General features: G+C 53.5%; 69 protein-coding genes and 3 tRNA genes (1 of these 72 cut by a window edge). 58 read left to right on the top strand and 14 right to left on the bottom strand.

Going from position 1 to position 53,941, the window contains the following annotated elements:
* The 7 genes from HJG40_RS00625 to HJG40_RS00590 all read left to right on the top strand — a co-directional run.
* Window positions 1-2,090 carry the 3' portion of a type I restriction endonuclease subunit R gene (locus HJG40_RS00625; RefSeq protein ID WP_215862401.1) on the top strand. The gene continues 994 nt to the left of window position 1, outside the view, so the window shows 2,090 of its 3,084 coding nt (coding positions 995-3,084); its start codon lies beyond the left edge, outside the window; it ends in the stop codon at window positions 2,088-2,090.
* Window positions 2,083-2,943 carry an AlbA family DNA-binding domain-containing protein gene (locus HJG40_RS15005; RefSeq protein ID WP_226856778.1) on the top strand — a complete coding sequence of 287 codons (861 nt, stop codon included), beginning with the start codon at window positions 2,083-2,085 and terminating at the stop codon, window positions 2,941-2,943. Before HJG40_RS00625 ends, HJG40_RS15005 begins: the two co-directional genes overlap by 8 nt.
* Window positions 2,940-4,139, top strand: coding sequence for a PDDEXK nuclease domain-containing protein (locus HJG40_RS00610; RefSeq protein ID WP_215862400.1), 1,200 nt, complete (start codon window positions 2,940-2,942; stop codon window positions 4,137-4,139). Before HJG40_RS15005 ends, HJG40_RS00610 begins: the two co-directional genes overlap by 4 nt.
* Window positions 4,136-5,407, top strand: coding sequence for a restriction endonuclease subunit S (locus HJG40_RS00605; protein ID WP_215862399.1), 1,272 nt, complete (start codon window positions 4,136-4,138; stop codon window positions 5,405-5,407). Before HJG40_RS00610 ends, HJG40_RS00605 begins: the two co-directional genes overlap by 4 nt.
* On the top strand, window positions 5,404-6,423 hold the full coding sequence (locus tag HJG40_RS00600; RefSeq protein ID WP_215862398.1) for a virulence RhuM family protein: 1,020 nt from the start codon (window positions 5,404-5,406) through the stop codon (window positions 6,421-6,423). Before HJG40_RS00605 ends, HJG40_RS00600 begins: the two co-directional genes overlap by 4 nt.
* The gene (locus HJG40_RS00595; protein ID WP_215862397.1) at window positions 6,420-8,033 is read left to right on the top strand and encodes a type I restriction-modification system subunit M; all 1,614 of its coding nucleotides are present in this window, start codon (window positions 6,420-6,422) and stop codon (window positions 8,031-8,033) included. Before HJG40_RS00600 ends, HJG40_RS00595 begins: the two co-directional genes overlap by 4 nt.
* 171 nt (window positions 8,034-8,204) lie before the next feature.
* Entirely contained in the window at window positions 8,205-11,336 is a 3,132-nt protein-coding gene (locus tag HJG40_RS00590) for an L-glutamate gamma-semialdehyde dehydrogenase (RefSeq protein WP_215862396.1), read from the top strand.
* 3 nt (window positions 11,337-11,339) lie between these two features.
* Here the strand turns inward: HJG40_RS00590 and HJG40_RS00585 are convergent, their stop codons facing one another.
* From HJG40_RS00585 to metX, 6 genes are all read right to left on the bottom strand, one after another.
* On the bottom strand, window positions 11,340-12,890 hold the full coding sequence (locus tag HJG40_RS00585; protein WP_215862395.1) for a SulP family inorganic anion transporter: 1,551 nt from the start codon (window positions 12,888-12,890) through the stop codon (window positions 11,340-11,342).
* Window positions 12,891-13,059: 169 nt separating this feature from the next.
* Entirely contained in the window at window positions 13,060-15,414 is a 2,355-nt protein-coding gene (gene metE / locus HJG40_RS00580) for a 5-methyltetrahydropteroyltriglutamate--homocysteine S-methyltransferase (protein ID WP_215862394.1), read from the bottom strand.
* 95 nt (window positions 15,415-15,509) lie between these two features.
* Window positions 15,510-16,295 carry a bifunctional demethylmenaquinone methyltransferase/2-methoxy-6-polyprenyl-1,4-benzoquinol methylase UbiE gene (gene ubiE, locus HJG40_RS00575; RefSeq protein ID WP_215862393.1) on the bottom strand — a complete coding sequence of 262 codons (786 nt, stop codon included), beginning with the start codon at window positions 16,293-16,295 and terminating at the stop codon, window positions 15,510-15,512.
* Between the two features lie 42 nt (window positions 16,296-16,337).
* Entirely contained in the window at window positions 16,338-16,994 is a 657-nt protein-coding gene (locus tag HJG40_RS00570; RefSeq protein ID WP_215862392.1) for a glutathione S-transferase family protein, read from the bottom strand.
* A 21-nt stretch (window positions 16,995-17,015) separates the two neighbouring features.
* Window positions 17,016-17,621 (bottom strand): methionine biosynthesis protein MetW, encoded by a 606-nt coding sequence (gene metW, locus HJG40_RS00565; protein WP_215862391.1) that lies wholly within the window; start codon window positions 17,619-17,621, stop codon window positions 17,016-17,018.
* Entirely contained in the window at window positions 17,618-18,769 is a 1,152-nt protein-coding gene (metX, locus tag HJG40_RS00560) for a homoserine O-succinyltransferase MetX (protein ID WP_215862390.1), read from the bottom strand. The genes metW and metX overlap by 4 nt, the downstream gene beginning before the upstream one ends.
* 140 nt (window positions 18,770-18,909) lie before the next feature.
* Here metX and HJG40_RS00555 point away from each other — a divergent pair, with 140 nt between their 5' ends.
* From HJG40_RS00555 to HJG40_RS00515, 9 genes are all read left to right on the top strand, one after another.
* A complete protein-coding gene (locus tag HJG40_RS00555; RefSeq protein WP_215862389.1) occupies window positions 18,910-19,695 on the top strand; it encodes a hypothetical protein in 786 nt (261 codons plus the stop codon).
* Window positions 19,696-19,799: 104 nt separating this feature from the next.
* The gene (glyA, locus tag HJG40_RS00550; RefSeq protein ID WP_215862388.1) at window positions 19,800-21,044 is read left to right on the top strand and encodes a serine hydroxymethyltransferase; all 1,245 of its coding nucleotides are present in this window, start codon (window positions 19,800-19,802) and stop codon (window positions 21,042-21,044) included.
* A gap of 6 nt (window positions 21,045-21,050) precedes the next feature.
* On the top strand, window positions 21,051-21,554 hold the full coding sequence (gene nrdR, locus HJG40_RS00545) for a transcriptional regulator NrdR (RefSeq protein WP_215862387.1): 504 nt from the start codon (window positions 21,051-21,053) through the stop codon (window positions 21,552-21,554).
* Entirely contained in the window at window positions 21,544-22,644 is a 1,101-nt protein-coding gene (ribD, locus tag HJG40_RS00540) for a bifunctional diaminohydroxyphosphoribosylaminopyrimidine deaminase/5-amino-6-(5-phosphoribosylamino)uracil reductase RibD (RefSeq protein ID WP_215862386.1), read from the top strand. The genes nrdR and ribD overlap by 11 nt, the downstream gene beginning before the upstream one ends.
* A 3-nt stretch (window positions 22,645-22,647) precedes the next feature.
* Window positions 22,648-23,304 (top strand): riboflavin synthase, encoded by a 657-nt coding sequence (locus tag HJG40_RS00535; protein WP_215862385.1) that lies wholly within the window; start codon window positions 22,648-22,650, stop codon window positions 23,302-23,304.
* A complete protein-coding gene (gene ribB, locus HJG40_RS00530) occupies window positions 23,301-24,422 on the top strand; it encodes a 3,4-dihydroxy-2-butanone-4-phosphate synthase (protein WP_215862384.1) in 1,122 nt (373 codons plus the stop codon). Before HJG40_RS00535 ends, ribB begins: the two co-directional genes overlap by 4 nt.
* Before the next feature lie 9 nt (window positions 24,423-24,431).
* Window positions 24,432-24,896, top strand: coding sequence for a 6,7-dimethyl-8-ribityllumazine synthase (ribH, locus tag HJG40_RS00525; protein ID WP_226856777.1), 465 nt, complete (start codon window positions 24,432-24,434; stop codon window positions 24,894-24,896).
* A 6-nt stretch (window positions 24,897-24,902) separates the two neighbouring features.
* Window positions 24,903-25,349, top strand: coding sequence for a transcription antitermination factor NusB (gene nusB / locus HJG40_RS00520; RefSeq protein WP_215862383.1), 447 nt, complete (start codon window positions 24,903-24,905; stop codon window positions 25,347-25,349).
* Between the two features lie 329 nt (window positions 25,350-25,678).
* Window positions 25,679-26,254, top strand: a complete 576-nt coding sequence (locus HJG40_RS00515; RefSeq protein ID WP_215862382.1) for a tetratricopeptide repeat protein — start codon at window positions 25,679-25,681, stop codon at window positions 26,252-26,254.
* 22 nt (window positions 26,255-26,276) lie between these two features.
* Here the strand turns inward: HJG40_RS00515 and HJG40_RS00510 are convergent, their stop codons facing one another.
* The 3 genes from HJG40_RS00510 to HJG40_RS00500 all read right to left on the bottom strand — a co-directional run bounded on the left by HJG40_RS00510 (window position 26,277) and on the right by HJG40_RS00500 (window position 29,080).
* Window positions 26,277-26,621, bottom strand: a complete 345-nt coding sequence (locus tag HJG40_RS00510; protein ID WP_215862381.1) for a LapA family protein — start codon at window positions 26,619-26,621, stop codon at window positions 26,277-26,279.
* Window positions 26,622-26,657: 36 nt separating this feature from the next.
* Complete coding sequence (ubiB, locus tag HJG40_RS00505) at window positions 26,658-28,340, bottom strand: ubiquinone biosynthesis regulatory protein kinase UbiB (RefSeq protein WP_215862380.1); 1,683 nt, start codon at window positions 28,338-28,340, stop codon at window positions 26,658-26,660.
* A 101-nt stretch (window positions 28,341-28,441) separates the two neighbouring features.
* Window positions 28,442-29,080 (bottom strand): OmpA family protein, encoded by a 639-nt coding sequence (locus tag HJG40_RS00500; RefSeq protein WP_215862379.1) that lies wholly within the window; start codon window positions 29,078-29,080, stop codon window positions 28,442-28,444.
* Window positions 29,081-29,335: 255 nt separating this feature from the next.
* Here HJG40_RS00500 and HJG40_RS00495 point away from each other — a divergent pair.
* The 35 genes from HJG40_RS00495 to HJG40_RS00325 all read left to right on the top strand — a co-directional run bounded on the left by HJG40_RS00495 (window position 29,336) and on the right by HJG40_RS00325 (window position 45,418).
* A tRNA-Tyr gene (locus tag HJG40_RS00495) sits at window positions 29,336-29,420 on the top strand.
* A gap of 61 nt (window positions 29,421-29,481) precedes the next feature.
* Window positions 29,482-29,555, top strand: a tRNA-Gly gene (locus HJG40_RS00490).
* Between the two features lie 7 nt (window positions 29,556-29,562).
* Window positions 29,563-29,638 (top strand) — tRNA-Thr (locus tag HJG40_RS00485).
* Between the two features lie 39 nt (window positions 29,639-29,677).
* Window positions 29,678-30,868, top strand: coding sequence for an elongation factor Tu (tuf, locus tag HJG40_RS00480; protein ID WP_193649834.1), 1,191 nt, complete (start codon window positions 29,678-29,680; stop codon window positions 30,866-30,868).
* Window positions 30,868-31,176: a 30S ribosomal protein S10 gene (gene rpsJ / locus HJG40_RS00475; protein WP_012536086.1), complete on the top strand. Its 309-nt coding sequence runs from the start codon at window positions 30,868-30,870 to the stop codon at window positions 31,174-31,176. Before tuf ends, rpsJ begins: the two co-directional genes overlap by 1 nt.
* Before the next feature lie 19 nt (window positions 31,177-31,195).
* On the top strand, window positions 31,196-31,828 hold the full coding sequence (gene rplC, locus HJG40_RS00470) for a 50S ribosomal protein L3 (protein ID WP_215862378.1): 633 nt from the start codon (window positions 31,196-31,198) through the stop codon (window positions 31,826-31,828).
* 11 nt (window positions 31,829-31,839) lie between these two features.
* Window positions 31,840-32,457, top strand: coding sequence for a 50S ribosomal protein L4 (gene rplD, locus HJG40_RS00465; protein WP_215862377.1), 618 nt, complete (start codon window positions 31,840-31,842; stop codon window positions 32,455-32,457).
* The gene (gene rplW, locus HJG40_RS00460; RefSeq protein WP_215862376.1) at window positions 32,454-32,747 is read left to right on the top strand and encodes a 50S ribosomal protein L23; all 294 of its coding nucleotides are present in this window, start codon (window positions 32,454-32,456) and stop codon (window positions 32,745-32,747) included. The genes rplD and rplW overlap by 4 nt, the downstream gene beginning before the upstream one ends.
* A 16-nt stretch (window positions 32,748-32,763) precedes the next feature.
* On the top strand, window positions 32,764-33,588 hold the full coding sequence (gene rplB, locus HJG40_RS00455) for a 50S ribosomal protein L2 (RefSeq protein ID WP_215862375.1): 825 nt from the start codon (window positions 32,764-32,766) through the stop codon (window positions 33,586-33,588).
* A gap of 18 nt (window positions 33,589-33,606) precedes the next feature.
* Window positions 33,607-33,882, top strand: a complete 276-nt coding sequence (rpsS, locus tag HJG40_RS00450; protein ID WP_010639699.1) for a 30S ribosomal protein S19 — start codon at window positions 33,607-33,609, stop codon at window positions 33,880-33,882.
* A gap of 11 nt (window positions 33,883-33,893) precedes the next feature.
* Entirely contained in the window at window positions 33,894-34,226 is a 333-nt protein-coding gene (gene rplV / locus HJG40_RS00445; RefSeq protein ID WP_010639697.1) for a 50S ribosomal protein L22, read from the top strand.
* Window positions 34,227-34,237: 11 nt separating this feature from the next.
* Window positions 34,238-34,900 (top strand): 30S ribosomal protein S3, encoded by a 663-nt coding sequence (rpsC, locus tag HJG40_RS00440; protein ID WP_010639696.1) that lies wholly within the window; start codon window positions 34,238-34,240, stop codon window positions 34,898-34,900.
* A 12-nt stretch (window positions 34,901-34,912) separates the two neighbouring features.
* Complete coding sequence (rplP, locus tag HJG40_RS00435) at window positions 34,913-35,329, top strand: 50S ribosomal protein L16 (RefSeq protein ID WP_215862374.1); 417 nt, start codon at window positions 34,913-34,915, stop codon at window positions 35,327-35,329.
* The gene (gene rpmC, locus HJG40_RS00430; protein ID WP_215862373.1) at window positions 35,326-35,520 is read left to right on the top strand and encodes a 50S ribosomal protein L29; all 195 of its coding nucleotides are present in this window, start codon (window positions 35,326-35,328) and stop codon (window positions 35,518-35,520) included. The genes rplP and rpmC overlap by 4 nt, the downstream gene beginning before the upstream one ends.
* Window positions 35,520-35,795, top strand: coding sequence for a 30S ribosomal protein S17 (rpsQ, locus tag HJG40_RS00425; protein WP_010639691.1), 276 nt, complete (start codon window positions 35,520-35,522; stop codon window positions 35,793-35,795). The genes rpmC and rpsQ overlap by 1 nt, the downstream gene beginning before the upstream one ends.
* Window positions 35,792-36,160 (top strand): 50S ribosomal protein L14, encoded by a 369-nt coding sequence (gene rplN, locus HJG40_RS00420; protein WP_010639690.1) that lies wholly within the window; start codon window positions 35,792-35,794, stop codon window positions 36,158-36,160. The genes rpsQ and rplN overlap by 4 nt, the downstream gene beginning before the upstream one ends.
* 9 nt (window positions 36,161-36,169) lie before the next feature.
* Complete coding sequence (gene rplX, locus HJG40_RS00415) at window positions 36,170-36,490, top strand: 50S ribosomal protein L24 (RefSeq protein WP_010639688.1); 321 nt, start codon at window positions 36,170-36,172, stop codon at window positions 36,488-36,490.
* Window positions 36,491-36,504: 14 nt separating this feature from the next.
* Window positions 36,505-37,047 carry a 50S ribosomal protein L5 gene (rplE, locus tag HJG40_RS00410; RefSeq protein ID WP_215862372.1) on the top strand — a complete coding sequence of 181 codons (543 nt, stop codon included), beginning with the start codon at window positions 36,505-36,507 and terminating at the stop codon, window positions 37,045-37,047.
* 14 nt (window positions 37,048-37,061) lie between these two features.
* Window positions 37,062-37,247 carry a type Z 30S ribosomal protein S14 gene (locus tag HJG40_RS00405; RefSeq protein WP_010639684.1) on the top strand — a complete coding sequence of 62 codons (186 nt, stop codon included), beginning with the start codon at window positions 37,062-37,064 and terminating at the stop codon, window positions 37,245-37,247.
* Between the two features lie 9 nt (window positions 37,248-37,256).
* Entirely contained in the window at window positions 37,257-37,652 is a 396-nt protein-coding gene (rpsH, locus tag HJG40_RS00400) for a 30S ribosomal protein S8 (RefSeq protein ID WP_010639682.1), read from the top strand.
* 12 nt (window positions 37,653-37,664) lie between these two features.
* A complete protein-coding gene (rplF, locus tag HJG40_RS00395) occupies window positions 37,665-38,189 on the top strand; it encodes a 50S ribosomal protein L6 (protein WP_215862371.1) in 525 nt (174 codons plus the stop codon).
* Window positions 38,190-38,207: 18 nt separating this feature from the next.
* Window positions 38,208-38,561, top strand: coding sequence for a 50S ribosomal protein L18 (rplR, locus tag HJG40_RS00390; RefSeq protein ID WP_010639678.1), 354 nt, complete (start codon window positions 38,208-38,210; stop codon window positions 38,559-38,561).
* A gap of 14 nt (window positions 38,562-38,575) precedes the next feature.
* A complete protein-coding gene (gene rpsE / locus HJG40_RS00385) occupies window positions 38,576-39,106 on the top strand; it encodes a 30S ribosomal protein S5 (protein ID WP_215862370.1) in 531 nt (176 codons plus the stop codon).
* Window positions 39,099-39,284, top strand: a complete 186-nt coding sequence (rpmD, locus tag HJG40_RS00380; protein WP_142089591.1) for a 50S ribosomal protein L30 — start codon at window positions 39,099-39,101, stop codon at window positions 39,282-39,284. The genes rpsE and rpmD overlap by 8 nt, the downstream gene beginning before the upstream one ends.
* A complete protein-coding gene (gene rplO / locus HJG40_RS00375) occupies window positions 39,281-39,718 on the top strand; it encodes a 50S ribosomal protein L15 (protein WP_215862369.1) in 438 nt (145 codons plus the stop codon). The genes rpmD and rplO overlap by 4 nt, the downstream gene beginning before the upstream one ends.
* Window positions 39,718-41,049, top strand: coding sequence for a preprotein translocase subunit SecY (gene secY / locus HJG40_RS00370; protein WP_193649849.1), 1,332 nt, complete (start codon window positions 39,718-39,720; stop codon window positions 41,047-41,049). The genes rplO and secY overlap by 1 nt, the downstream gene beginning before the upstream one ends.
* Window positions 41,050-41,051: 2 nt before the next feature.
* Window positions 41,052-41,708 (top strand): adenylate kinase, encoded by a 657-nt coding sequence (locus HJG40_RS00365; protein WP_226856776.1) that lies wholly within the window; start codon window positions 41,052-41,054, stop codon window positions 41,706-41,708.
* Entirely contained in the window at window positions 41,709-41,927 is a 219-nt protein-coding gene (gene infA, locus HJG40_RS00360) for a translation initiation factor IF-1 (protein WP_010639668.1), read from the top strand.
* Between the two features lie 9 nt (window positions 41,928-41,936).
* Window positions 41,937-42,050 carry a 50S ribosomal protein L36 gene (rpmJ, locus tag HJG40_RS00355; protein WP_009568281.1) on the top strand — a complete coding sequence of 38 codons (114 nt, stop codon included), beginning with the start codon at window positions 41,937-41,939 and terminating at the stop codon, window positions 42,048-42,050.
* Between the two features lie 59 nt (window positions 42,051-42,109).
* The gene (gene rpsM, locus HJG40_RS00350; protein WP_215862367.1) at window positions 42,110-42,466 is read left to right on the top strand and encodes a 30S ribosomal protein S13; all 357 of its coding nucleotides are present in this window, start codon (window positions 42,110-42,112) and stop codon (window positions 42,464-42,466) included.
* 17 nt (window positions 42,467-42,483) lie between these two features.
* Window positions 42,484-42,879 (top strand): 30S ribosomal protein S11, encoded by a 396-nt coding sequence (rpsK, locus tag HJG40_RS00345; protein ID WP_010639656.1) that lies wholly within the window; start codon window positions 42,484-42,486, stop codon window positions 42,877-42,879.
* 20 nt (window positions 42,880-42,899) lie between these two features.
* On the top strand, window positions 42,900-43,526 hold the full coding sequence (gene rpsD, locus HJG40_RS00340) for a 30S ribosomal protein S4 (RefSeq protein WP_215862366.1): 627 nt from the start codon (window positions 42,900-42,902) through the stop codon (window positions 43,524-43,526).
* A gap of 22 nt (window positions 43,527-43,548) precedes the next feature.
* A complete protein-coding gene (locus HJG40_RS00335; protein ID WP_215862365.1) occupies window positions 43,549-44,565 on the top strand; it encodes a DNA-directed RNA polymerase subunit alpha in 1,017 nt (338 codons plus the stop codon).
* A gap of 29 nt (window positions 44,566-44,594) precedes the next feature.
* Window positions 44,595-44,966 (top strand): 50S ribosomal protein L17, encoded by a 372-nt coding sequence (gene rplQ, locus HJG40_RS00330; protein ID WP_215862364.1) that lies wholly within the window; start codon window positions 44,595-44,597, stop codon window positions 44,964-44,966.
* 170 nt (window positions 44,967-45,136) lie between these two features.
* The gene (locus HJG40_RS00325; RefSeq protein WP_215862363.1) at window positions 45,137-45,418 is read left to right on the top strand and encodes a high-potential iron-sulfur protein; all 282 of its coding nucleotides are present in this window, start codon (window positions 45,137-45,139) and stop codon (window positions 45,416-45,418) included.
* Window positions 45,419-45,426: 8 nt separating this feature from the next.
* On the opposite strand, the gene dut is transcribed toward HJG40_RS00325, so the two are convergent.
* Together dut and coaBC are read right to left on the bottom strand one after the other, a co-directional pair.
* Window positions 45,427-45,879 carry a dUTP diphosphatase gene (gene dut, locus HJG40_RS00320; RefSeq protein ID WP_215862362.1) on the bottom strand — a complete coding sequence of 151 codons (453 nt, stop codon included), beginning with the start codon at window positions 45,877-45,879 and terminating at the stop codon, window positions 45,427-45,429.
* Window positions 45,872-47,122 carry a bifunctional phosphopantothenoylcysteine decarboxylase/phosphopantothenate--cysteine ligase CoaBC gene (gene coaBC, locus HJG40_RS00315; protein WP_215862361.1) on the bottom strand — a complete coding sequence of 417 codons (1,251 nt, stop codon included), beginning with the start codon at window positions 47,120-47,122 and terminating at the stop codon, window positions 45,872-45,874. Before coaBC ends, dut begins: the two co-directional genes overlap by 8 nt.
* Before the next feature lie 32 nt (window positions 47,123-47,154).
* Between coaBC and radC the strand changes: the two genes are divergently transcribed.
* The 7 genes from radC to HJG40_RS00280 all read left to right on the top strand — a co-directional run bounded on the left by radC (window position 47,155) and on the right by HJG40_RS00280 (window position 50,916).
* Window positions 47,155-47,829 carry a RadC family protein gene (gene radC, locus HJG40_RS00310; protein WP_215862360.1) on the top strand — a complete coding sequence of 225 codons (675 nt, stop codon included), beginning with the start codon at window positions 47,155-47,157 and terminating at the stop codon, window positions 47,827-47,829.
* A complete protein-coding gene (locus HJG40_RS00305; protein ID WP_215862359.1) occupies window positions 47,826-48,194 on the top strand; it encodes a diacylglycerol kinase in 369 nt (122 codons plus the stop codon). The genes radC and HJG40_RS00305 overlap by 4 nt, the downstream gene beginning before the upstream one ends.
* A 122-nt stretch (window positions 48,195-48,316) precedes the next feature.
* A complete protein-coding gene (locus HJG40_RS00300) occupies window positions 48,317-48,670 on the top strand; it encodes a hypothetical protein (protein ID WP_215862358.1) in 354 nt (117 codons plus the stop codon).
* A gap of 26 nt (window positions 48,671-48,696) precedes the next feature.
* On the top strand, window positions 48,697-49,059 hold the full coding sequence (locus tag HJG40_RS00295) for a YtxH domain-containing protein (protein WP_215862357.1): 363 nt from the start codon (window positions 48,697-48,699) through the stop codon (window positions 49,057-49,059).
* A 107-nt stretch (window positions 49,060-49,166) separates the two neighbouring features.
* A complete protein-coding gene (locus HJG40_RS00290) occupies window positions 49,167-49,544 on the top strand; it encodes a DsrE family protein (RefSeq protein ID WP_010641460.1) in 378 nt (125 codons plus the stop codon).
* A gap of 7 nt (window positions 49,545-49,551) precedes the next feature.
* Window positions 49,552-50,100 (top strand): hypoxanthine-guanine phosphoribosyltransferase, encoded by a 549-nt coding sequence (locus tag HJG40_RS00285; RefSeq protein WP_215862356.1) that lies wholly within the window; start codon window positions 49,552-49,554, stop codon window positions 50,098-50,100.
* A complete protein-coding gene (locus tag HJG40_RS00280; RefSeq protein WP_215862355.1) occupies window positions 50,101-50,916 on the top strand; it encodes an S-methyl-5'-thioinosine phosphorylase in 816 nt (271 codons plus the stop codon).
* A 49-nt stretch (window positions 50,917-50,965) separates the two neighbouring features.
* Here HJG40_RS00280 and gorA read toward each other — a convergent pair whose 3' ends face one another.
* From gorA to serB, 3 genes are all read right to left on the bottom strand, one after another.
* Entirely contained in the window at window positions 50,966-52,315 is a 1,350-nt protein-coding gene (gorA, locus tag HJG40_RS00275) for a glutathione-disulfide reductase (protein ID WP_215862354.1), read from the bottom strand.
* A gap of 253 nt (window positions 52,316-52,568) precedes the next feature.
* Entirely contained in the window at window positions 52,569-53,309 is a 741-nt protein-coding gene (locus HJG40_RS00270; protein WP_215862353.1) for a glutathione peroxidase, read from the bottom strand.
* A gap of 129 nt (window positions 53,310-53,438) precedes the next feature.
* A partial coding sequence (serB, locus tag HJG40_RS00265) for a phosphoserine phosphatase SerB (protein WP_215862352.1) occupies window positions 53,439-53,941 on the bottom strand: 503 nt, incomplete at its 5' end.

The raw sequence follows: 53,941 nt of genomic DNA, 5'->3' as shown, positions 1-53,941 counted from the left end.
AAGACCTCGACCGCCAGACGCGCGAGGAATTCAACCGCTTCCAGGAAGGCTGCGTCGAAGAAAACACCCATACCGGCGCCCTCGTGCGCCGCCTGCTGTCCGAGGATTACGCCGACAAGGTCATCGTCACCACCATCCAGAAACTCGGCCTCGCGCTGGATGAAAACAGCAAGCGCAACAAGCAGCGGGCGAGGAATGACCAGCCCACCTACAAGGAGCAGCTTGAGGCCCTTCAGGACAAACGCATCGTCTTCATCTTCGACGAATGCCACCGCTCGCAGTTTGGCGACAACCACAAGGCCATCAAGGCGTTCTTCCCCCGCGCCCAGCTTTTTGGCTTCACCGGCACGCCCATCTTCGACGCTAACGCCTCGCAGCAGAAAATCGAGGACACCACCGCCTCGATGCGCACCACGCAAGACCTGTTCCAGAAACAACTGCACGCCTACACCATCACCCACGCCATCGAAGACGGCAATGTGCTGCGCTTCCACGTCGATTACTTCAAGCCGGAAGGAAAGAACGCGCCCAAGCCCGGCGAGCCCATCGCCAAGCGCGCAGTGATTGAAGCCATCCTCGCCAAGCACGACGCCGCCACCGCAGGCCGCCGCTTCAACGCCCTCTTCGCTACCGCGTCCATCAACGACGCCATCGAATACCACGCGCTGTTCAAGACCATGCAGGCGGAAAAACAGGCCGCCGACCCCGAGTTCAAGCCGCTGAACATCGCCTGCGTGTTTTCGCCGCCCGCCGAGGGCGACGCCGATGTGAAGCAGATTCAGGAAGACCTGCCGCAGGAGCTGGCCGACAACGAAGAAGACCCCGAAGGCAAGAAAGCCGCGCTGAAAGCCATCCTCGCCGACTACAACGCTCGATACGGCACTAACCACCGCATCGCTGAGTTCGATGGCTACTACCAGGACGTGCAAAAGCGCATCAAAGACCAGCAGTGGCCCAATGCCGACTTGCCCCAGGCGCAGAAAATCGACATCACCCTCGTCGTCGACATGCTGCTCACCGGCTTCGATTCCAAGTTTTTGAACACGCTCTACGTGGACAAGAACCTCCGGCACCACGGCCTGATTCAGGCGTTTTCGCGCACCAACCGCGTGCTCAACGGCAGCAAGCCCTACGGCAACATCCTCGACTTCCGCCAGCAGCAGGATGCTGTCGATGCTGCGATTGCGCTGTTTTCCGGCGAAAAAACCGGTGAGCAGGCGCGCGAAATCTGGCTGGTGGAAAAAGCCCCGGTCGTCATCCAAAAACTGGAAACCGCCATGCACAAGCTGGCAGCCTTTCTGCAGTCTCAAGACCTGGACTGCACGCCCTCTGCCGTGGCCAATCTGAAAGGCGACGCCGCCAAGACGGTCTTCATCGAGCGCTTCAAGGAAGTGCAGCGGCTCAAAACCCAGCTCGACCAATACACCGACCTCACCGGGGAAAACAAAGCCACCATCGAGCAGGTGCTGCCCGAGGAAAACCTGCGCGGCTTCAAGGGCCAGTATCTGGACACTGCCAAGAAGCTGCGCGCACAGCAGAACAAGCCCAACGACAAACCCGGCGCCGACAGCCCTTCTGAACAACTCGATTTCGAGTTCGTGCTGTTTGCCTCCGCCGTCATCGACTACGACTACATCATGAAGCTGATGACCAGCTTCTCGGCCAAAGAGCCGGGCAAGGCCAGGATGACCCGCGAGCAACTCATCGGCCTCATCGGCAGCGATGCCAAGTTCATCAACGAGCGCGACGACATCGCCGACTACATCGGCACGCTCCAGGCCGGCGAAGGGCTGAGCGAAACCGCCATCCGCGACGGCTACACCCGCTTCAAAGCCGACAAGAGCGCCAAAGAACTCGCCGCCATCGCCGCCAAGCACGGCCTCGCCACCGCCGCCCTGCAAAGCTTCGTGGACGGCATTTTTGAGCGCATGATTTTCGATGGCGAGCGCCTGAGCGACCTCATGGCGCCGCTCGACCTCGGCTGGAAAGCTCGCAGTCAGGCCGAACTCGCGTTGATGGCGGATTTGCACCCGCTGCTCACCCAACGCGCCGGGGGGCGGGATATTTCTGGGCTCAGCGCGTATGAGTGAACAGCCGCTGACGGAAGCCACACTGCTGGCGCGCATTGCTCAGGGTGAGCACACCCGTCAGCAGTTCAAGCGCAGCTTCCACAACCCTGACGCCCTGGCCGCCGAGCTGGCTGCCTTTGCGAACAGTGGCGGCGGCACGCTGCTGATCGGTGTGGCCGATGACGGCATCATCACCGAAAACGTGCAAACCCACGCCGGGCTGGTAATGGTGGTGACCGTGCCCAATGGCTTGGCCAAGCCCTATCTGGATCAGCAAGGCCGCATCTGGGTCAAACAAGGTGCCGACAAACGCCATGTAACCGCCCGCGAAGAGTTGCAGCGCATGTTCCAGCGTGGCGGTCTGGTCTATGCCGATGTGGTGCCTGTGGCCGACACCACCAGCGCCGATCTGGACGAGCCCGCCTTTCGCCGCTACCTCGCCCAGCACTACAGCGCCGACACCGCCCAAGCCGGGCTGCCGCTGGACGCGCTGCTGCAAAATCTTGGGCTGGGCGAGTGGCAGCAGATCGAGCTGATCGACGAAGTTAGCGGCAACCAGTTCACCGCTCGGGTGCAGCGGCCGCAGGCGCAAGGGGAAGGCACTGACGAACGAGTAACCCCGCAAGTCACAGGGCAAGTCACAGGGCAAGTCGCAGGGCAAGTCGAAGTCCTGCTCTTGGCCATGGGGGAGAGGTCTTGGAGCCGCAAAGCTTTGATGGAAAAACTCAGCCTGAAGGGACGCGACAATTTCGAAAAACTGTATCTCGCGCCCGCATTGGCGCAAGGGCTGATTGAGCGAACCATCCCCGACAAACCCAACAGCCGCTTGCAGCAATACCGCCTGACCGCACAAGGGAAGGAATTGCTGAAATGAAAAAAACACCCATGCCAGCGAAGAAAAACCCAACATCGCCGGTTACCGCCGGAGACTTTGACTCGCTGGTTTCCGCCATCGTCCACATCCATCAGCAGACGCAGGACTTTGCCGCCAAAGCCGTCAATATCGCGCTGACCCTGCGGAATTGGCTCATCGGCTACCGCATCGTGGAGTTTGAACAGCAGGGAAACGACCGGGCGGCCTACGGTGAAAGACTGTTGCCCGCTCTGGCAGAGCGCCTGTCGGCTGCCGGACTCAAGCGGGTGGATGCCCGCGAGTTACGCCGCTTCAGGCGCTTCTACGGCGTTTATCCGCAGATTTGGGAGACAGTGACTCCCGAATTGCTGACAGGCCTTGGCGCTGACGCCTTGCAGCCGCTGCCAAGAACCCCGCCTCTGCCAAAACGGGAGACGCCGTCTCCCGAATCCGGGGCGGTGGCAGCCGAGACTCCGCCATTGAGCCATACCCATCCCGACCTCATCCATCATCTCTCCTTCTCCCACCTGGCCGAGCTGTTGGACCTCCCCGACGACACTCAGCGCCGCTTCTACGAGATCGAGTGCATTCGCGGCAACTGGTCGGTACGCGAGCTGCGCCGCCAGATTGCCAGCCTCTACTACCAGCGCAGCGGCCTCTCCAAAGACAAGGCCAAACTCTCCGCCCTGGCCCACGCGGCGGCGGATACGCTCCAACCTGCACACATCATTCGAGATCCTTACATTTTCGAGTTCCTCGGCTTGCGCTCAAGGGATGTCATGGCGGAATCAGACCTGGAAGACGCCTTACTCGACCGCCTTCAGGATTTCCTCCTCGAACTGGGTCACGGCTTCTGTTTCGAGGCTCGGCAAAAGCGCATCCTGATCGGCGACGAACATTTCTTCATCGACCTCGTCTTCTACCACCGCATTCTCAAGTGTCACATCTTGGTCGAACTCAAAACCGATGCCTTCCGCCACGAACATCTGGGCCAACTCAATACCTACGTCGCCTACTACAAACAACACCAGATGACCCCAGGCGACCAGCCGCCCATCGGCATCCTTCTTTGCACCCGCAAAAATGACGCCCTCGTCGAATTTGCCCTCGGTGATTTGAGCAACCAGGTCTTCGTCTCCCGCTACGCCGTCGAGCTGCCCAAGAAAGAGGACATGGAACGCTTCATTGCCCAACTCGGCAAGGAGGTGGGGGCATGAGCAGCAAGACGAAAACCACCGCCACGCAGGAAGAGGCAATGCCTGCGCGGGTGCCGAAGCTGCGGTTTCCGGGGTTTCGGGGGGCGTGGGAGTTGAAAACCCTCGAAACGCTTGGCTATTTCACAGGAGGAGGAACACCGAGCAAAGACAATACTGCTTACTGGACAGGCGAGATTCCCTGGATTTCCAGCTCCGACTTGACGGAGGACTCGATTTCCAAAATCAACGTAAACCGTTACATCACCAAGCAGGCGGTACAGGAATCGGCGACTAAGCTCGTGCCTGCGAAAAGCATTCTTCTGATTTCAAGGGTGGGCGTTGGCAAACTTGCAGTTTCAACATTTCCGCTCTGCACCAGTCAGGACTTCACCAATTTCACGCCCAGCGTTGCCGATCCGTTTTTTTTGGCTTACTTGCTGAAGTCACAGAAACAGACTTTGCTTTCCTTTAATCAGGGAACTTCGATCAAAGGCTTTACCAAAGACAACATTGCGTCACTTCGATTGGGCTTCCCCGCCATTTCCGAACAACAAAAAATCGCCGAGTGCCTGAGTTCGGTGGACGAGCTGATCGCCGCGCAAGCGCGGAAAGTGGACACGCTCAAGACCCATAAAAAAGGGCTGATGCAGCAGCTTTTCCCCACGGAGGGCGAAACCCAACCCCGCCTCCGCTTCCCCGAATTCCAAAAGGCTGGGGAGTGGATTCAGAAAACGTTCGGCGATGTTGCCGAAGTGCTTATGTGCAAAAGGATTTTCGCTGAGGAAACAAATCCAAATGAGGGCGTGCCCTTCTACAAGATTGGAACCCTCGGAGGTAAACCTGACGCGTTCATTTCTCGGGAGAAGTTCGAAGACTACAAGTCGAGATACAACTATCCAAGAAATGGCGAGGTCTTGATAACCTGTAGCGGTACCGTTGGTAAATGCCTACCATTTGACGGGAAGGATGCCTACTTCCAAGACTCCAACATTGTTTGGCTGGACAACTCAACAGGCGAAATAAGCAACGAGTTCTTACTCATGCTTCTGTCGAACGTGAATTGGGGTAGCTTGAACTCCACAACAATTACCCGAATCTACGGCCCAGACTTGCGAGGCATGGCGATTAACTATCCAGCGGATGAGGCCGAACAACACCGCATCGCCTCCTGCCTGAGCAGCCTCGACGCCCTGATCACCTTGGAGACCCAAAAGCTCGAAGCCCTCAAGACCCACAAAAAAGGCCTGATGCAGCAGCTTTTCCCATCGCCGGATGAGTTGGAAGCATGACCGACCTGATTCTCTACACCACCGAAGACGGACGCAGCCAGATCAAGCTGCGGGCCAAGGACCAAACCGTCTGGCTTTCTCAGCGGGAGATGGCTCAGCTTTTTGATGTGACCACCGACAACGTGGGGCTGCATCTCAAGAACATCTTCGAGGACGGGGAACTGAGCCGGGAGGCAACTACCGAGGAATCCTCGGTAGTTCAAACCGAAGGGGGGCGGGAAGTGCAGCGTCCGGTCACGCTCTACAACCTCGACGCCATCCTGGCCGTGGGCTACCGCGTGCGATCAAAGCGCGGGGTGCAGTTCCGTCGCTGGGCTTCCACCATTCTGAAGGAGTTCCTGACCAAGGGCTTCGTGATGGACGACGAGCGGCTGAAAAACCCGGATGGCCGCCCGGATTACTTCGACGAGATGCTGGCGCGCATTCGCGATATCCGCGCCTCCGAGAAGCGCTTTTACCAGAAGGTGCGCGACCTCTTTGCCCTCTGCAGCGACTACGACAAGACGGACCAAGCCACGCAGGTGTTCTTCGCTACCGTGCAAAACCTGCTGATCTTTGCCGTGACGCGGCAGACCGCCGCCGAACTCATCACCGCGCGGGCGAACCCTGCCGATCCGCATTTCGGCCTGCTCGCCTGGAAGGGCTCACCAACGAGTAGGGTGCGCAAGGCGGACATCGTGGTGGCCAAGAACTACCTGACCGAGGACGAGATCGACACCCTGAATCGGCTGGTGGTCATCTTCCTGGAAACCGCCGAACTGCGAGCCAAGAGCAGGCAGGAGACGCGCATGGCCTTCTGGAAGCAGAACGTGGATCAGATCATCACGTCCAACGGCTTCTCGCTGCTCACCCATGCTGGAACCATCAGCCATGAGCAGATGGAAGCGCGCACGGGCGAGCTTTACCGCCAGTTCGACGCCGACCGTAAAAGGCAGGAAGCCCTTCAAGCTGACCAGCAGGACGAGGCTGAGCTCACAGCGCTGGAAACCAAACTCAAGAGACGCCCGAAGAAATGACCGAAGCCAACCAAAAACAACTGGGCAACACCCTCTGGAGCATCGCGGACCAACTGCGCGGGGCGATGGATGCGGACGACTTTCGCGACTACATGCTTTCCTTCCTCTTTTTGCGCTACCTCTCCGACAACTACGAGACGGCGGCGAAGAAAGAACTGGGGCGGGATTACCCGGATGTGGGCGACGATGCGCGCACCGTGCCGCTGGCGCGGTGGTATGCCAGCAACGGGGACGACATCCCGGCCTTCGAGAAACAGATGCGCCGCAAGGTGCATTACGTCATTCAGCCCGCGCATCTGTGGAACAGCATCGCCAATCTGGCGCGCACGCAGAACGCGGAGCTTCTGAACACGCTGCAGGCGGGCTTCAAATACATCGAGACGGAATCGTTCGAGAGCACCTTTCAGGGCCTGTTCTCCGAGATCGACCTCGGTTCGCCCAAGCTGGGCAAAACCTACAGCGACCGCAACGCCAAACTCTGCACCATCATTCAGAAAATCGCCGAAGGGCTGGCGGAGTTTTCCACCAACATCGACGCGCTGGGCGATGCCTATGAATATCTGATCGGCCAGTTCGCGGCGGGGTCGGGCAAGAAGGCGGGCGAGTTCTACACCCCGCAGCAGATTTCCGACATTCTTTCGGGCATCGTCACGCTCGACAGCCAGGAGCCGAAAACCGGCACCAAAAAACGGCTCGATAGCGTGCTGGATTTCGCCTGCGGCTCCGGCTCGCTGCTGCTTAATGTACGCAAGAAGGTGGCACAGGCGGGCGGCAGCATCGGCAAAATCTACGGCCAGGAAAAGAACATCACCACTTACAATCTCGCGCGCATGAACATGCTGCTGCACGGGGTGAAAGACACCGAGTTCGAAATTTTCCACGGCGACACGCTGACCAATGAGTGGGACCGGATGCGTGAGCAGAACCCGGCGAAGAAACCGGGCTTCGATGCCGTCGTCGCCAATCCGCCATTTAGTTATCGTTGGGAGCCCACCGACGCGCTGGCCGACGACGTGCGCTTCAAAAGCCACGGCCTCGCCCCCAAGTCTGCTGCCGACTTCGCCTTTCTGCTGCACGGCTTTCACTTTCTGAAAGACGAAGGCGTGATGGCGATCATCCTGCCGCACGGCGTGCTGTTCCGGGGCGGCGCCGAGGAACGCATCCGCACCAAGCTGCTGAAAGACGGTCATATCGACACCGTCATCGGCCTGCCCGCCAACCTGTTTTATTCCACCGGCATTCCGGTCTGCATTCTGGTGCTGAAAAAGTGCAAGAAGCCCGACGACGTGCTGTTCATCAACGCCGCCGAGCATTTCGTGAAAGGCAAGCGCCAGAACCAGTTGAGCGCGGAGCACATCGCCAAGATCATCGACACCTACCAGCAGCGCAAAGAAGAGCCGCGCTACGCCCGCCGCGTGGACATGGCAGAGATCGAGAAGAACGACTTTAACCTCAATATCTCGCGCTATATCAGCACGGCGGTGGCCGAGGAAGAAATCGACCTTGCGGCGACGCATGCGGGCCTGGTGGAGATTGAGCAGGCTATCCTTCAGGCGAAAACAAAACACAACGAATTTCTGAAAGAACTGGGGCTGCCGCTGTTGCCATAGGCGGGCTGGAGCCTCATCACACTTGCATTCCTTACCCCAAGTATGACAACCTGATTACAAGAGGTTGTAGCGCTGCAGTAGCCAAAGCGCATAAAAACCCGCAGATGAAAAAAGGAGGCAGGCACAGGCAGATCATGAACCCGATTACCTGCTGCAAGGAGCCTTGTAGGAATGTCTCAAACTCGTTTACATACTTTTTTGCCCGGTGATTTCAGTGAGTCCCCGGATTTTCTTCGGGAGCCTGCGTCACTGCCACCCCCGTATCGGGATGAAAATCAGCAGGTTGAAACACTGCTGTCGGCCCTCAGTGGCAAGCTGAATTGGCTGAACGTGATCGATCAGGCGCGGCCCTGGGTGGAGGCGGTGCGCAAGCAACCAGCTCCGTTCTGGGCTCTGGAGTCCCTGTTAAGGGAGTACCCCATTACCAGTGCCGAAGGCTTGGCTTTGATGCGTCTGGCTGAGGCATTGTTGCGCGTGCCCGATACGGGCACGGCGGTATTGCTGGCAGCGGACCAGTTGGGTCGGGCGCGTTTTGCCGGTGAGGAAAAACAGTCCTGGATCACTCAGATTTCAGGTCGGGTGCTGATTTTATCGCGCCGTCTGCTCGCCGAAAAAGAAACGCGTAGTCTGGTGCAAAGACTTGGTATGAATACTGTTGTAACGGCAGCAGTGCGGGCCATTGCGCTCCTGGGTCGGCAGTTTGTACTGGGGCAGGATCTTGGTGAGGCGCGCCGGCGCTCCGTCGAAGCCCGAAAAAAACAGCCTGCACTCTGCTATTCCTACGATATGTTGGGAGAAGGCGCCCGCAACAGTGCCGATGCAACCCGCTACGCGGCTTCTTATGAATCTGCCTTGCGCGCTCTGGCTACCCAACCCGGCAATGGGGGTGCACGGGAGCGGGATGGTATCTCCATCAAATTGTCAGCACTCCACCCGCGTTTTGAAGAAGCCCAGCGCGCCCGCCTGTGGAAAGAACTGTTCCCCAAGTTGCAGCAACTGGCCGAACTGGCGGCTCAGGGGCGTTTGAATCTGACGCTGGATGCGGAAGAAAGTGATCGTCTTGAGTTGCAACTCGATTTGCTGGATGCCTTGCAACAGCATATTGCCGGGCATGCCACTTGTGCTGGCTGGGACGGGCTCGGCATTGCCGTGCAGGCGTATCAGAGCCGGGCAGATGCTGCCATTGACGAAGTTCTGGCCCGGACGCGCCGCAATCAGAGCCGTTTGATGCTGCGGCTGGTCAAGGGCGCTTACTGGGATATGGAAATTAAAAGAGCCCAAGAGATGGGCTTGTCCGGGTATCCGGTGTTTACCCATAAACATCATTCAGACATCAGCTATCTGGCCTGTGCGGCGCGACTCCTTGAAGACGCCAACGGTCCCCAGGCGTTGGTCTACCCGCAATTTGCCACGCACAACGCGGCAACCATTGCCGCTGTTTTGCAATTGGCGGATCAGCAACCCGATGCCCGTTTTGAGATGCAGCGTCTGCATGGCATGGGCGAGGGGATTTATCGGGAAGTTTTACGCCACGCGCGCATTCAGCATTTGCGGATATATGCTCCGGTGGGCCGTCATCGCGATCTGCTTGCCTATCTGGTCCGGCGGCTTCTTGAAAATGGTGCCAACACGTCTTTTATTCATCAGTTGGCTAATCAGCATGTGGCGGCCGAAGATCTGCTGGTCAGTCCGCTCTGGCGGGCGGAAGAGGCGGCTTTACCTAAACCCATAGAGATTTACGGCCATCTTCATGGTGAATTACGACTGAACAGCCAAGGAATGGATATGACTTACATTGCAGAACGTAGCCCCGCCCTGGAAGCCGCATTGGCCCTGCGGGTGCAGACTCCCGAAGAAATACAAGTAGAAGATGTTGATCCGTTAATGCATGCACTGCATGCCGGACAAACGCGCTGGGATGCGGTACCTGTGGAGCGCCGTGCCGAGATTTTGACTCAGGCGGCAGATCTGCTGGAAGCCCGGCAGGATAAGTTGCTTGCCCTGATTATGCGCGAAGCCCACAAAACTTTGGCAGATGCGGTTGCCGAGTTGCGCGAGGCCGTAGATTTTTGCCGTTATTATGCTATTCAGGCCAAGGCGCTGATGCGCAAGGAAGCTCTGCCTGGCCCCACTGGTGAGACCAACTCCCTGAGTTTGCGGGGGCGCGGCGTATTTGTTTGTATTAGCCCCTGGAATTTTCCCCTGGCAATTTTTGCCGGGCAAGTCGTCGCGGCTCTGGTTACGGGTAACAGTGTGGCAGCCAAGCCCGCCGAGCAGACCATGGCCATTGCCCGGGCTTTTGTTGAACTTTTGTGGGAGGCTGGTGTTCCCCGCGATGTGCTGGCGCTGATGCCCGGTGCTGGAGAAACCGTGGGCGCGGCTCTGGTAGGCCATCCGCTAACTGGCGGAGTCGTGTTTACCGGTTCAACAGGTGTTGCCCGCCACATTCATCAAGATCTGGCGGCCAAGGAAGGCCCCATTGTGCCCTTGATTGCTGAAACCGGCGGCATTAATGCCATGATTGTGGATTCTACGGCTCTGGCGGAACAGGTGGTGGATGCAGTGGTTGCCTCGGCATTTCGTTCGGCAGGACAACGATGTTCGGCACTGCGTTTGCTCTGTGTACAGGAAGAATGTGCAGAAGAAATTCTGACTATGCTCAAAGGGGCCATGCAGGAACTGGTGATCGGACCGACCATTCATTATGCCACCGATGTGGGACCCGTAATTGATGCCGAAGCGCAGACTAATATTCTTGCGCAAATTGCCCGGGTGGAGCAGGGCGGGGGAAGGTTACTGGCCCGGTGTGCCTGGCCCCCGGCTTTGCTGGAAAATGCCCAGGTTACGGATAATTCTGTAGCGTTGACCATGCAGGATGATCAGCAGCGTAATCTGTATTTTGTGGCCCCCTGTGCTTATGCCATTACTCATGTCAGTCAGGTTCGTGAGGAGATATTTGGCCCGGTGCTGCAGGTGGTCACCTGGAAAGCCGGACAAGTTGATGCGCTGGTGGATGCCATCAACGCTCTAGGATTTGGGCTGACTTTAGGTGTCCAGACACGGATTGATGGCCGGGCGGCACATATCGCTGCGCGGTCCCGCTGCGGCAATGTCTATGTAAACCGCAACATGATTGGTGCAGTGGTTGGTGTGCAACCGTTTGGTGGTGAAGGCTTAAGTGGAACCGGCCCGAAAGCCGGTGGTCCCCATTATTTATTGCGCATGGTGGCCGAACAGGCGGTGAGCATCAACACCACGGCAGCAGGAGGCAATGCAGAACTCCTCGCGCAGGGTCGCCTGTGAGCATTATACGGGGGACTTGAGAATCGGGGTGTCGAAATTCTGTTCGCGTAACTGAATGTTTTTCAGTACGGCAGCACCTTCGAAATCACGAATAACTTCGAGCACATCGTGATCAATGAAGCGCACTTTTTTGCCGTCCAGAATCACTTCAGCATCTTTGGGGAGTCTCTCCAGAATGTGCGAGAGACGCGCCTTGTTGACGAAGGTGACTTCTCTGTTCAGGGATATTTTGTAGGCGTCGCCCTCCCGCCCAATATCGATGGCGCTGTGATAGTTGGCCTTGAGGACGAAGAAAATACCCGCCAGCAACCCGATTACGACGCCGGTAATCAGACTGGTGAACAAAATTGCCACAATGGTGATGAGGAAGGGTAAATACTGGGACTTATCCAGTTTGAACATTTTCCTGAAAATATTCGGGTGCGCCAGTTTGAAACCGACGAAAATCAGGATAGAGGCTAATGCTGCCAAGGGAATATGATTCATTAGCGTAGCCAGAAATACGACGGCCAGTAACAGAAAAATCCCGTGCAGAAAGGCGCTGGCTTTGGTCCGTGCCCCGGCTGCCACATTGGCCGTGCTTCGCACTATGACGGCGGCAACCGGAAGTCCACCAATGAGGCCGCTGGCGATGTTGGCCACTCCCTGTCCCAGCAGTTCACGGTCGAGGGGGGTGCGTCTTTTTAAAGGGTCCAGTTTGTCGGAGGCTTCTGTGGAAAGCAGACTTTCCAGGCTGGCAATAAAGGTAATGGCAATAGCGGTCACCCATACGGTTTTTGAACCGATCATGCTCCAGTCCGGCATTTGCAGCATGCCCTGCAAATCTGCCAGTGAACGAATCGAGGGCAAATTGACCAAATTGCTTTTGTCTATGGCCAGTTCTGGCAGAGTATGGACAAACAGTACGTTCAGAAGGGTTCCTAACACCACCGCCATCAATGGGCCGGAGAGCCAGGTTTGTTTGCGCAGGACGGCTACCTTATCCCAAATCATTAAAATAGCTAACGCCAGTACGCTGACCAGTAACGCGCCCCATTCCACATGGGCCAGTGCGGCAATGACGGCACTGAAGGTGTTTTCTCCATGGGCATCAAAAAAATCCTGATTACCAAACTCGCCAATATCAAAACCAATGGCATAGGGAAATTGTTTGAGGATGATGATAATCCCGATGGCCGACAAAATACCCTGGATGACGGCCGACGGAAAAAAATAAGCCACTACTCCCGCACGCAATAGCGCCAGAATAATTTGAATACCGCCAGCAATAACTACGGCGAGCAGTAACGCGGGAAAACTGTGCAGGGCTTCCATAGCCACCAGCAGCGTGGCCACAATGGCCGGGGTAGGGCCACTGACGGCCAGGGGCGAGCGACTGAACAGCGGAACCAGGACTCCGCCCATGATGCCAGCAATCAAACCCGCAATCAGTGGGGTGCCGGAAGCCAGCGCGACCCCAAGGCAGAGGGGCATGGCGACGAGAGCGACGACCACGGCGGCAGGAACATCGGCCCGCAGATTTTTGAGTGGGGACAGGTTGGTTGGCTGATTCATTAACAGTTCCAAAAAGATAGCATTAAACTGGTGTGTTGCGGAGCGCGGTGCCAGCAAACCCTTTCTATCTTTTTAATTGCCAACGAGTCTATAAGGCGGGGGGGCAATCATCAAGCATTAAAAAAGGCCCCGAATGGGGCCTTTGTGCAGTTTGAAGCGGGTGATTCAATCAGGCGTGTTTGGCACGTACCTGTTTGGCTGCTTCGACCATGTTTTCCAGAGCCGGAGTGACTTCTGCCCATTTACGGGTTTTTAGTCCACAGTCGGGGTTGATCCACAGACGCTCTGCAGGAACCACTTTGACCGCTTTTTCCATCAGACCGACCATCTCTTCGACGCTGGGAACGCGGGGTGAGTGAATGTCATACACACCGGGTCCGATTTCGTTGGGGTAGTTGAATGTGGCAAAAGCATCCAGCAATTCCATTTGTGAACGGGAGGTTTCAATGGTTATGACATCCGCATCCATGGCCGCAATAGCGGGGAGGATGTCATTGAATTCCGAGTAGCACATGTGGGTGTGAATCTGCACGTCATCAGGCGCAATTTGTGCAGAAATACGGAATGCACGCGATGCCCAGTTCAGGTACTGTTCCCAGTCCTTGCGCTTCAGGGGAAGTCCTTCACGGTAGGCCGGTTCGTCAATCTGAATGATGCCAATACCGGCGTCGATCAGATCCTTGACCTCGTCGCGGATCGCCAGTGCAATTTGCAGCGCCGTTTTTTCACGGGGCTGATCATCGCGCACAAAAGACCATTGCAGGATGGTCACCGGACCGGTGAGCATGCCTTTCATGGGCCGTTGGGTCAGGGACTGGGCATATTTGCTCCAGGCCACGGTCATGGGGGTAGGACGGGATACGTCACCGAAAATCAACGGTGGCTTGACGTAGCGTGAGCCGTAACTCTGCACCCAGCCATGACGGGTAAAGGCGAATCCAGAGAGTTGTTCGCCGAAGTATTCCACCATGTCATTGCGTTCGGGCTCGCCGTGCACCGGAACGTCAATACCCAAACGTTCCTGCTCTTTCACAACCAGTGCAATTTCAGCTTCCATGGCTTTCTGGTAGTCGGCATTGCTCAGTTCGCCCTTGCGATTTTGCAGGCGGGCTTTACGGATTTCGGGAGTCTGCGGGAAACTGCCGATACTGGTAGTGGGAAAAGCCGGCAGCTTGAAGCGCGCACGCTGTGCGGCTTCACGGGCCTGGAAAGCACTTTTGCGCTGACCATCATCCTTACCCAAACCTTCCAGACGCTGGGCAACAGCCGGGTTGTGAATGCGCGGTGAAGTTTTACGTGATTGTACGGCGGCACGTGCGGTGGACAGTTCCTGCGCTACGGCTGCCACGCCTTCATTCAGGGCACGACCAATAATGGCGACTTCATCGAGCTTTTGTACGGAGAAAGCCAGCCATGATTTCAATTCGGCGTCGAGTTCGTTTTCCTGGTCCAGATCAACCGGGGTGTGCAACAGGCTGCAGGAAGGAGCTACCCAAAGACGGTCTCCCAGCTGTTTGTGTGCAGGTTCCAGAGTTTGGATGGCGGCATCGAGGTCGGCGCGCCAAACATTGCGGCCATCTACCACGCCCAGAGAAAGCACTTTGTCAGCCGGATAATTTTTCAGGAAGCTGTCCAACTGTTGCGGGGCGCGCCGCAAATCCAGATGCAGGCCGGCGACGGGAAGGGCTTTGAGGGCTTCGGCATGATCAGCGACAGAATCAAAATAGGTGGCCAGTAATACCTTGGGGCTTTTGCCTTTGCTGAGAGTCTGGTAGGCAGAGGCCAAAGCCTGGTGCCATTCGGCGGGCAGGTCCAGTGCCAGAGCAGGTTCGTCCATTTGTACCCACTCCACGCCCATGCTGGCAAGACGCTCCAGAATTTCGGCATAAACAGGCAGAACCTTGGGCAGCAAGGTCAGGCGATCAAAGCAGGCATTACCGACCGGCGCACCGTGACCATGACAGGCACTGTCGTCATGATGATGTTGCGCTTCATGATGGGCTTCGGCATTGAGGTCTTTTTCCTTGCCCAGCCACAGGTAGGTGATGGGGCCGACCAGTACGGGCTTGCTCTTGAGACCCAGAGCCTGGGCTTCTTTAATCTGGTCAAACAGACGTTCACTGCTCAGATTAAATTCCATGTTTTCATGGAATTCCGGCACAATGAAGTGATAGTTGGCATCAAACCACTTGGTCATTTCCATGGCGGGCTGGGTGCTGGAACCGCGTGCCATGGCAAAAAAGGTATCCAGACCCACCTGGCCGCCGGAAAATCCATAACGGGGAGGAATGGCACCCAGGGTGCAGCTCATGTCCAGCATGTGATCATAGAGACTGAAATCACCAACCGGGATGAAGTCCATCCCACAGGTCTGCTGGATTTTCCAGTGACGGTCACGCAACTGGGCAGCGCGGGCCTGCAGTTCCTGCTCGTCAATTTCTTTGGACCAGAAGCTTTCCAGCGCTTTTTTGAGTTCGCGTTTATGACCGATACGCGGAAAACCGAGACTGTGAACGGACGTCATGGGCATTACTCCTCTGCGAAAATTGTGGCCATCATGCCCTGCCCGGAGTCGCGGCTCAAGAGGGAATTTTTAGGCGTTCAGATGAAAAGCATTCATCAATCCATGCGAAAGCCGCGATGCAGGGCGACAATACCACCCGACAGGTTGAACACCTCAACCCGTTCCAGGCCGGCTTCTTCCATCATCATTTTGAAGGTTTCCTGATCGGGGAAACGGCGGATGGATTCCACCAGATATTGATAGCTGTCTCGATCCTTGGCGACGAGTTCGCCAATGCGCGGCAGTAACTTAAAGGAATACATATCATAGATGGACTGCAAACCCGGCCAGCGCGGATGTGAAAACTCCAGAATCAAAGCCCGCCCACCGGTTTTGAGGACGCGGTGAATTTCCTTCAAGGCCCGTTCGGGATGGGTCATGTTGCGAATGCCAAAGGCCAGGGTGACCAGGTCAAATTCACGGTCCGGAAAGGGGAGTTCCTCCGCATTGGCTTCGACAAACTCAACCCCGGCGATGATGCCCTTATCAGCCAGGCGGTTTTCGCCAACCGCCAGCATTTCCGGATTGATATCAGAGACCACAATGGAACCATTGGGTTTAATGCGCGGATAAATGGCGGCAGCCAGATCACCCGTGCCTCCGGCGAGATCCAGCACCCGTTGGCCGGGACGGGGGCGGGCCAAATCTACCGTGAAGCGTTTCCACAGACGATGCACACCCAATGACATCAGGTCGTTCATCAGGTCGTATTTACCCGCGACATTGCTGAAAACCCCTTTGACCAGGTGTTCTTTTTCCGTTTCCGGGACTTCCTGATAACCAAAGTGGGTGGTGGGCACGAGCGCCTGATCCTGCATGTCCTCTCCCTGTTGATCACTCATACGCATGACTCCTGTGCAAATTATAAATGCGGCAGCTTATATTCAGACTGAGCGTAGCAGAAGACTACCTTTTTCGCTGATATAATTCCGCAGCCGTTCTGGAAAGTCGGCAGTTACGGAACCTGCTACCTCGGGTAATTCCATGAGTAAGGCGGTCCAGCGGCGCAGTTTGCCCAAGGATTCCCAACGCGGCAATGGACGTAATGCGTGCAGAATTTCCATGCGCATAAATAAGGGCGCAAAGGCAGCATCTACCAGGCTGAAATGTTGACCCGCAAAAAATGGTCCTTCGGCCATATTTTTTTCCAGCCGCTCCAGCTTGTCAAAAAGCTGGCGACTGGCCGCTGTAAAGCGTTCTTCACCCTGAGCTATCATCATCTGAAACTGATCTCCAATCATTTCGCTGCCAAAGGCAATCCAGGCGCGGTGCTGGGCGCGTTCCAGCGGGTCAGCAGGATGCAGGGGCGGCGCAATGGTTTCATCCAGATATTCATTGATGACCTGAGACTCGAACAGTACGGCGTCAGTGCCCACTTTCAGGCAGGGGACCCTGCCCATAGGCGAAAGTTCGAGAAACCATTCGGGTTTGTGTGCCAGGTCAATATGCGTCAGTTTGAAAACTATCTGCTTGTGCAGCAGGGTAATCACCGAACGCTGTACATAGGGGCAGAGGGGGAAGCTGATCAGTTCCAGGGTCATGGCGTTCTCCTCGCATGGGCTTCAGCGTGCGACCAGGGCGCAACGGTATAAAGCAACTTCTCCAAATAGGTTGGGTAACAAACGGTTACGCCAAGTGCTGCGCCGCCGCTCATTGAGCACGACCCGCTGATGGATGGCGATGCCGTTGTCGGCACAGAGTTGTTCAAAGTCTCGAATCGTACACAGGTGGATGTTGGGGGTATCGTACCACGTATGGGGCAAAGCGTCTGTGGTGGGCATTTTACCCTGCACGCCCAGTTGCCAGCGTGCATGCCAGTGTCCCATGTTGGGAAAAGTGACAATGACCTCACGGCCGACGCGTAACATTTCGAGTAATAACTGACGGGGATAGGTAGAAGCCTGCAGGGTCAAAGAAAGCACTACCGTATCAACACTCTGGTCTGCAAAATTTTTGAGTCCCTGATCAAGATCCTGCTGAATGACCGGAATTCCGCGCCGGATAGCAGCAACAACCCGATCTTCCTCAATTTCAACCCCGTAACCTTGCACGCCCTTTTCGGCGCGCAAATAGGCCAGCAGTTCTCCCTCACCGCAGCCCAGATCAAGAATGCGGCTTTGCGGAGGAATCCATTCGGCAATAATGGCCAGATCCTGGCGTAGCTTCATAGTCCGATTTCCTCTGCAACACGTTGCAGATAAGTGCCGAGAACGGCTACATATTGGGGAATGGGCATTAAAAAGGAATCGTGGCCGTGGGTGGCTTCAATTTCCGCATAGCTGACATCGCGATTACAGGTGTACAGTGCCTGCACGATTTCGCGGGAGCGTTCTGGGGAAAACCGCCAGTCAGAACTGAAAGAGACCACTAAAAACGCCGCTTGTACCTGGGCAAAAGCTTCTGCCAGATTGCCGCCATAAGCACTGGCCGGATCAAAATAATCCAATGCCTTGGTAATATATAAATAGCTATTGGCATCAAAGCGTTCGACAAAGCTTGAACCCTGATAGCGCAAATAACTTTCCACTTCAAAATCCACATCAAAGCCAAAAGAAAAAGCCTTGCCGCCCCGGGTCTCCCGACCGAACTTGGTGCGCATGGCGTCATCGGAAAGATAGGTGATGTGGCCGATCATCCGCGCCAGTGATAGTCCCCGGCGCGGTTTGGTGTCATGGGCATAATAACGGCCATTGTGAAAATCCGGATCCGTCATGATGGCCTGGCGACAAACTTCGTTGAAGGCGATGTTCTGAGCCGTCAGTTTGGGCGCAGCAGCAATGACCACGGCGTTCCGCAGCCGGTCAGGGTAATCCATGCTCCATTGCATAACCTGCATACCACCCAGGCTACCGCCAATAACCGCCGCCCATTGTTCAATCTCCAGATGATCGGCCAGGTCAGCCTGGGTTTTTACCCAATCACGGACGGTGACCATAGGAAAATCCAGACCCCAGGGGCTGCCGGTTTCAGGATTGATGCTAGCTGGACCCGTTGAGCCTTTGCAAGATCCGATAAAATTGGCGCAGACGAAAAAAAACTGTTCAGTATCCATGGCCTTACCAGGTCCGAGCAGTTGCTCCCACCAGCCGGGCTTGCGATCATCCATGTGGTGATACCCGGCAGCGTGATGATCGCCGGAAAGCGCATGGCAGAGCAAAATTGCGTTGCTGTGATCCTTGTTTAAGGTGCCATAACTTTCATAAACCAGGGTGTAACCCGGCAAGCTGCGCCCACACTCCAGCTGTAGGTCAGCTGGAAAAGTGACCGTCTGCGGGGTTACCAGTCCAACGGAATCAGCGGGTATCTGAGCAGGCATTGTGTGCTTTTCTAATCATCAAACAGAGCCGGAAGAGTCTAAACTTCAAGGCCGTCGGCGACAAGCGGCATAAGGCGGCAGTATTTTGTGTTTAAGCTGCTTCATGGTTTAGAATCAGAAAATATTGCTGGGAGATAATTTTGGCCTGGAAGTGGGTAAATCGCGTAGTGAGCTGGGTCGAAGGGGGGGCTGAGCTGGTAGTGGCCCGGCCTCGGCCATGGCTGCTGCTTACCGGCGCTGCATTGGTGCTGGCAGCCATTCCCTTTCCCGAATGGTTGATGTACGCCATGGCGCCCTTTGGCCTGTTGTTTGGCCTGGAAATCGCCGCCAATACCGATGAAGAGACGGAATCCTACACCACTCGACAAACCCGGCATGCCCTTCATGTGGCGGTGGTGTGGGGCATGCTTTTCGCCGTTTTTGGCATGATTTTCGAATTTGGCCAAGATATAGTGGTTATGGGCAGTCTGCTGGCCGGGATCAATATCCTCTGGCATGACGACTCGGGCATGGGTCAGGGATTCTGGGGCTGGTGGTTCGCTTTCGGGCAGCGTTTCTCGGATTTGTCGCTGATGCCCTACTTTTGGTTCTCGCCAGCTTTTTTCGGGATTGCTCTTGCCTTGCACAAAGGCCATGGCTGGCTGGAGTCAGAAGTGGAAACTACACTCACTCTGCTATTCAGGCCCGAATTACGAGATCCTCTAATCGGTCTCTGGGCCATCATTTTGCTGGCGAATCTGTTTATGCCGGCTTTTTCCCAGTTGTGGTTGGGCTTGATTGTCTGGGTGTTGGGTCCACCGGTCATCCATGTGGCCTATCAGGATATTTTTGCTGACAAGCGGCGTCCCCCCCGAAAAAAGAAAGAAAAGAAGGCCGCCCGCTTTGTACTCGCCCATCACCCTCAGCCGGTGCGTGTCAAACTCTGATGAGTTTCATTCATGACTTGCACGCATTTTTTACCCTTGCCGTTCGTTCTTGCATCCATTAGTGTCTAGCCACAATTTTCTGGAAGTTTTTGAAGGAGTGCACCATGTTTTCCAAAACCCTCAGTATTGCTGATTTTGATCCTGCACTATGGGATGCCATGTGTAAGGAAACACAGCGCCAGGAAGATCATGTAGAACTCATTGCTTCTGAAAACTATACCAGCCCCATGGTAATGGTGGCGCAGGGTTCGGTGCTGACCAACAAGTATGCCGAGGGTTATCCGGGTAAACGCTATTATGGTGGTTGCGAGTATGTAGATGTGGCTGAACAGTTGGCCATTGATCGGGCTCTGGAACTGTTTGGCGCAGAACATGCCAATGTCCAGGCCCATTCCGGTTCTCAGGCTAATCAGGCTGTTTACCTATCGGTATTGAAGCCGGGTGATAAAATTATGGGAATGAGTCTGGCGCATGGCGGACATCTGACCCACGGAGCCAAGGTCAATGTTTCGGGCAAGCTGTTTCAGGTGGCCGCTTACGGGGTGCGCGCCGAAGATGGCCGCATTGATTATGAGGCAATGGCAGCACAGGCCGAGCAGGAGCGCCCCAAAATGATCGTCGCCGGGGCCAGTGCTTATTCACGCATTATCGATTTCGAAAAAATCGGTGAAATTGCCCGGAGTATCGGCGCTTATTTGCTGGTGGACATGGCCCACATTGCCGGATTGGTGGCGACCGGTTTACATCCCAGCCCCGTTCCTCATGCAGATTTCGTCACCACCACGACCCACAAAACTCTGCGTGGTCCGCGTGGTGGTCTCATTCTGTGCCGGGAAGAATATGCCAAGAAGGTCAATTCTTTGATCTTCCCTGGCTTGCAGGGTGGTCCTCTGATGCACGTCATTGCCGGTAAGGCGGTCGCTTTCCGTGAAGCTTTGCAGCCGGAATTCAAAACCTATCAGCAGCAGGTGATTCGCAACGCCCAGGCTCTGAGTCAGGTGCTGGCAGGACGCGGTTATACAGCCGTGTCGGGCGGTACAGATAATCATCTTTTCCTCCTCAATCTCGGCGAAAAAATAACCGGCAAGGAAGCCGAGGAAGCGTTGGGCCAGGCGCACATCACGGTCAACAAAAACGCGGTGCCTTTTGATACCCGTCCGCCAGCCGTGACCAGTGGTATTCGCATCGGCACCCCGGCAGCAACCACTCGTGGCTTTGCAGAAGCGGAAATGCAGCGCTTGGGCAAGGGTATCGCCGATGTGCTGGATGCTCCCGAAGACGCCGCAGTGATTGCCCGGGTCAAGGCGGATATGACTGCCCTGTGCAAGCAATTCCCGGTGTACGGCTAGGATTCCGTGCATTGCCCGTTCTGCGCCTTCGCTGACACCCGGGTGGTGGATTCCCGCCTTGCAGATGAGGGCGGGACAGTGCGGCGCCGTCGGGAATGCCCACAATGTAATCAGCGTTTCACGACTTTTGAGCGTGCCGAACTCGCTTTGCCCATGGTGGTTAAAACCGATGGACGTCGTGAGTCTTTTAACGAAGACAAGCTGCAGCGTGGTTTGACGCGGGCGCTCAGCAAGCGTCCGGTTGCTACCGACCAGGTAGATGCAGCCCTGCGTTTAATTCAACGGCGTCTTCGTGAAAGAGGCGAACGCGAAGTGCCAGCGCGCCTGATTGGCGAATTGGTCATGGAAGCTCTGCGCGGCCTCGATCCGGTGGCCTATGTGCGTTTCGCTTCGGTGTATCGGCGTTTTGAAGATGTGGATGCATTCAGTGCAGAAATTGCCCGGCTGAAAGAGGGTCCCCATCCCGATCAGCAACAAGCACCGGAAAAAGGCCGTTCTGGTGCTGACTGAGCAGGACCATCAGTTCATGGAAATGGCCCTGGATTTGGCGAAACGGGGTTTATATTCAACGCATCCTAATCCGCGAGTGGGCGCGGTGGTGGTGCAGGACGGCATCATTGTAGGCCGGGGCGCTCACCTTTTTGCCGGTGAAGTCCATGCCGAAGTGCTGGCTCTTGCCGAAGCCGGTGCGGCATCGTGTGCGGCGACTGTTTACGTGACCCTCGAACCCTGCAGTCATCAGGGACGTACCGGACCCTGTGCGGACGCCTTGGTGGCTGCAGGAGTGGCACGGGTGGTGGTGGCGGCTCAGGATCCCAATCCTCTGGTTTCCGGACAGGGAATTGCCCGGCTCAGGGCCGCTGGCATACAAGTCGATCTCGGCTGTTGCGAAGCCGAAAGTCGTGCGCTGAACCCCGGATTTTTCATGCGCATGGAAGGTGGGCGTCCCTGGATTCGCTTAAAGCAGGCCATCAGTCTGGATGCAGGGGTGGCGCTGGCCAATGGACAAAGTCAGTGGCTGACCGGAACCCTCGCACGCGCCGATGTGCAAAAGGAGCGTGCTGGTTCCAGTGCCATCCTGGTGGGGATTGGCACGGTTCTGGCCGACAACCCGCGCTTGGCTCCGCGCCTGGATACTCCGTTGCGTCGTTATCCGGTGAAAGTGGTTATGGATACGCATTTGCGGACCCCGGCAGATGCGGCGCTGTTTGCTTCACCCGGTGCAGTCTGGATTTGTCATGGGCCGGGCCTGCCGGACTCAGCCAAAAAAATGCTGCAAGCCGCAGGTGCAGAGTTGTTGGTGGTGCCTGTTAATGGCGAGCATCTGGATTGTCCGGCAGTCATGCGTATTTTGGCAGAAAAGCAAATCAATGAGCTGCTGGTAGAGGCGGGTCCGGGCTTGGCCAGCTCACTGTTTGCGGCCGGATTGGTCGATGAGTGGCTGCTCTACATGGCCCCCATGCTCCTCGGCCAGGGGGCATTGCCAGCCATGCAGGTTGGTCCTTTTCAACAACTGATCGAAGCTCCACGCTGGCGGAGTCTTCGGGTTGAGTCACTGGGTAATGATCTGAAGTGGACCCTGGGTCCGCAGGAGTGCTGATTCATGTTCACCGGAATTATTGAGGCCTTGGGTCAGGTTCGACAATTGCAGCCTCAGGGCGGTGATTTTCGGATGACGCTCGCCGCTGGCGGGCTCGATTTGGGTGATGTCAAACTCGGTGACAGTATTGCTGTATCGGGCGTTTGCCTGACCGTAGTAGAACTGCACAAAGATGGGTTTGCCGTAGATATTTCCCGCGAGACTCTGGACAAGACCCTGCTGGGTAGCCTGAAATCAGGTAGTGCAGTGAATCTCGAAAAAGCGCTGCGTCTGGCTGATCGTCTGGGCGGTCATCTGGTAGCGGGTCATGTGGACGGGGTCGGACAAATCCATAGCGTGCAAAATTCTGGACGTTCACAGGTTTTTGCGGTGACCGCACCGCGCGAACTGCTGCGCTATATCGCCGCCAAAGGCAGCATTTGCGTAGATGGTATCAGCTTGACCGTCAATGCTCTGGAAGGCGAGCAATTTATGCTTAATCTGATTCCCCATACACTGACAAATACGACCGCATCAGCCTGGCGTGCGGGTCAGGCGGTCAATCTCGAAGTGGACCTGATTGCCCGCTATCTGGAACGCTGGGTGGCGACGGAGGCGGAGTCGGGGCTAAAATCGGAAATCACCCGCGAATCACTAGCTGCCAAAGGATACCCCGTATGAGTGAAGGTAAAATCAGTCCCGCCGAAGAAATTATTGCCGAAATTGCAGCGGGTCGTATGGTGATCCTCATGGATGACGAGGGCCGTGAAAATGAGGGTGACCTGATCATGGCAGCGGAGTTCGTGACGCCCGCCGCCATCAATTTTATGGTAACCCAGGCACGCGGACTGGTCTGTTTGCCTTTGACCCGGGAGCGCTGCCAACAGCTGCGTCTGCCACAAATGGTCGGACATAATACGGCCAGCCTTGGAACCGCCTTTACGGTATCCATTGAAGCGGCTCGGGGAGTGACTACAGGTATTTCTGCAGCCGACCGGGCAGCTACTGTTCAGGCCGCTATTGCTGAACATGCGGCGCCCGAAGATCTGGTCATGCCCGGACACATTTTTCCCCTTACTGCCGAGCCGGGTGGGGTTCTGGTTCGCGCTGGGCATACCGAAGCGGCCGTCGATCTGGCAAGACTGGCGGGTTGTCAGCCAGCAGGAGTGATTTGCGAGATTCTCAATGCCGATGGAGAAATGGCGCGTTTACCCGATCTGCTTCCCTATGCGGCGGAGCATGGACTTAAAATTGGCACCATTGCCGACTTGATTCGTTATCGCCTTGAAAGAGAGCGGATTGTCGAGCGTCAAGCCGAGGGTCCCTGGCAGAGCCCCTATGGAGAATTCCAGCTAACGGTTTATCGAGACTGGGTAGCAAAAGAAACGCATTTTGCTTTGGTCTTGGGTGAAGTGGCGGCTACAGATGATCCCGTGCTGGTGCGTGTTCAGGTGGGGAAGACCCTCAATGATCTGTTTGCGGGAGCGGCCAGTCCCAATGCGCATGCGTTAGAGCGGATTGCGGCAGAAGGTCGGGGAGTATTGGTGTATTTGCACCATGAAGAAAGTGTGGAAGAACTGGTCCAGGAAGTATCTGCCTTGCCGGAAATGCCTAAAGGACCTGGGCAGGCCGGAGATGCCGGACGGGTTTTGCGCACTTTTGGTATTGGCGCGCAAATACTGACGGATCTGGGTGTGCATCGTGCCGAGGTGCTGAGTGACAGCCATTTCCAGTACCGGGGTATTGGCGGATTTGGTCTCGAAATTGTGGGCCAGCGTCCATTTCAGGAAAACAAATAAGGAAAAATCATGATTAAGCAAATAGAAGGTAGTCTCCAGGCTGGCAAGTTTCGTTTTGTTCTGCTCGTCAGTCGCTTTAACAGTTTCATTACTCAGCAACTGGAGCAAGGCGCTATAGATGGCCTGCGTCGCCATGGTGCCAGTGATGAACAAATTCATGTGGTGTATGTTCCGGGCGCTTATGAAATTCCATTGGTTGCTCAAAAACTGGCCCGTAGTGGAAATTATGACGCGGTTCTTTGTCTGGGTGCCGTTATTCGTGGTGGAACCCCCCATTTTGATTATGTGGCAGGAGAGGTTTCCAAGGGTGTGGCACAGGTGGCCATGGATACGGGTATTCCGGTAATTTTCGGCATATTAACCACCGACAGTATTGAACAGGCTATTGAGCGCGCCGGGACCAAGGCGGGAAATAAAGGTTTTGATGCGGCCATGACGGCACTCGAAATGGTACAGCTTCTGGGTCAGATCTGAGCCTCCATGAAAAACAGTCGTCGTCGCCTGGCGCGTCAGGCTATTATCCAGGCTCTTTATCAGTGGCAGCTGAATCCCGGGCATTGTGCAGAAATTGCGCTTCAGTTTACTGCAGACCCGGAACGGCTTCAGGGCGCAGATCGCGTTTTTTTTGCGACGGTATGGGAAGGCGTTTGTCAGGCGATTCCGCAGTTGGATCCGGCCATTGCCGATGAAATCCCGGATCGGCGCTGGACGGATGAAATCAGCGAAGTAGAGCGCGCCATTTTGCGCCTTGCCGCCTATGAACTCCGTGATCTGCCGCAGACACCATACCGCGTTGTTATCAATGAAGCCATTGAATTGGGTAAGGATTTTGGGGCTGAGCAGGGGCATCGCTTTGTCAACGCGGTACTCGACAAGCTGGCCCAACGCTGGCGACAGAGTGAGATAGAGCAAAGCACAAAATCCTGAAAGAGGACTTTGATGGGTATATTAGCTTAAAACCGGCAGTGGGCTTGGGGGTTTTTTGCTCCAACGTCCCTTGCCTGTTGTTCTAAGGCTCATCCTGCTGTCAGGAGAGAACTCGCCCTTTGAGCTCAGACAGCTCTCCTGACGGGCGCAGGATTTCACCAAGAACAGCAACGGCGCGGGCCAAAGTCGCTGCAAAGCCCCCAAGCCCACTGCCGATTTTATGATTATCCATACTCGAAAGGTTAGCGTAAAAAGTTGTGGCAGTTTCTTAGCTTTATGGTGTAACCTTCACATCTGAAAGCTATTAACCCTCATTTATGGAGTAAATCATGCCTGCTCATCGTTTATTGTCTAATCCTGCGGTGCTTGCTTGTTCGGCTGCCGCGTTTTTGCTCGTTGCCGCGCCCCTTGCCGATGCCCAGACGACAGCCAACAAGGCAGAAATGGAAGACTCAGCCAGCACACAGCCGGCCGATTTGACCACCGCCAAACTGGAAAACAGCATTGGTACCCGCTGCGCATTGGGCGATGGTGTGCCACAAAATTACACATTGGCGGCACAGTGGTTTGAAAAATCTGCCATGCACGGTTACGGTAAGGCCGAGTATAACCTGGGCATGCAATATTATTTTGGTCAGGGTGTGCCCAAAGACCTGATTAAAGCGGCCTACTGGTGGAATAAGGCTGCAGAGTTGGGGGTTTCGGCTGCTGAGTATAATCTGGGCAATCTCTATTTTATGGGTCAGGGTGTTCCTCAGGATTACGCCAAAGCGTCATTGTGGTGGCACAAGGCGGCAGAAGCAGGTAACACGCAAGCTACCAAAAACCTCGAAGTACTTGCCCGTGCCGTACCGATTAATAAAATGGCCTCTGCGGTTCCCGTCGCGGACAAAAAAGCCGAATAAACGGACTAATACTGCCGGGTTCTCAGCTTTCGGCCTTGGACCCGGTCATACCGTTATTTTTCTGAATGCGTAAGGCAGCGGCGTGTTCTTTTTCGATGTATTCCCGCTTGCCCTTTTCTTCATTAAGTTGTCCTTCAAGGTCAGACAGTCGGCGTTCATGACGACGTATTTTGAGCTTGTTGCGGATATGGGTAGGTAGATAGATCAGCATACTGGCGATAAACCCCGCCACAAATCCACCCAGTAATATCACGCCCTGAGATTGGGCAAAAGTCCATGAAAAAAAATGTACAGATGTCATGGTGTTATTCTGTACGGCGAATATGACAGCCACAGCGGCTATCACAAGCGAAATAATGACCCACATAATAGCAACCCTCCCTTGCTGTTTATCGATTAAGTGTTAATCTCGAATCCTGAAAAAACTGCCAATCCAACGAGCGCCAACCCAGGTGAATCCGGGTAGTAAAATCAACCATACCCAGAGTGGTAGATCGAGAATCGCGTAGTCCAGTTTGTGCGCGAGAGCCGCCATAATACCAATGCCCACCACAATGAAAGTCCCACTGACCCCAAATGAAAGGCGCAGCATGCCACGACGGATTTCTTTGCGAATGCCTTCCAGATCCTGATTTCGAATAACCAGGGGTAATTCTCCTTGTTGGGCTTGACGGAGAATGCCATGCAATAAAACGGGCATTTCCGGAAGGACCAGCCCCCACTCTGGAAAATGACGCTTCATTTCCGTCCACCAAGCACGGGGTCCGCGTTGCCGACTCAGCCATTCAGTCAGCAGTGGAGTAGCTACTTCCCACATGTTCAATGCAGGATTGAAATCGCGGGCGATGCCTTCGACGTTCACCAAAGTTTTCTGGAGCAATAACAGTTGGGGCTGGGTTTGCATGTGAAAAGCCCGGGTCGTCTGGAATAAGCGCAGCAACAGGTTGGCTACCGAAATTTCGTTTAGGGGTTTTTCAAATACAGGTTCGGCAATGGCCCTAATCGCTGTTTCAAAATCCTGAACATTAGTATCAGGCGGAACCCAGCCTGCCTCCACATGCGCCTCGGCGACTCTCCGGTAATCTCTTTGAAAAAAAGCGATCATGTTTTCCGCCAGATAATGCTGGCTGGCATCATCCAGGCTACCCATGATGCCAAAGTCCACAGCAATAAAACGCCCGCTTTGGGGGTCTATAAAAATGTTGCCGGGATGCATATCTGCATGAAAGTAGGCGTCGCGAAAAACCTGACGGAAGAAAATATCTGCGGCGCGTCTGGAGAGTTGATCAAAGTTGATACCGGCAGCGCGTAAGGCATCCAACTGACCAATCGGAATACCGTAAATTCGTTCCATGACCAAGACGGAGGAACTACAGTAATCCCAGTAAATTTCGGGGATATAAAGCAGATCAGGGTCGGCGGCAAAATTGCGCCGTAATTGACTGGCATTAGCCGCTTCGCGCAGCAAATCCAGTTCTCCGCGCAAGGTCTTAGCATATTCCGCCACAACAGCGCGAATTCTCAGACGTCGTCCTTCCTGGGAATAGCGTTCCGCCAAATCAGCCAACAGACCTAAAATAGCCAGATCCTGATCAATAATACGTCTTAAGCCCGGACGGCGGACCTTAATAGCCACTTCTCGACCATCCTGCAGCACGCCGAAATGGACCTGAGCAATAGAAGCCGCCGCAGCCGGTTTGGAATTGAACTCTGAAAATACCGTATGGATGGGTTTGCCCAATGCGCTTTCAATGATTTTACAAGCTTCATCAGAAGGGAAGGGCGGGACGGCATCTTGCAGCTTGGCCAGTTCCTGAGTGATGTAATCGGGTAGAAGATCGCGTCGGGTCGACAACATTTGACCGAGCTTAATGAAAGTTGGTCCGAGGGTTTCCAGTGCCTGGCGCAGGCGTTCTGCAAAACCTCCCTGGGGCTTGGGGCCCAACCAGGACATGGGACTTAGGCGTAAAACAGCCTGATATGGCTTCAAAATAGGCAGAAAATATAGCACTTCATCCAGGCGGTACCGCACCAGGACGCGAGTGATGTGCAGAGTACGTACGAAACGAAGCAGGGATTGTCGCATGGTCGCTAGTCTAGCATGGAATTTGAATGCTGCATGATGGGTAAAAGGCGCAAAAAAGGCGGATCAATGACGACCCGCCTTATTCAGCCTTTACGGGCTAGTTACTGAACTGTTTTTTGAACCTTGATGTTGGAATTGATTTCCACACGCTGGTTCAGGAAACGCCCTTGTGAAGTGGCATTGCTGGCAACTGGATCATTGTAGGAATGTCCTTTCAAGACCATGCGATCATTGGAAACACCATGATTGGCAAGGTATTGGGCAACGCTTTGGGCGCGCAACTTGGACAGTTTCAGGTTGTAGGCATAGCTACCCACCTTACTGCAGTATCCATTCACGTCCAGAACAGCCGCCGGATGATTTTTGGCAAAATCGGCTACTTCGTCCAGAACCCGGATGTCATGATCCAGGAGTTTGTAGGAATCAAATTTAAAGTTGATACCAGTAATAGTAATGGGCTTACTGACCAGAACAGTACGTTCAACTGGAGCAATAGGTGCTGGTGCGGGTGCAGGAGCTGGCTTCGCGGCAACCGGAGCAGGTTGAGGTGCGCAATAAGTGGGAATGGCACCGTCCGTTACCGGACGTCCGCCACGTACACAAGCACCATTGGATGTGACCACTGGCTTACCACCAGCCTGAATGGCATAGCCGGTATAAGCATTATCAGCAAACGCTGTTCCAGCAATAAAACCACCACTGATGGCAAGCATCAGCGTAATACGTTTAATATGTTGCATTTATAAACCCTCCTCTCAAGCCCGGGCAGAAATCTACCTGGCAAAATCTAGTACAGCCACGCAGAGGATGTTGTAAATCGGCAACGATGTCAAGAATAGGTCACAAAAAATCAAGAGGATCTTTTGAAATCAATATCAAAAAAACGATATGGAGTAATTGGCTGGCGTGAAGAAAGATAAAATAAAGAGACAGGGGCTGTCATGATTTCTATTGACAGGTGCCAGCAGTAAGCGGCACAATGCGCCGCTAATCGTGGAGGGGTTCCCGAGCGGTCAAAGGGATCAGACTGTAAATCTGACGGCTCTGCCTTCGGAGGTTCGAATCCTCCTCCCTCCACCATATTTGATAAAAAGTATATTAGGTAAATTGTAGTTTAAGCGGCGCGGGCGCCACAGTTTATGCGGGTGTAGTTCAATGGTAGAACCTCAGCCTTCCAAGCTGATGGTGTGGGTTCGATTCCCATCACCCGCTCCAGAAGTAGGCCCACATAGCTCAGGCGGTAGAGCACTTCCTTGGTAAGGAAGAGGTCACCGGTTCGAATCCGGTTGTGGGCTCCATATTTTTTTTCTTGGGTCTGTTTTCTTGGGGAGTTTCTGATGTCCAAAGGGAAATTTGAGCGGACGAAGCCGCATGTAAACGTGGGAACGATTGGTCACGTGGACCATGGGAAGACCACATTAACGGCGGCGCTGACGAAGGTGCTGTCGACGAAGTTTGGTGGAGAAGTACGAGCCTATGATCAGATTGACAACGCGCCGGAAGAACGGGCACGTGGCATCACGATCGCAACCTCACACGTAGAGTATGAGACGGAAGCCCGTCACTACGCCCACGTGGACTGCCCCGGACACGCCGACTACGTCAAGAACATGATCACCGGAGCGGCGCAGATGGATGGCGCCATTCTGGTCTGTTCAGCAGCAGACGGCCCCATGCCGCAGACGCGTGAACACATTCTGCTGGCCCGTCAGGTGGGCGTACCTTACATTGTCGTATTCCTGAACAAGGCCGACATGGTAGATGACGCCGAACTGCTTGAACTCGTCGAAATGGAAGTCCGCGAACTGCTGTCCAAGTATGATTTCCCGGGAGACGATATTCCGGTCATTATTGGTTCAGCCCTGAAAGCCCTCGAAGGCGATCAGAGCGACATCGGCGAACCCGCCATATTCAAACTCGCAGACGCCCTCGACAGCTACATTCCGCTGCCTGAGCGTCCGGTAGATAAGCCCTTCCTGATGCCGATCGAAGACGTCTTCTCGATTTCCGGACGTGGCACTGTGGTCACCGGCCGTATTGAGCGCGGCATTGTCAAAGTTGGCGATGAAATTGAAATCATCGGCATCCGCGACACCGCCAAGAGCATTGTGACCGGTGTGGAAATGTTCCGGAAGATTCTGGATCAGGGTCAGGCTGGCGACAACGTCGGTGTACTGCTGCGTGGCACCAAGAAAGACGACGTAGAGCGTGGCCAGGTACTGGCCAAGCCCGGCAGCATCAAGCCGCACACCCGTTTTGAAGCAGAAGTGTACGTCCTGTCAAAAGAAGAAGGCGGACGCCACACCCCGTTTTTCAATGGCTATCGTCCGCAGTTTTACTTCCGGACCACGGACGTAACGGGTGCTGTGGAATTACCGGAAGGCGTAGAGATGGTGATGCCTGGCGACAACGTGTTGTTTAAGGTAGCCCTGATTGCCCCGATCGCGATGGAAGAAGGCTTGCGCTTTGCAGTACGCGAAGGCGGCCGTACGGTGGGTGCTGGCGTCGTTTCCAAGGTGGTCGAATAATGGACAGTTCAAAAATTCGTATTCGCTTGAAGTCATACGACTACCGCATGCTCGATATTTCAGCAGCGGAAATCGTTGAAACAGCCCGGCGGACTGGGGCTCGGGTCTGCGGTCCTATTCCTCTGCCCACCAAGATCGAGCGCTTCACAGTGTTGCGTTCACCCCATGTGGACAAGAACGCCCGGGATCAATTTGAACAGCGGACTCATAAGCGTTTGCTCGATATTCTCGATCCCAATGATAAAACCGTAGATGCGCTGATCAAGCTGGATCTTGCAGCGGGTGTCGACGTCGAGATCAAGCTGTAATTTTAGAAAGGACAAGAAAATGGTAATGGGTCTGATCGGACGGAAAGTAGGTATGACGCGCATCATCTCTGATGATGGACGGGTTTTGCCGGTAACCGTCATTCATGTGGCACCAAACAAGGTGACCCAGATTAAAGATATCGCCACTGATGGTTACTGTGCCGTACAGGTGGCCTGCGGTGAACGACGTCCCCAAAGGGTAACGTCTGCACTGGCAGGACACTTCCGTAAAAGTGGTGTAGTCCCCGGTCGCTTGTTGAGAGAGTTTCGGGTTGATGATACCGGGGCATACAGCAGCGGAAGTGAAATTGGTCTTGATGTGTTTACCGCTGGTCAAAAGGTCGATGTAACTGGAACCAGCAAAGGTAAAGGTTTTGCTGGGGCCATCAAGCGCCATAATTTCCGGAGTAATCGCGCCAGTCACGGTAACTCACGGGCGCACAATGCACCGGGTTCCATTGGTTGTCGGCAGACCCCTGGGCGGGTATTCAAGGGCAAGAAGATGGCCGGTCATTTAGGTGATGAGCAGGTCACCACGCTGAACCTTGAATTGGTGCGCATTGATGAAGCTCGGCATTTGCTGATGATCAAAGGTGCTGTACCTGGTGCACGCGATGGTGATGTCATCGTGCGTCCTGCAGTGCGCGGTTAGGAGAGATAAATATGCAAGTCCAAAGTCTGGAAATTGCCAGTGGCAAAAACAGTCCGGTAGAGATTGCCGATGGTGTTTTTGACGTTCCCTACAACGAAGCGCTGTTGCACCAGGTGGTTGTAGCGCAAATGGCTGGAATGCGGGCTGCAACTGCGCACCAGAAAAATCGTTCTGCCGTGCGCGGTGGCGGTCGTAAACCCTGGAAGCAGAAGGGTACCGGTCGTGCCCGCGCTGGTACCACGCGCAGCCCAATCTGGCGTGGTGGTGGCAGGGTGTTCCCTGCTGGTGGTGAAAACTATCATCAAAAGGTCAATAAAAAAATGTGGGCAGGGGCCATGCGTACTGTCCTCGCCGAGTTATTGCGTCAGGGTCGGTTGCAGATTATTCAGCAGGAAGATTTTTCCGAAGCACGCAGTAAAAACGCCCGAGATTGGATTAATCAGGCCGGTGGTACGGATTTTCTCCTGGTCATGGGAGAAGTGCCCGTCAATTTATTCTTAAGCTTGCGCAATTTCCCGAGAGTCGGTATTGCGGGCTGGCAGGATATCGGTCCTGCAGATCTTCTCCAATATGGCCGTGTGCTGATGGATCAGGACGCAGTCATGAAATTAGGTGAGGTGTACGGATGAACGCAGAACGTAAATATCTGGTCCTTTTGGCCCCGGTCATCAGCGAAAAAAGCACCATGGTGCAGCAGCAGTCGAACCAGTTCGTGTTCAAAGTGGCGCGCGACTCTACCAAGCTTGAAATTAAGACAGCTGTTGAAAAACTATTCGAAGTTCAAGTGTTGTCTGTTCAAACCTGCAATTACATGGGCAAGGAAAAGCGTATGGGACGGCATGTTGGCCGCCGCTCTTCCTGGAAAAAGGCTTATGTACGTCTGGCCGAAGGCAACAGCATTGACTACGGCGTGGCCTGAGGAAAGGATCTAAAAAATGGCATTGATTAAAACCAAACCCACCTCTGCAGGCCGACGTTTTGTCGTTAAGAGCGTAGATACGCGTCTGCACAAAGGGGACCCGTATCCGACGTTGGTGGAATCCCAGTCACATAGTGGCGGACGTAATAATCATGGGCGCATCACCCGGCGTCACCAAGGTGGTGGGCACAAGTCACACTATCGTCTTATTGATTTTAAGCGCAATAAGTTTGACGTACCTGGTAAGGTGGAACGCCTCGAGTACGATCCCAATCGTTCGGCGCATATTGCTCTTGTTTGTTATGTCGACGGAGAACGTCGTTACATTCTGGCCACAAAAGGAATGAATGTCGGTGACGCCATTCTTTCGGCAGACCAAACGCCCATCAAACCCGGCAACTGTATGCCTCTGCGTGGAATTCCGGTAGGTTCAGTGGTACACAATATTGAAATGCGTCCGGGCAAAGGTGGACAGATTGCCCGTTCGGCAGGTGCATCTGCTCAGCTCATGGCGCGTGATGGAGAATATGCTCAATTACGTTTGCGCTCTGGTGAAGTGCGCAGAATTCATGTATCCTGCCGCGCTACCATTGGTGAGGTCGGCAATGAAGAACATGGATCTCAGCAGTTGGGTAAGGCCGGTGCCACGCGTTGGCGTGGTGTTCGACCAACCGTACGTGGTGTGGTAATGAACCCGGTAGATCACCCCCACGGTGGTGGTGAAGGTCGTACTTCCGGTGGTCGGCACCCGGTTTCACCTTGGGGGCAACCAACCAAGGGTTATCGTACCCGTAAAAACAAGCGTACAAGCAATATGATTGTACGACGTCGTTCGCGTTAGTGGTTAAGGGGATTTGACGTGCCACGTTCCATTAAGAAAGGTCCGTTCATTGATGAACATCTGGACCGTAAAGTACAAAGTGCACAGGCGAGTAGTAGCCGGCGTCCGATCAAAACATGGTCGCGTCGTTCCACTATTACCCCTGATTTCATCGGTCTGACCATCAGTGTACACAATGGTCGTCAGCACATACCTGTTGTGGTCAACGAGAATATGGTTGGCCATAAGCTCGGTGAATTTGCGCTGACACGGACCTTCAAAGGTCACGTGGCTGACAAAAAAGCCAAGCGTTAAAGGGGAATCAGATGAAATCATCAGCTGTACTTAAAGGACTTCAGATGTCTCCCCAGAAAGCGCGACTGGTTGCTGACCTGGTGCGCGGTAAACCGGTAGACAAAGCTTTGGAGATTTTGCAGTTTACGAACAAGAAAGCAGCATTGCCCATTCGTAAATGTCTCGAGTCTGCAATTGCAAATGCAGAAAACAATGAAGGTGCCGATGTGGACGCTCTTTTCGTCGAACAGATTCTGATTGACGGTGGTGCGGTACTGAAGCGCTTTGCGGCCCGGGCAAAAGGTCGGGGCTCACGGATCCTGAAACGGACCAGCCATATCACGATTGTGGTCGCAGAGAGTTAACTGAGGAAGCTATGGGACAAAAAACCAATCCAGTCGGACTGCGTCTGGGAATCATTAAGAATTGGAACTCCCGTTGGTACGGGAAGGGCGATTTCCAGGAAAAATTACTGGAAGATATTAAAATCCGCCAGTTCATTCGCGAGCGACTTTCCGGTGGAGCTGTTTCCGATATTATTATCGAACGTCCTGCACGGAGCGCGCGTATCACAGTACATACTGCGCGTCCTGGTATTGTTATCGGCAAAAAGGGCGAAGATATTGAAAAGTTACGTCATGATGTTCAAAAGCGCATGGGCGTTCCGGTTCATATTAACGTCGAAGAAATTCGTAAGCCCGAGTTAGATGCGCAACTGGTGGCTGAAAGTGTTGCCCAACAGTTGGAACGCCGAATCATGTTCCGTCGGGCGATGAAAAGAGCCGTCACCAATGCCATGCGATTTGGAGCATTAGGTATGCGCATTAATTGTGCCGGTCGATTGGGTGGGGCAGAAATTGCTCGTACTGAATGGTATCGGGAAGGGCGGGTGCCTTTGCACACCTTGCGTGCCGATATTGATTACGGTTTCGCTGAGGCGAAAACTACCTACGGTATTATTGGCGTCAAGGTATGGATTTTTAAGGGCGAGATTCTGGAATGGAGCACGGTACAAAATACCGGTGCTCACCAGAAGTAACGGGAGCTTCAGATGCTGCAGCCTAAACGTACGAAATTTCGTAAGCAACACAAGGGACGCAATCGCGGTATTGCGACACGTGGGAATAAGGTGAGCTTTGGCGAATTTGGTCTTAAAGCCATTGGCCGGGGACGAATTACCGCGCGTCAGTTAGAAGCCGCACGGCGTGCCATTAGTCGTCATGTAAAACGTGGCGGTCGGATATGGATTCGTATTTTCCCTGATAAGCCCATCAGTAAAAAACCGGCAGAAGTCCGTATGGGTAAAGGTAAAGGTAACCCTGAATATTGGGTAGCACTGATTCAACCTGGTAAAGTCCTTTATGAAATGGAAGGTGTTACTGAAGAAGTGGCCCGTGAAGCATTTGCTTTGGGTGCGGCCAAACTTCCAGTGCAGACCGTATTTGTAAGTCGGCGGGTGATGGGATGAAAGCGCAAGAAATACAAAAAATGGATCTGGCTGGCTGCCAGACTGAACTCATGCAATTGCTGGAAGAACAGTTTAAGCTCCGCATGCAGCATGCTACTGGTCAGCTCGCCAAGACCACACGGTTGCGCACAGTGCGCAGAGATATTGCACGTGTACGTACAGCGATTAGTGCCAAGAAGGGAGTGCAGTGATGAGTGAAGTAAAAAATCCCCGTAGTCTCGTTGGCACTGTGGTGAGCGACCGTATGGATAAAACCATTGTGGTTTTGGTCGAAAGGCGTATCCAGCATCCGCTTTACAAAAAATATATTCGTCGTTCCAAAAAGTTTCATGCGCACGACGCTGATAATGCCTGCCACATTGGTGACACGGTAAAAATTGAAGAGTGTCGGCCCTTGTCTAAAACCAAAAGCTGGCGTCTGGTGAATGTGCTCAGCCAAGGTGTTGTCGAAGGAGATAACGCATGATTCAGATGCAGACTAGATTAAGCGTAGCGGACAACAGTGGTGCGCGGGAAGTGATGTGCATTAAGGTTCTCGGCGGCTCGCACAGGCGTTATGCGGATATTGGCGATGTTATCAAGGTCAGCATCAAGGACGCAGTGCCTCGTGGTAAGGTCAAAAAGGGTGATGTTTACAATGCCCTGGTCGTCCGTACACGCAAAGGCGTTCGTCGTGAGGATGGTTCCTTGATCCGCTTTGATACCAATGCAGCGGTACTGCTTAACAATCAGTTGCAGCCTATTGGTACGCGTATATTTGGACCGGTAACCCGTGAATTGCGCGGGGCTAATTTCATGAAAATAATTTCGTTAGCGCCTGAAGTGCTGTAGGGGATGACCATGTTGAAGTTGCGTAAGGATGATGAAGTCGTGATTTTGGCCGGCAAGGACAAAGGAAAGCGCGGAAAGGTGCTGAAAGTTCTTCGTAGCGAATCACGAGTGCTGGTGGAGAAGGTGAACATGATCAAGCGTCACGTTCGTCCCGATCGAATGGGCAAGCCTGGCGGCATTGTCGAAAAAGAAGCGCCACTTCATATTTCCAATGTGGCTATTTTCAATGCTACTGCGGGAACTGCAGACAGAGTTGGTTATAAAACGCTGGAAGGCGAACGTAAGGTTCGGGTTTTCAAGAGCAGCGGCGAAGTTATCAGCGGCCGTTAAGGGTAAAATATAAAATGGAAGCACGTTTACATAGTTTGTACAAAAGCGCCATCGCCCCCAAGCTGATGCAGGATTTCGGTTATCAAAGCGTGATGGAAGTACCCAAGATTCTCAAAATCACTTTGAATATGGGTGTGGGTGAAGCGGTTGGCGACAAGAAAATTCTTGAAGCAGCCGTTGGCGACATGACAAAAATTGCGGGTCAGAAGCCAGTGGTCACTCGTGCCCGTAAATCGGTTGCTGCTTTCAAAATTCGTGATGGTTATCCAATTGGTTGCATGGTGACTTTACGCGGTCTGGTCATGTATGAGTTTCTTGATCGCCTGGTAACAGTTGCTATTCCCCGTATTCGCGATTTCCGTGGTCTGTCACCAAAATCTTTTGATGGCCGTGGTAACTACACCTTGGGTGTAAAAGAACAAATCATATTTCCTGAAATTGAATATGATAAAATTGATCGTTTGCGCGGGTTGGACGTGGTGTTCACTACCACCGCCAAGAATGATGAAGAGGGCCTTGGGCTGTTAAAAGCCTTCAAGATGCCCTTCCGGCCTTGAAGGGAGTTTGACGCGTGGCAAAAAAATCATTGATTGCAAAGTCCGAAAGGACCCCAAAGTTTAAGGTGCGTGCGTACCACCGTTGCAAATTGTGCGGACGTTCACGTGGTTACTATCGGAAATTTGGTCTGTGTCGTTTGTGCCTGCGTAAGCATGCCTCGGCGGGTTCAATTCCCGGTATTGTCAAAGCGAGCTGGTGAGGAAACACGATGAGCGTAACGGATCCTATTGCTGATATGCTTACGCGCATTCGAAATGCGCAACAAGTAAATAAAGCGAAAGTCTTAATGCCTGCTTCAAAACTGAAACGCGCCATTGCTCGCGTTTTGGTTGAAGAAGGTTATATTACCGATTTCCGGGAAGAAACCCAGGATGGTCATCCGGTTTTGAACCTGACTCTAAAGTATTATGCCGGAGCTGGGGTTATTGCCGAAATCCGTCGTGTAAGTCGACCGGGTGTGCGTATTTATCGGGGTGCTGATGATCTTCCCAAAGTTCGGGATGGATTTGGCATTGCCATCATTTCCACTTCGCAGGGCATCATGACTGATCGTGCGGCACGTACTGCCGGGATTGGTGGTGAAGTACTCTGCGTAGTCTCTTAAGGGAGATTCAGTATGTCTCGAGTAGGGAAACAGCCTGTTACTCTTCCTAAAGGTGTGGAAGTTCATGTGGCTGACAAATATTTGCATGTGAAAGGTCCCAAAGGTCAGATGTCCACGCCATTTCACTCCAGTGTCACGCTGCAAGTGGATGATGGAGTCGCTTCTTTAGCCTGGGCTGAAGGACAAAATGCTTTTGCCGGCACAATGCGCGCCTTATTAAACAATATGGTGCATGGTGTCTCGGTCGGTTTTGAGCAGAAACTCGAAATTATCGGGGTGGGTTATCGTGCGCAAGCAAAAGGTAAAACTCTGAGCTTGAGTCTGGGATTTTCACATCCTGTAGATTATCCGGTACCTGACGACATTACGATTGAAACGCCGACCCAAACAGAAATCGTGATCAAGGGTATTGATAAGCAGAAAATCGGGCAAATTGCCGCCGACATTCGTGCCTATCGTCCTCCTGAGCCGTACAAGGGTAAAGGTGTACGTTATGCGGGTGAAAATGTCCGTCGTAAAGAAGCCAAGAAGAAATAATGGTTGAGGCAGGTAATCATGAATAAAAATACATCCAGACTCCGTCGTGCACGTAAAACCCGCGCCCGAATTGCATCTCAGGCCAAACCAAGACTATGCGTCTTTCGTTCCGGAAAGCACATCTATGCCCAGGTCATTGACGATTCCAAGGGAGTCGTCATTGTCCAGGCATCCAGTGTAGAAGGTGAGTTGCGTGCAACTATGCCGCGTGGTGCCGATGTGGCTGCGGCAGTGACCATCGGTCAGCGGGTTGCCGCCAAAGCATTGGCTGCTGGTGTGAAGGAAGTCGCCTTTGACCGAAGCGGTTATCGTTATCATGGTCGGGTGCGAGCCCTGGCCGACGCCGCCCGCGAGGGCGGGTTGTCGTTCTGACGGAGATCTGAAAAATGGCAAGGGAAAATCGTGATAATCAGCCCAGCGATGGTATGCAGGAAAAACTGATTCATATCAATCGTGTATCTAAGGTAGTTAAGGGCGGTCGGCAATTTGGTTTTGCAGCACTGATGGTCGTTGGTGATGGTGATGGCAAGGTCGGCTTTGGTCGTGGTAAAGCCAAGGAAGTTCCTGCAGGTATCCAGAAAGCCACAGATCAGGCTCGTCGTTGGATGACGCAAATCCCTTTGATGCGTGGTGGTACAATTCCTTACCCGGTTGAGGGTCGTCATGGGGCTGCCCGCGTCATGTTGCGTCCTGCTCCAGAAGGTAGTGGCGTTATTGCTGGTGGAGCCATGCGCGCTGTCTGTGAAGCTGTAGGTTTGCGTAACGTGGTGGCCAAGTCTCTGGGTTCTAACAATCCTATTAACGTGGTGCGCGCAACTTTTGATGCGTTTAACAAGCTTTCCAGCCCCCAGGCCATCGCCATGAAGCGTGGGAAAAGCCTGAAGGAAATTCGAGGTGATGGAGGTCATGATGAGTAAACAGTTACGCATCACTCTGGTTAAAAGTTTAATTGGTGTGACCGAGAAACATCGGCGTGTTGTTGTCGGCCTTGGTTTGCGCCGCACCAACCATACGGTTGAACGTCCTGATACCCCCGAAATCCGTGGCATGGTTAATAAAGTGCCTTACTTATTGCGCTGGGAAGAGTTGTCATGAAATTAAATACGATAGCGCCTGCAGAGGGTGCCAAGAAAGATCGTCGTCGTGTTGGACGCGGGATTGGAAGTGGCCTCGGTAAAACCGCAGGTCGTGGTCATAAGGGCCAACATGCGCGTTCAGGTGGTTACCACAAAGTCGGTTTTGAGGGTGGTCAAATGCCCTTGCAACGCCGGATTCCTAAAAGAGGATTTCGGAATAGATTTGGTGCCCATACTTGCGAGGTGACCTTGGCCCAGCTGGAAAATGCGGCAATTGATGGTGTAGTAGATATGGAAGGGCTATTGTTGCGGCGCATTGTTCGTGGCAGTCCGGATGTTGTTAAGGTGATTATGACGGGCGAATTGAGCCAAGCTCTTACCGTACGTGGATTGCGAGTCAGTGCGGGAGCCAAGGCAGCCATTGAAAGTGCTGGCGGAAAGGTCGAAGAATAATGGCTGGGTTGCGTAACATTGCGGGTGCCGCACAGGGCGCTGGTAAGATCAATGAATTACGTAACCGCATTTTGTTTTTGCTGGGCGCCTTGCTGGTTTTTCGTATTGGCGCGCATATTCCGGTGCCGGGTATTGATCCGGCAGCTATGGCTTCTTTTTTCAATGAGCAGCGCGGAACCATCCTCGGCATGTTTAACATGTTCTCCGGTGGTGCCCTGTCGCGCTTAACAGTTTTTGCTTTGGGTATCATGCCCTATATCAGCGCTTCCATTATTTTCCAATTGGCTGGTTCAGTTTTCCCCAAGTTGGAAGAACTCAAAAAAGAAGGCGAGTCTGGTCGAAGAAAAATTACTGAATATACGCGTTATGCCACAGTTGGTCTTGCTCTCATGCAAGGACTGGGTATTGCTGTTGCTATTGAAAAAATGCACGCTGGCCATGTTCCGGTAGTGATTGATCCTGGCCCCTTGTTTTTGTTTACTACGACTATTTCTCTGGCCTGTGGTACCGTTTTCCTTATGTGGATCGGTGAGCAAATCACCGAACGCGGCATCGGCAATGGTATATCGCTGATCATTTTCGCGGGGATTGTCGCGGGACTTCCTGATGCTATCGGTACCACCTTTGAATTGATGCAGACCGGGCAGTTCCAGCCGCTATTTGTGGTTGCGTTGTTTGTTCTGGCTCTTCTGGTTACCGCGTTTGTAGTATTTATGGAAAGCGCCCAAAGACGTGTTCCTATTCAATATGCCAAACGTCAGGTTGGACGGAAAATTTATGGTGGCCAAAGTACGCACATGCCCCTCAAGGTGAATATGAGCGGCGTTATCCCTCCAATTTTTGCGACCAGCATTTTATTGTTGCCAGCTACTCTTTCGGGGTGGTTTGCCAATGTTCCCGGTATGGAATGGTTGGCGCGCTTCGGTCAGGCCTTAAGTCCGGGTTCTGCGCTTTATGTAGTCGTATTTACTACGGCGATTGTTTTCTTTGCCTTCTTCTATACGGCAATGGTATTCAATCCGCGTGATACGGCCGATAACCTCAAAAAATCTGGTGCTTTTGTGCCAGGAATCAGGCCAGGTGAACATACTGCCCGTTACATGGACAGGATTTTAACCCGCCTAACCCTGTGGGGAGCCATTTACCTGACCCTCGTATGTTTGTTGCCAGAATTTCTCATAGTTCAGTATAACGTGCCTTTCTATCTGGGCGGCACCAGCCTGCTGATTGTGGTTGTGGTGATGATGGATCTCATGGGTCAGATTCAAAGCCATCTACTCACGCACCAATATGAAGGGTTGATTCGTAAGAACCCCCTGAGTGGACGTTGATTTTGGCTAAGCACCTCATATTTCTGGGAGCCCCCGGAGCAGGTAAGGGTACCCAAGCGCAGCGCCTGGCTCAATATTTGGGCTTGCCTCATGTCTCAACCGGTGATATGCTCCGCGCCTCTGTTCAGTCTGGTAGTGATATTGGACGTCGTGCTGCTGCAGTGATGGATTCAGGCGCATTGGTCAACGACGAAATTATCATAGGTATTGTTGCAGAGCGTTTGACGTTGGAAGATGCGGCTGCCGGAGTGATTTTCGACGGCTTTCCGCGCACAGTACATCAAGCGAATGCGCTAGACAAACTATTGCAGGATGCCGGTGGTGACATATCTGCAGTACTGCATATTGCGCTGGATGATGAGGAAATTGTAGAGCGACTTTCAGGGCGGCGTGTCTGCTCTGGTTGTGGTTCCATTTATCATGAACGTTATCATCCTTCATTGGTCAGTGCGGTATGTGATCAGTGTGGGGGCAGTCTGGTCCAGCGTGAAGATGACCAGCCGGATGTGATCAGAAAGCGCTTGGCGGTTTATCAGGCGGAAACAGCTCCTTTGATCGCTTTTTATCACGATCGGCCAGCCTACCATCTGATTGATGGTCATGGTGAGGCGGATGATGTGTTTGCCAGAATCGTGGAAGCGGTGAGGGAAAAAGATTAGATGTCTAAAGAAGATACTCTGGAGATGCAGGGCGAAGTCATTGAAAACCTGCCGAGTGCAACTTTTAAAGTGCGCCTCGAAAATGGGTATGTAGTGAATGCACATATATCCGGCAAAATGCGTATGCATTATATCCGTATTTTGCCAGGAGATAAGGTGACTGTAGAAATGACGCCCTATGATTTGACCAAGGGTCGCATTATATATCGTGCCAAATAGGGGGTTGTAATGAAAGTTCGGGCGTCAGTAAAAAAGCTCTGTCGTAATTGCAAGATAGTTCGTCGTAACGGTGTCGTGCGGGTCATTTGTGTGGAACCCCGTCACAAACAACGTCAAGGTTAAGACGACTAAATTTATCAGTCTGTGGGTTCGTCCCACTTAGTCTTTTGGAGGAATTGCGGATGGCCCGCATCGCTGGTGTTAATATTCCAAACAACAAGCAAATTGAAATTGCTTTGACGTATATTTATGGTATTGGCAAAACTCGTTCGCAGAATATTTTGACTGCGGCTGATATTGCTTTTGATATGCGCGTCAAGGACATCAGCGAACCCGAGCTGGAACGCATTCGGGCTGAGGTCGCCAAGTTTCTGGTGGAAGGTGATCTCCGTCGTGAAGTGACCATGAACATCAAGCGATTGATGGATCTTGGTTGCTATCGCGGCATTCGGCACCGTCGTGGACTTCCTGTTCACGGTCAGCGTACCAAGACGAACGCACGGACGCGCAAGGGTCCTGCCAAATCGATCACTCGTTAACTAGGAAGATTCCAGTAATGGCGAAAACTCAGACAAACTCCCGTGTGCGGAAGAAAGTAAAGAAAAACGTACTTGATGGAGTAGCGCATATCTATGCGTCATTTAATAACACCATCATCACTATCAGTGACCGTCAGGGAAATGTCCTGACTTGGGCCAGTTCTGGTGGCTCCGGTTTCCGTGGGTCGCGCAAAAGCACCCCTTTTGCCGCTCAGGTGGCAGCGGAAAATGCGGGTAAAAAAGCGCAGGAATATGGTGTCAAGAATCTGGATGTAGAAGTGCGCGGCCCTGGGCCCGGACGGGAAAGTACCGTTCGTGCGCTGCATTCCATCGGCTTCCGCATTGCGAGTATTCGCGACGTCACGCCGATTCCCCATAACGGCTGCCGTCCGCCTAAAAAGCGGCGTGTTTAATTTTTAGGTGGAGGTAGTTAGTGGCTAAATATACGGGTCCCAGTTGTCGTTTGTGCCGTCGTGAAGGCGGCAAACTCTTTCTGAAAGGTGAAAAATGCTTTTCGGACAAATGTCCGGTAAGCATTCGTGCCTATGCGCCAGGTCAGCATGGCCAGCGCCGTGGTAGAGTGAGTGAATACGGCGGTCAGCTGCGTGAAAAGCAGAAAATTCGGCGCATTTATGGTGTTCTTGAAGGCCAGTTCCGACGTTACTTTGAGCGGGCTAGTCAGACTCGGGGAGTAACCGGTGAGACATTACTGCGTCTTCTCGAGCTGCGCTTGGACAATGTTGCCTATCGGCTTGGGTTTGGATCATCGCGTGCGGAAGCGCGTCAGGTTGTTCGCCATGGTCATGTTCTGGTGAATGGCCGCCGCGTAGATATTCCGTCTTATCAGGTTCGTGCTGGTGATGTGGTGAGTGTGGCTGAATCTGCCCGTCAACATGTACGGATTGTATCTGCGGTTGAAGCTGCCGGTGGTCGCGGGTTCCCTGAATGGGTGAGCATGGATGCCGCCACACTCAGTGCAACAATTAAAGCCGTACCGGCGCGTGAAGATATCGCACCGGATTTGAACGAACAGGTCGTCGTGGAGTTGTACTCTAAGTAAGACCGGGGGTTGAGGAACGCTTATGACTGATGTTGGTGATTTATTACGCCCGCAGGGCGTAGAAGTTGAAGAAATTTCCGCACGTCGTGCGCGCCTGTCTTTGGGCCCTCTGGAGCGTGGCTTCGGTCACACCTTGGGCAGTGGTTTGAGGCGCATTCTGCTTTCTTCGCTGAAAGGGGCGGCAGTGACCGAGGTGGAGATTGAGGGTGTTCTGCACGAATATTCCAGCATCGAAGGGGTGCAGGAAGATGTTGTAGATATTCTTCTCAATTTAAAAATGCTTGCGGTCCGCTCTCAGGGCCACAGTGATGTGATGGTTACGTTGCGTAAGCGTGGCCCGGGTTTGATGACTGGTGCTGACATTGTTTCTGAGCATGGCATTGAAGTGGCCAACCCTGATCAGGTCATTGCTACTTTGACCCGGGATGTAGAACTCGTCATGCATCTGCGGATTGACGATGGTCGTGGCTACGATGCTGCAGCTACCCGACGTCAGAATCATGAAAAACGCATTGGCGTCATGGCCCTGGATGCTAGTTTCAGTCCGGTTTTGAAAGTCAGTTATCAGGTCGAAAGTGCGCGTGTAGAACAGCGTACCGATCTCGATCGCCTAGTCCTGGATGTGGAAACTAACGGCGTCGTTGATCCGGTTTGGGCGGTTCAGGAGGCCTCACGGATTCTGCGTAGTCAGCTCGGTGTTTTGGCTGGTGCAGAAAACCAGCAGGAGCCTGAAGCTTCTCAGGTTCAAAACGGTCAGGACCTGATGCCTTTGCTGATACGTCCCGTGGACGATCTGGAGCTGACGGTGCGGTCTGCCAATTGTCTCAAAGCAGAAGATATTTTTTACATTGGTGATCTGGTTCAAAAATCCGAACAGGAGTTATTGAAGGCTCCTAATCTCGGCAAAAAATCACTCACTGAAATTAAGGAAGTGCTGGTGGCCCATGGCCTCAGTCTGGGTATGCGTGTTGAAAACTGGCCGCCAGAAAACCTGCCGCCCATTTCCGGGCGCAGCGCAGACGTTGATGTTAACGGCTAATGTTCAGAATTTGGTAGAGGGAAAGGGTTATGCGTCATCGCAAAAGTGGTAAGCAACTAAATAGAAATAGCAGCCATCGGCAGGCCATGTTTGCCAACATGATGGTGTCCTTGTTTCACCATGAACGTATTGTTACAACGCTTCCAAAGGCCAAAGAGCTGCGTCGCTTTGCCGAACCGATGATCACTTTGGCGAAGGATGCCACGGTTGCCAAACGTCGCCTGGCTTTTTCGCGCTTGCGTGATCGTCAGGCTGTAGTCAAGCTTTTTGATGATCTCGGCCCACATTATGCTGCGCGCCCAGGTGGTTATTTGCGTATTGTGAAATATGGCTTTCGTGCTGGTGACAATGCCCCTTTGGCTATTGTTGAATTGGTTGATCGTCAGGTTGCCACTGCCTGATATTGTCGGACCACGTTTTATTAAATCCTTATCGGCCCATGATGAAAATCTGGGCCGTTTTTTTTGTGCCTTTTTTCTGGCTTCTTGCTACACATTCAACATGACTATGTACTATAGTAGTCTGGTATCGTTGTGGTTATCTTCGATTCGCACGCTAAAAGGAGAAGTTTATGAAGAAGTTGACCCGTCGTGAATGGTTCCGGTCGAGTGGAAAGGTGGTTTTGGCGGCCGCAGTGGCACCGGCAGTACTGTCCAATATCGCAGAGGCAGCAACCAGCAAAGCCAGTCAGGCCTCAGTGCAGTATGTTACCCACCCTAACGGCAAAGAGATGTGCAGTAATTGCAAGTTTTTTATCCCTGGAGGCAAGCCTAACGAAGACGGAGCCTGCAAGGTAGTGTCCGGCAAAATTAGTCCCCATGGGTATTGCGCTGTTTATATGCCGAAAAAATAATTGCTGAATTATTGCTGTCCGGTACTGCCAAATCCGGCACTACCCCTTTCAGTGGCAGCAAACGCATCCACCACCAGAATTTCGGGGCGAATAATGGGTACCAGAACCATCTGCGCTACCCGTTCTCCCGGTTCAATGACGATTTCTTCTTGACTACGGTTCCATAGAGATATTTTTATGGGTCCCTGGTAATCCGCATCAATGAGACCTGTCAGATTTCCCAATACCAGTCCCTTATGACCAAGCCCGGAGCGGGGTAACAGGAGTGCGGTGATTCCAGGATCAGCGATGTGCATTGCAAAGCCTGCTGATACTAACTCCACGGTATTTGCCGACAGATGCAGGGGCTCATCCAGGCAGGCGCGTAAATCCATTCCGGCGGCGTCAGCGCTGGCATAATGGGGTAAAGGCCATTGTTTACCAATGCGTGGGTCGAGGAGGCGAATTTGCAAATTAGTCACGGGAATGATGAACCTCGCTGGCGAAGTGGATTTTGCTGATGTGGCGGATGAGTATTCTTGCCATATCAATTTTACGGCAAGCTGGAATTTCTATTTGTGTTTTATCGTGAAGTAGGGTGCAAGCATTGATTTCACAGCCCATTCCAGTCGTGTTGCTGCTGATGTCGTTGACAATAATGGTATCGGCCCCCTTGCGACTTGCCTTGGCGCGTGCTGAATCCAAGTGATCCCGGGTTTCTGCAGCAAAGGCAACAATGACGCGTGGGCGTTGGGGATGACGATGAATGCTGGATACGATATCTGGATTCAGCGTCAACGCAATTTGCTCAGGCACTGCTGATTTGGGCGTTTTATGTAGGCTTTGCAGAGTGGGTCGATGGTCTGCAACCGCCGCATTGGCAATCAATAAATCCGTGGGTATTTCCAGGCTATGCAGGCAGGCCTCGAGCATCTCCTGAGCCGAGGTGATATCTTCGCGCAGAACCCCCGGCGGCGTTGCTTCATGACTGGGACCGCTGATGAGTCGTACCTGCGCACCAGCTTCGGCACAAGCCTGAGCGAGGGCAAATCCTTGTTTGCCGCTTGCCCGGTTGGTCAGTCCCCGGGCTGGATCCAGGCTTTCCCAGGTGGGGCCTGCTGTAATCAGTATTTGCTTTCCAGAAAGTGTTTTGCTGGCCAGAGCCAGGCGTAGTTGGCCAACTATCTGCTCTGGTTCCAGCATGCGTCCCGCGCCTTCTTCGCCACAAGCTAACACCCCGGTTTCAGGACCTAAAAAATGGGCGCCAAATTCAAGCAGTCGCTGGACATGCCCCTGGGTGGCGGGATGCGCCCACATACTGGCATTCATGGCCGGTGCAAGAAAAATGGGGGCGCGCGTGACCAGCAGCAGGGTACTGAGTAGGTCATCGGCAAGGCCCAGGGAAAAACGTGCAAGACTATTTGCCGTCACCGGCGCCACAATAATGGCATCCGCCCAGCGGGCCAGGCGAATATGATCCATTGCGGCTTCTTCCTCAGCGGCAAATAGATCCTGGCGTACTGGCTGACCACTCAGGGCTTGTAAAGTGATGGGCGTTACAAACTGCTTGGCACTTTGGGTCATGACTACGCGTACTTCGGCACCCAGGCGCAGCAAATGGCGGACTATTTCCGGACTTTTATAGGCCGCAATGCTGCCACAGATTCCCAGCAGAATTCGTTTGCCAGCCAGGGGCTCGGTCGTGTTGAATAGGGTTTCTATCATGATATTCCCAGTTTAAGGGAAGGAGGGAGCAAATGGCTATTACTGATTGGCCGCTGGACGAGCGGCCGCGCGAAAGATTATTGCAGAAAGGGGCGCAAAGTTTGTCTGATGCCGAACTTTTGGCAATTTTTCTGCGGGTTGGTGTGAAAGGTAAAAGTGCAGTGGATGTATCCCGGGAATTACTGCAAATATTTGGTGGGTTGCGGGCCTTGCTGACGGCTACCCGGGATCAGTTTTGTGCGAATCATGGTATGGGTGATGCGAAATATGCTTTACTGCAGGCAGTATTGGAGATGGGACGACGGCATCTGGCAGAAGATTGGCAGCGAGGTAGTTGCCTGGATTCCCCACAACGCGTTCGCCAGTATTTGTCGGCCAGTCTGCGCGATCGCGGCCGGGAAATATTCGCAGTCATTTTCCTGGATCATCGCCATCGGGTTTTAAAGCTCGAAGAAATGTTTTTGGGAACCATAGATGCTGCGACAGTCCATATTCGGGAAGTGGTGAAGCGCGCGCTGGAGTTGAATGCGTCCGCCTTGATTGTCGCGCACAATCATCCTTCCGGCGTGGCGGAGCCGAGCTCTGCTGATCTCGCCCTGACCCGGCGTCTGGAAAGTGCCATGCAACTACTGGAGTTGCGTTTGCTGGATCATTTTATTGTCGGTGAAGGTGAACCCTTGTCTTTGCGCGAGCAGGGGGGTTGGTGAATAAAAATAAACCCATCTGGCAGCGCGCTCTATATGCTCTGCGCGGGCTGAAGATTGCCGCACGGGAAGAAGCCAGCTTTCGTGCAGAATTATGGGCGGTGCTGGCGGCCGTGGCGTTTTTGCTTTGGGCGCAGGTTGCTTTATGGTGGTGGGGCTTGGCCTTGCTGTGGATGGCCATGCTGTTGGCCGCCGAGTTATTAAATAGTGCAGTAGAGTCGTTGGCAGATCTGGTCAGTCCCGAATTTCATCCCCTGGTTGCCCGCGCCAAGGATTGTGGGGCAGCAGCAGTTTTTGTTTTGAGCAGCGTCGGTGTTGCTCTGCTGTTACTGATTTTGTCGCAACATTTCCGTGGAGGGGGTGGATAAGATGGGTGTTATTTTACCCGGTGTGCTGTTACTGCCTATAATGGTTATATATGCAGGTTGCGGCGGGGCTTATGGAAGCCACAGGCTGGCTGCCGGAAAATTGCAAAACGTAGGGAGGAAGAATGGGTATTGACGCAGGCATTACCGTTATTGCTGTTGTCTTGATCATTATTTTGCTGATCATTGCGGTGACTGCGGGCGTATTTATTCGGACCTTTTTGCGTTTGGAAAGATTGCTGGCCCGTGCTGAACAGGATGTTGGTCCCCTGATTTTTGAGCTCAAGTCTGCCTTGGTAGACATTAAGAAAATGACTCAGGTTGGTCGCACGCAGATGAATCGGGTGGATTCCACCATGAAATATCTCAGTCGGGAGATCATGGAAACCACCGAAACCCTGGTACAGCCTGTACAGGAACTCGGTATGTGGTACCGGGCTTTGCGTACAGGTTGGCGCTATTTTTCACGAAAACGTTAAAGCCGGAAACGGCGAGGAGAAAAGCCATGAGAAACGCAGAAGGTTTTGTAGTGGGGATTCTGGTAGGTGCAGTCGGCGCCTTGTTGCTGGCACCAGCCAGCGGTGCGGAAACCCGCCAGGAATTGCGTAAGGCGATGGACAAGGGTAGGGAGCGGTTTTATAACCTCGAATCTTTGGCGGAAGAACGCATTGCGGTGTTGATTGATGAAATTCAAGAAAAAACCGCTCGATTGATGGATGCTGGCGGAGATCTGATGGAATCCAAACGTGAAGATTTGCTGGAGGCCATCCAGGTAGCCAAGCGGGCTCTGGCCGACGAACGGGACATTCTTACCAGAAGCACACGTGCCCGCCGGGAAGTGCTGTTGGAAGAAGAAGAGAACATCTGATCTCAGTGTTCGACGCGTGACTTTTTATGGTGTAATCAATCATTTCATGGTGCAGTTGCGGGTCGGGACGGCTATGATGTGCAGACCGAATTCTTAAGGAGATACAGATGGCTGATAAATTGTTGATGGTTATGGTAAACACCGATCCTTCCAATCCCCAGGAACTGGGCGCGCCTTTCTTTCAGGCTACCGTTGCTGCCGCAATGGATTTTGACGTGGAAGTGGTGTTGACCGCCCGTGCCGGTGAGTTGGCCAAAAAAGGTGTAGCGGAAAAAATGTTCGTGATGCCTGGCAGTCCTAAAAGTGTCTACGATTTTATCAAGGATGCCCATGAGGCTGGCGTAAAGTTTTTTGTCTGCACCCCGACTCTGGAATTGTGGGACTGCACCAAGGAAGATTTGATTCCTGAAGTGTCCGACGTGGTCGGTGGCGCTTATGTGATTGAGCAGGCCATGGACGACGACGTGGTCACCTTTACGTATTGATGCCAAGATGACACCTACCCATTTGGGGCCCGCTGAACATCTGTTCAGCGCGGAAGAGGTGGAAGCGGCCATCCAGAGGATGGCCGTTGCCATTAATAAGGATCTTGAACATCTGACCCCGCATCGCCCGGTGGTGCTGCTTTGTGTATTGACTGGCGCCATTGTCGTGGTGGGCCAGCTCATGCCGCATTTGCATTTTCCCATGACGCTGGATTGTGTACAGGTCAGTCGCTACGGTTCAGAAACCAGTGGTGGCGAGTTGCAATGGCGTACGCGTCCCAAAGAGTCTCTCGCGGGGGCTGTTGTGCTCCTTGTGGATGATATTCTGGATGAAGGTATTACCCTCAAATCCATTCAGGATTATTGCATGGCAGAAGGTGCTGTGGCGGTGCATACAGCGGTGATGGTGCGCAAGATGCGGCCGCGATCTATTGATCTGCAGGTGGATTATGTCGGTCTGGAGGTTCCAGATCAGTTCGTGTTTGGCTATGGTCTGGATGCCCGAGGTCTGGGCCGTAATGCCCCAGGAATTTTTTTCCTCCCGGAGGATCACTGAATGGGTGTGGTCGGCATTATTGGTGGAAGTGGTTTAACGCGACTCAATAATCTGCAAATTCGTAATCGCCGAGTGGTGCGCACGCCGTTTGGTGAGGCTTCCGGCCCCCTGACTTTTGGTGATCTGGGCGGGCAGGAAGTGGTTTTCCTGGCTCGGCACGGTTACGGGCACACCATTCCCCCGCACCGGGTGAATTATCGTGCCAATATCTGGGCCTTGCACCACGTGGGTGTGACTCATGTGGTTGCCGTGGCGGCGGTGGGTGGTATCAGTGCAGCCATGCAATCCGGGGTGATATGTGTTCCGGACCAATTGATTGACTACACCAGCGGAAGGCCTGGCACTTTCTTTGAAGGTGGCGAAAGCATGGTGGTCCATATTGATTTTTCCGAGCCCTACTGCGGACGTATTCGTGAACGTCTTTTAGAAGGGGCCAAGGTTTCTGATGTGGGGGTGGTAGATGGGGCTACCTATGCGGCTACCCAAGGTCCCCGTCTGGAAACCATTGCGGAAATTCGGCGCATCGAAAAAGATGGTGGAGATATTGTGGGCATGACCGGTGCACCGGAGGCGGTCTTGGCCCGCGAGATCGGTCTTTGTTATGCACCATTATCGTTGGTGGTCAATCCGGCCGCTGGCAAATCCAGCGAGCCCATCACCATGGAGGCCATTGACGCCGTCATGCATGAGGGCATGGAAAGAGTCCGGGCGATTCTGGCCAGTACGGTGCCTCTGCTGGCTGATTGCCCGCAATGTGACTGCGGCGTTTCAGTAGGCCCGGAAGCACTTAAACATTTGCACAGTCGGCGTAAATAACGAGCGGCAAAAAAAGGCAGATCGTCAGTCAGATCTGCTTTTTTAACTTTCAGCGTAAAGTGACCAACTCTTCCGAGCTGGTGGGATGAATGGCGATGGTATCGTCAAAATCCTTTTTGCTGGCGCCCATGCGTAAAGCCACTGCAAAACCCTGCAACATTTCGTCGACGCCATCGCCAATGGCATGCAAACCGACAATTTTTTCTTCCCGTCCTACGGTCACCAGTTTCATGGCGGTTTTTTCAGGGTCTTCGGAAAAGGCCCGCAACATCGGGGTAAAACGGGTTTGGTAAACCTTGACGGCTTCATCTCCGTAAGTTTCCCGCGCGGCCGTTTCGCTGAGGCCTACCGTGGCGATGGGGGGATGGCTAAAAACCACCGTCGGCACCAGCGTGGCATCCAGGTGGCGTTCGGACTGCTGGTTGAATAAACGATCCGCCAGTCTTCTCCCGGCAGCAATAGCTACCGGGGTCAGGGCGGGAGCGCTGGTCACGTCGCCCAACGCATAAATGCCAGGAATAGTGGTGTTTTGGAAAGCATCCACAGGAATAAATCCTTGCGCGTCTTTGGTAATACCCGCATTTTCCAGCCCCAATTCCGCACTGTTTGGACGTCTGCCAATCGCCCAAATGACGGCATCCAGTCCGCCCAGGCACTCTCCATCCTGAAAGTGCAGGCATAAACCATCAGGGCGTTTTTCCAGCTCACGCACCTGACGCTGGGCCAGCAAATTGATGCCTTGATGGAGCATGGCGTCCATCAGATGTTCACGGAGCATCGGTTCGAAATCATTCAGAAAATGCTTGCGTCGCATAAGTAGTGACACATCACTGCCCAACGCATGCAAAACGCCAGCCAGTTCCACGGCAATATAACCGGCTCCGACAATGGCGACACAGCGTGGAGCGTATTCCAACTCAAAAAAACCGTCCGAACTGATACCCAGCTCGGCCCCGGGAATATCCGGCCAGGTGGGTTGGCCACCGGTAGCGATGAGGATGTGCGGGGCACGCAGAATCTTGCCGTCTACTTCCACCTGATTTTCGTCATGAAAACGGGCATGTCCGCGAATCAAGGTGACGCCATTACCATCCAGTCCCTGTGCATAGCGGGCATTGAGGCGATGAATATACGCGTCTCTTTTGGCCTTGAGCCGTTCCCAATGAAAACTGGAGGCGACTGCATCAAAACCATAGTCTTCTGCCATCCGCATTTGTTCGGCCAGGTGAGCAGCATTCCAGAAGATTTTTTTAGGCACACAACCGACATTGACGCAGGTGCCTCCCAGTGGTCCTGCTGCGATCAATGCGGTTTTGGCCCCATAGCTGGCTGCCCGGTTGGCCGTGGCAATACCGCCACTGCCGCCGCCAATGACAATTAAATCATAATCCTGATTCACGCTGGTTTCTCCTTGTTTTGCTGCGTTTATTCCGGCTTTCTGGATATTAACCCGACAGCTGGTGGGGAAGCTTTGCCGCGACTTTGGCCCGCGCCGTTGTTGTTCTTGGTGAAATCCTGCGCCCGTCAGGAGAGCTGTTTGAGCCCAAAGGGTGAGTTCTCTCCTGACAGCAGGATGAACCTTAGAACAACAGGCAAGGGACGTTGGCGCAAAAAGCTTCCCCACCAGCTGTCGGGTTCAGGTTAATACAAATTTATTTACCTAAAAACTTCTCCAGATCATCTGCGCCACCAATATGGTGTCCGCCAATAAACACCTGGGGTACCGTCGAGCGGCCACTGACTGCACGAATACTGCGCGAGCTGATGCCCGTCCCCATGCCGGTGTGGATTTCCTCGAAAACCATATTGCGTTCTTTTAACAAGGCTTTGGCCCGGGCGCAATGCGGGCAACCTTCACGCGTAAAGACGGTAATAAATTCCGGATCCTTGGCCTCGGGATTAATGTAACGCAACATGGTATCTGCGTCGGAGACTTCAAAGGGATCTCCGGGTTTGTCAGGCTCAATAAACATTTTGGTAATGACGCCATCCTTGACCAGCATGGAGTAGCGCCACGAACGCTTACCGAATCCCAAATCGCTTTTGTCCACCAGCATACCCATACCCTGGGTGAAATCACCATTGCCATCGGGAATCAGGCGGATATTTTCTACGCCCAATTCCTTGGCCCAGGCATCCATCACAAAAGCATCGTTCACTGAAAGGCAGATAATTTCATCAACACCGTTTTCCCGAAAGGTCGGAGCCAATTCGTTGTAACGGGGCAGATGGCTGGAGGAGCAGGTGGGGGTATAAGCACCGGGCAATGAAAACACTACGACAGTTCTGCCCTTGAAGAGGCTGTCACTGCTCATGTCCCGCCACTGATTGTCGACGCGGGTGCGAAAAGTGGCTTGTGGAACCGGTTTACCTTCCATACTGGTGAGTTTCATAACGATCTCCTTGTGCGGTTGTGGAAACAGTGCATCACGATATGTTTTGCACTATGAATAATAGTAGAATAAGTCTAAATTAAATGCAAGAATCATTTGCTGAACATCTCCCAGCAGCAAAGCTATGGATTAACCACACGACCAGCCAAGAAAATGCGCTGCAGTATCCAGTCCGCCATAGCGAATCTGAAAATCGGCCTGGGCGCGGACAACCGCCTTGGCATGATAGGCAATACCCACGCCTGCCTTGCGTAACATTGGCAGATCATTGGCGCCATCGCCAATGGCAATGCAGTGACTGGCATCGGTTCCGGCACTGATGGCCAGCAAATCGAGAATGTCAGCCTTGGCGTTGGCATCGATAATATCACCCAAAACCTGCCCGGTGATTTTACCATCGACAATCTCCAGGGTATTGGCAAAGGCATAATCCAGATCCAGCATTTCCTGGAGATGACGGGTAAACTGGGTAAATCCACCGGAAACCACGCCAGTTTCCAGACCCTGCGCCTTGGCCGCCTGGATGAGTTCACGGGCTCCTGGACTGAGTTGCAGGCGTTCGCGAATGATGGCGTCGATGGTGCTGGCGGGTGTTCCCTGGAGCAAGTGCACGCGCTCGCGCAGGGAGGTTT

The organism is Acidithiobacillus concretivorus (assembly GCF_018853445.1).
GTDB lineage: Bacteria > Pseudomonadota > Gammaproteobacteria > Acidithiobacillales > Acidithiobacillaceae > Acidithiobacillus > Acidithiobacillus concretivorus.
This window is presented reverse-complemented; position numbering and strand designations above follow the sequence as displayed.

Excerpts from the sequence above, each read along its gene's own strand:
- infA (WP_010639668.1), top strand. The coding sequence starts at position 41,709 with ATGTCTAAAGAAGATACTCTGGAGATGCAGGGCGAAGTCATTGAAAAC.
- rplC (WP_215862378.1), top strand. The coding sequence starts at position 31,196 with ATGGTAATGGGTCTGATCGGACGGAAAGTAGGTATGACGCGCATCATC.
- metW (WP_215862391.1), bottom strand. The coding sequence starts at position 17,621 with ATGAAGCTACGCCAGGATCTGGCCATTATTGCCGAATGGATTCCTCCG.
- metE (WP_215862394.1), bottom strand. The coding sequence starts at position 15,414 with ATGACGTCCGTTCACAGTCTCGGTTTTCCGCGTATCGGTCATAAACGC.
- HJG40_RS00590 (WP_215862396.1), top strand. The coding sequence starts at position 8,205 with ATGTCTCAAACTCGTTTACATACTTTTTTGCCCGGTGATTTCAGTGAG.
- secY (WP_193649849.1), top strand. The coding sequence starts at position 39,718 with ATGGCTGGGTTGCGTAACATTGCGGGTGCCGCACAGGGCGCTGGTAAG.
- rplP (WP_215862374.1), top strand. The coding sequence starts at position 34,913 with ATGCTGCAGCCTAAACGTACGAAATTTCGTAAGCAACACAAGGGACGC.
- HJG40_RS00335 (WP_215862365.1), top strand. The coding sequence starts at position 43,549 with ATGACTGATGTTGGTGATTTATTACGCCCGCAGGGCGTAGAAGTTGAA.
- rpmD (WP_142089591.1), top strand. The coding sequence starts at position 39,099 with ATGAGTAAACAGTTACGCATCACTCTGGTTAAAAGTTTAATTGGTGTG.
- rplV (WP_010639697.1), top strand. The coding sequence starts at position 33,894 with ATGAAATCATCAGCTGTACTTAAAGGACTTCAGATGTCTCCCCAGAAA.
- rpsK (WP_010639656.1), top strand. The coding sequence starts at position 42,484 with ATGGCGAAAACTCAGACAAACTCCCGTGTGCGGAAGAAAGTAAAGAAA.
- rpmC (WP_215862373.1), top strand. The coding sequence starts at position 35,326 with ATGAAAGCGCAAGAAATACAAAAAATGGATCTGGCTGGCTGCCAGACT.
- HJG40_RS00280 (WP_215862355.1), top strand. The coding sequence starts at position 50,101 with ATGGGTGTGGTCGGCATTATTGGTGGAAGTGGTTTAACGCGACTCAAT.
- tuf (WP_193649834.1), top strand. The coding sequence starts at position 29,678 with ATGTCCAAAGGGAAATTTGAGCGGACGAAGCCGCATGTAAACGTGGGA.
- rplW (WP_215862376.1), top strand. The coding sequence starts at position 32,454 with ATGAACGCAGAACGTAAATATCTGGTCCTTTTGGCCCCGGTCATCAGC.
- HJG40_RS00595 (WP_215862397.1), top strand. The coding sequence starts at position 6,420 with ATGACCGAAGCCAACCAAAAACAACTGGGCAACACCCTCTGGAGCATC.
- HJG40_RS15005 (WP_226856778.1), top strand. The coding sequence starts at position 2,083 with ATGAGTGAACAGCCGCTGACGGAAGCCACACTGCTGGCGCGCATTGCT.
- rpsC (WP_010639696.1), top strand. The coding sequence starts at position 34,238 with ATGGGACAAAAAACCAATCCAGTCGGACTGCGTCTGGGAATCATTAAG.
- rplB (WP_215862375.1), top strand. The coding sequence starts at position 32,764 with ATGGCATTGATTAAAACCAAACCCACCTCTGCAGGCCGACGTTTTGTC.
- HJG40_RS00325 (WP_215862363.1), top strand. The coding sequence starts at position 45,137 with ATGAAGAAGTTGACCCGTCGTGAATGGTTCCGGTCGAGTGGAAAGGTG.
- HJG40_RS00295 (WP_215862357.1), top strand. The coding sequence starts at position 48,697 with ATGAGAAACGCAGAAGGTTTTGTAGTGGGGATTCTGGTAGGTGCAGTC.
- rplF (WP_215862371.1), top strand. The coding sequence starts at position 37,665 with ATGTCTCGAGTAGGGAAACAGCCTGTTACTCTTCCTAAAGGTGTGGAA.
- rpsJ (WP_012536086.1), top strand. The coding sequence starts at position 30,868 with ATGGACAGTTCAAAAATTCGTATTCGCTTGAAGTCATACGACTACCGC.
- rplO (WP_215862369.1), top strand. The coding sequence starts at position 39,281 with ATGAAATTAAATACGATAGCGCCTGCAGAGGGTGCCAAGAAAGATCGT.
- coaBC (WP_215862361.1), bottom strand. The coding sequence starts at position 47,122 with ATGATAGAAACCCTATTCAACACGACCGAGCCCCTGGCTGGCAAACGA.
- HJG40_RS00570 (WP_215862392.1), bottom strand. The coding sequence starts at position 16,994 with ATGACCCTGGAACTGATCAGCTTCCCCCTCTGCCCCTATGTACAGCGT.
- rplN (WP_010639690.1), top strand. The coding sequence starts at position 35,792 with ATGATTCAGATGCAGACTAGATTAAGCGTAGCGGACAACAGTGGTGCG.
- nusB (WP_215862383.1), top strand. The coding sequence starts at position 24,903 with ATGAAAAACAGTCGTCGTCGCCTGGCGCGTCAGGCTATTATCCAGGCT.
- rplX (WP_010639688.1), top strand. The coding sequence starts at position 36,170 with ATGTTGAAGTTGCGTAAGGATGATGAAGTCGTGATTTTGGCCGGCAAG.
- HJG40_RS00510 (WP_215862381.1), bottom strand. The coding sequence starts at position 26,621 with ATGTGGGTCATTATTTCGCTTGTGATAGCCGCTGTGGCTGTCATATTC.
- ribH (WP_226856777.1), top strand. The coding sequence starts at position 24,432 with ATGATTAAGCAAATAGAAGGTAGTCTCCAGGCTGGCAAGTTTCGTTTT.
- rpsQ (WP_010639691.1), top strand. The coding sequence starts at position 35,520 with ATGAGTGAAGTAAAAAATCCCCGTAGTCTCGTTGGCACTGTGGTGAGC.
- HJG40_RS00515 (WP_215862382.1), top strand. The coding sequence starts at position 25,679 with ATGCCTGCTCATCGTTTATTGTCTAATCCTGCGGTGCTTGCTTGTTCG.
- HJG40_RS00270 (WP_215862353.1), bottom strand. The coding sequence starts at position 53,309 with ATGAAACTCACCAGTATGGAAGGTAAACCGGTTCCACAAGCCACTTTT.
- glyA (WP_215862388.1), top strand. The coding sequence starts at position 19,800 with ATGTTTTCCAAAACCCTCAGTATTGCTGATTTTGATCCTGCACTATGG.
- HJG40_RS00600 (WP_215862398.1), top strand. The coding sequence starts at position 5,404 with ATGACCGACCTGATTCTCTACACCACCGAAGACGGACGCAGCCAGATC.
- ubiB (WP_215862380.1), bottom strand. The coding sequence starts at position 28,340 with ATGCGACAATCCCTGCTTCGTTTCGTACGTACTCTGCACATCACTCGC.
- rplQ (WP_215862364.1), top strand. The coding sequence starts at position 44,595 with ATGCGTCATCGCAAAAGTGGTAAGCAACTAAATAGAAATAGCAGCCAT.
- metX (WP_215862390.1), bottom strand. The coding sequence starts at position 18,769 with ATGCCTGCTCAGATACCCGCTGATTCCGTTGGACTGGTAACCCCGCAG.
- ubiE (WP_215862393.1), bottom strand. The coding sequence starts at position 16,295 with ATGAGTGATCAACAGGGAGAGGACATGCAGGATCAGGCGCTCGTGCCC.
- rpsH (WP_010639682.1), top strand. The coding sequence starts at position 37,257 with ATGAGCGTAACGGATCCTATTGCTGATATGCTTACGCGCATTCGAAAT.
- HJG40_RS00605 (WP_215862399.1), top strand. The coding sequence starts at position 4,136 with ATGAGCAGCAAGACGAAAACCACCGCCACGCAGGAAGAGGCAATGCCT.
- rplD (WP_215862377.1), top strand. The coding sequence starts at position 31,840 with ATGCAAGTCCAAAGTCTGGAAATTGCCAGTGGCAAAAACAGTCCGGTA.
- rpsE (WP_215862370.1), top strand. The coding sequence starts at position 38,576 with ATGGCAAGGGAAAATCGTGATAATCAGCCCAGCGATGGTATGCAGGAA.
- rpsM (WP_215862367.1), top strand. The coding sequence starts at position 42,110 with ATGGCCCGCATCGCTGGTGTTAATATTCCAAACAACAAGCAAATTGAA.
- HJG40_RS00300 (WP_215862358.1), top strand. The coding sequence starts at position 48,317 with ATGGGTATTGACGCAGGCATTACCGTTATTGCTGTTGTCTTGATCATT.
- HJG40_RS00585 (WP_215862395.1), bottom strand. The coding sequence starts at position 12,890 with ATGAATCAGCCAACCAACCTGTCCCCACTCAAAAATCTGCGGGCCGAT.
- HJG40_RS00290 (WP_010641460.1), top strand. The coding sequence starts at position 49,167 with ATGGCTGATAAATTGTTGATGGTTATGGTAAACACCGATCCTTCCAAT.
- radC (WP_215862360.1), top strand. The coding sequence starts at position 47,155 with ATGGCTATTACTGATTGGCCGCTGGACGAGCGGCCGCGCGAAAGATTA.
- HJG40_RS00610 (WP_215862400.1), top strand. The coding sequence starts at position 2,940 with ATGAAAAAAACACCCATGCCAGCGAAGAAAAACCCAACATCGCCGGTT.
- HJG40_RS00535 (WP_215862385.1), top strand. The coding sequence starts at position 22,648 with ATGTTCACCGGAATTATTGAGGCCTTGGGTCAGGTTCGACAATTGCAG.
- rplR (WP_010639678.1), top strand. The coding sequence starts at position 38,208 with ATGAATAAAAATACATCCAGACTCCGTCGTGCACGTAAAACCCGCGCC.
- HJG40_RS00285 (WP_215862356.1), top strand. The coding sequence starts at position 49,552 with ATGACACCTACCCATTTGGGGCCCGCTGAACATCTGTTCAGCGCGGAA.
- rplE (WP_215862372.1), top strand. The coding sequence starts at position 36,505 with ATGGAAGCACGTTTACATAGTTTGTACAAAAGCGCCATCGCCCCCAAG.
- rpmJ (WP_009568281.1), top strand. The coding sequence starts at position 41,937 with ATGAAAGTTCGGGCGTCAGTAAAAAAGCTCTGTCGTAATTGCAAGATA.
- ribB (WP_215862384.1), top strand. The coding sequence starts at position 23,301 with ATGAGTGAAGGTAAAATCAGTCCCGCCGAAGAAATTATTGCCGAAATT.
- HJG40_RS00500 (WP_215862379.1), bottom strand. The coding sequence starts at position 29,080 with ATGCAACATATTAAACGTATTACGCTGATGCTTGCCATCAGTGGTGGT.